General features: G+C 54.4%; 51 protein-coding genes (1 of these 51 running past the window's edge). 23 read left to right on the top strand and 28 right to left on the bottom strand.

Annotated elements, in window-relative coordinates; translation table 11 throughout:
* Window positions 1-1,765, bottom strand: partial view of an aerobic respiration two-component sensor histidine kinase ArcB gene (gene arcB / locus FD428_RS02490; RefSeq protein ID WP_012135343.1) — the 5' portion only. It extends 572 nt beyond the left edge of the window; 1,765 of the gene's 2,337 nt are visible here — the first part of the coding sequence; it begins with the start codon at window positions 1,763-1,765; its stop codon lies off the left edge, out of view.
* A gap of 141 nt (window positions 1,766-1,906) precedes the next feature.
* The gene (locus tag FD428_RS02485) at window positions 1,907-2,836 is read right to left on the bottom strand and encodes a TIGR01212 family radical SAM protein (protein WP_123907419.1); all 930 of its coding nucleotides are present in this window, start codon (window positions 2,834-2,836) and stop codon (window positions 1,907-1,909) included.
* A 673-nt stretch (window positions 2,837-3,509) separates the two neighbouring features.
* Here FD428_RS02485 and gltB point away from each other — a divergent pair.
* The 3 genes from gltB (at window position 3,510) to FD428_RS02470 (ending at window position 10,695) form a co-directional block, all read left to right on the top strand.
* On the top strand, window positions 3,510-7,970 hold the full coding sequence (gene gltB / locus FD428_RS02480; protein WP_047460959.1) for a glutamate synthase large subunit: 4,461 nt from the start codon (window positions 3,510-3,512) through the stop codon (window positions 7,968-7,970).
* Between the two features lie 11 nt (window positions 7,971-7,981).
* Window positions 7,982-9,400 (top strand): glutamate synthase subunit GltD, encoded by a 1,419-nt coding sequence (gltD, locus tag FD428_RS02475; RefSeq protein ID WP_012135351.1) that lies wholly within the window; start codon window positions 7,982-7,984, stop codon window positions 9,398-9,400.
* Between the two features lie 209 nt (window positions 9,401-9,609).
* Window positions 9,610-10,695 (top strand): YhcG family protein, encoded by a 1,086-nt coding sequence (locus FD428_RS02470; protein WP_114848372.1) that lies wholly within the window; start codon window positions 9,610-9,612, stop codon window positions 10,693-10,695.
* A 130-nt stretch (window positions 10,696-10,825) separates the two neighbouring features.
* Here FD428_RS02470 and nanQ read toward each other — a convergent pair whose 3' ends face one another.
* The 11 genes from nanQ to zapE all read right to left on the bottom strand — a co-directional run bounded on the left by nanQ (window position 10,826) and on the right by zapE (window position 20,170).
* Window positions 10,826-11,293, bottom strand: a complete 468-nt coding sequence (gene nanQ, locus FD428_RS02465; RefSeq protein WP_104869099.1) for an N-acetylneuraminate anomerase — start codon at window positions 11,291-11,293, stop codon at window positions 10,826-10,828.
* Window positions 11,293-12,165, bottom strand: coding sequence for an N-acetylmannosamine kinase (nanK, locus tag FD428_RS02460; RefSeq protein ID WP_114848373.1), 873 nt, complete (start codon window positions 12,163-12,165; stop codon window positions 11,293-11,295). The genes nanQ and nanK overlap by 1 nt, the downstream gene beginning before the upstream one ends.
* Window positions 12,162-12,851, bottom strand: coding sequence for an N-acetylmannosamine-6-phosphate 2-epimerase (locus FD428_RS02455; protein ID WP_114848374.1), 690 nt, complete (start codon window positions 12,849-12,851; stop codon window positions 12,162-12,164). The genes nanK and FD428_RS02455 overlap by 4 nt, the downstream gene beginning before the upstream one ends.
* Before the next feature lie 49 nt (window positions 12,852-12,900).
* Window positions 12,901-14,391, bottom strand: coding sequence for a sialic acid transporter NanT (gene nanT, locus FD428_RS02450; protein WP_114848375.1), 1,491 nt, complete (start codon window positions 14,389-14,391; stop codon window positions 12,901-12,903).
* A 120-nt stretch (window positions 14,392-14,511) separates the two neighbouring features.
* Window positions 14,512-15,405, bottom strand: coding sequence for an N-acetylneuraminate lyase (gene nanA / locus FD428_RS02445; RefSeq protein WP_047460947.1), 894 nt, complete (start codon window positions 15,403-15,405; stop codon window positions 14,512-14,514).
* Window positions 15,406-15,542: 137 nt separating this feature from the next.
* Entirely contained in the window at window positions 15,543-16,331 is a 789-nt protein-coding gene (gene nanR, locus FD428_RS02440; RefSeq protein WP_012135359.1) for a transcriptional regulator NanR, read from the bottom strand.
* Between the two features lie 115 nt (window positions 16,332-16,446).
* Window positions 16,447-16,947, bottom strand: a complete 501-nt coding sequence (sspB, locus tag FD428_RS02435; protein WP_012135360.1) for a ClpXP protease specificity-enhancing factor — start codon at window positions 16,945-16,947, stop codon at window positions 16,447-16,449.
* A 5-nt stretch (window positions 16,948-16,952) separates the two neighbouring features.
* The gene (gene sspA / locus FD428_RS02430) at window positions 16,953-17,591 is read right to left on the bottom strand and encodes a stringent starvation protein SspA (RefSeq protein ID WP_012135361.1); all 639 of its coding nucleotides are present in this window, start codon (window positions 17,589-17,591) and stop codon (window positions 16,953-16,955) included.
* Between the two features lie 315 nt (window positions 17,592-17,906).
* On the bottom strand, window positions 17,907-18,299 hold the full coding sequence (rpsI, locus tag FD428_RS02425) for a 30S ribosomal protein S9 (RefSeq protein ID WP_000829818.1): 393 nt from the start codon (window positions 18,297-18,299) through the stop codon (window positions 17,907-17,909).
* Between the two features lie 15 nt (window positions 18,300-18,314).
* Window positions 18,315-18,743, bottom strand: coding sequence for a 50S ribosomal protein L13 (gene rplM / locus FD428_RS02420; RefSeq protein WP_000847556.1), 429 nt, complete (start codon window positions 18,741-18,743; stop codon window positions 18,315-18,317).
* 302 nt (window positions 18,744-19,045) lie between these two features.
* Window positions 19,046-20,170, bottom strand: coding sequence for a cell division protein ZapE (gene zapE, locus FD428_RS02415; RefSeq protein ID WP_114848376.1), 1,125 nt, complete (start codon window positions 20,168-20,170; stop codon window positions 19,046-19,048).
* Window positions 20,171-20,362: 192 nt separating this feature from the next.
* On the opposite strand from zapE, the gene zapG reads away from it, so the two are divergent.
* The 3 genes from zapG (at window position 20,363) to degS (ending at window position 23,456) form a co-directional block, all read left to right on the top strand.
* Window positions 20,363-20,761: a Z-ring associated protein ZapG gene (gene zapG, locus FD428_RS02410; RefSeq protein ID WP_042292056.1), complete on the top strand. Its 399-nt coding sequence runs from the start codon at window positions 20,363-20,365 to the stop codon at window positions 20,759-20,761.
* Between the two features lie 168 nt (window positions 20,762-20,929).
* Window positions 20,930-22,297: a serine endoprotease DegQ gene (gene degQ, locus FD428_RS02405; RefSeq protein ID WP_049010581.1), complete on the top strand. Its 1,368-nt coding sequence runs from the start codon at window positions 20,930-20,932 to the stop codon at window positions 22,295-22,297.
* A 91-nt stretch (window positions 22,298-22,388) separates the two neighbouring features.
* Window positions 22,389-23,456 carry an outer membrane-stress sensor serine endopeptidase DegS gene (gene degS / locus FD428_RS02400; RefSeq protein WP_012135367.1) on the top strand — a complete coding sequence of 356 codons (1,068 nt, stop codon included), beginning with the start codon at window positions 22,389-22,391 and terminating at the stop codon, window positions 23,454-23,456.
* A gap of 147 nt (window positions 23,457-23,603) precedes the next feature.
* Here the strand turns inward: degS and mdh are convergent, their stop codons facing one another.
* Window positions 23,604-24,542: a malate dehydrogenase gene (gene mdh / locus FD428_RS02395; protein WP_012135368.1), complete on the bottom strand. Its 939-nt coding sequence runs from the start codon at window positions 24,540-24,542 to the stop codon at window positions 23,604-23,606.
* Between the two features lie 436 nt (window positions 24,543-24,978).
* Here mdh and argR point away from each other — a divergent pair, with 436 nt between their 5' ends.
* Window positions 24,979-25,449 (top strand): transcriptional regulator ArgR, encoded by a 471-nt coding sequence (argR, locus tag FD428_RS02390; RefSeq protein ID WP_012135369.1) that lies wholly within the window; start codon window positions 24,979-24,981, stop codon window positions 25,447-25,449.
* A gap of 377 nt (window positions 25,450-25,826) precedes the next feature.
* The gene (gene yhcN, locus FD428_RS02385) at window positions 25,827-26,090 is read left to right on the top strand and encodes a peroxide/acid stress response protein YhcN (protein WP_012135371.1); all 264 of its coding nucleotides are present in this window, start codon (window positions 25,827-25,829) and stop codon (window positions 26,088-26,090) included.
* Between the two features lie 61 nt (window positions 26,091-26,151).
* Here yhcN and FD428_RS02380 read toward each other — a convergent pair whose 3' ends face one another.
* The 5 genes from FD428_RS02380 to aaeX all read right to left on the bottom strand — a co-directional run bounded on the left by FD428_RS02380 (window position 26,152) and on the right by aaeX (window position 31,112).
* Window positions 26,152-26,427 carry a hypothetical protein gene (locus tag FD428_RS02380; RefSeq protein WP_012135372.1) on the bottom strand — a complete coding sequence of 92 codons (276 nt, stop codon included), beginning with the start codon at window positions 26,425-26,427 and terminating at the stop codon, window positions 26,152-26,154.
* A gap of 29 nt (window positions 26,428-26,456) precedes the next feature.
* Window positions 26,457-27,905: an NAD-dependent succinate-semialdehyde dehydrogenase gene (locus FD428_RS02375; RefSeq protein WP_114848377.1), complete on the bottom strand. Its 1,449-nt coding sequence runs from the start codon at window positions 27,903-27,905 to the stop codon at window positions 26,457-26,459.
* Window positions 27,906-27,995: 90 nt separating this feature from the next.
* The gene (gene aaeB / locus FD428_RS02370; RefSeq protein WP_012135374.1) at window positions 27,996-29,963 is read right to left on the bottom strand and encodes a p-hydroxybenzoic acid efflux pump subunit AaeB; all 1,968 of its coding nucleotides are present in this window, start codon (window positions 29,961-29,963) and stop codon (window positions 27,996-27,998) included.
* A 5-nt stretch (window positions 29,964-29,968) separates the two neighbouring features.
* The gene (gene aaeA / locus FD428_RS02365; RefSeq protein WP_012135375.1) at window positions 29,969-30,901 is read right to left on the bottom strand and encodes a p-hydroxybenzoic acid efflux pump subunit AaeA; all 933 of its coding nucleotides are present in this window, start codon (window positions 30,899-30,901) and stop codon (window positions 29,969-29,971) included.
* A 7-nt stretch (window positions 30,902-30,908) separates the two neighbouring features.
* Complete coding sequence (aaeX, locus tag FD428_RS02360) at window positions 30,909-31,112, bottom strand: p-hydroxybenzoic acid efflux pump operon protein AaeX (protein ID WP_000051840.1); 204 nt, start codon at window positions 31,110-31,112, stop codon at window positions 30,909-30,911.
* A gap of 183 nt (window positions 31,113-31,295) precedes the next feature.
* Here aaeX and aaeR point away from each other — a divergent pair, with 183 nt between their 5' ends.
* On the top strand, window positions 31,296-32,225 hold the full coding sequence (aaeR, locus tag FD428_RS02355) for an HTH-type transcriptional activator AaeR (protein ID WP_049010571.1): 930 nt from the start codon (window positions 31,296-31,298) through the stop codon (window positions 32,223-32,225).
* 102 nt (window positions 32,226-32,327) lie between these two features.
* Here the strand turns inward: aaeR and tldD are convergent, their stop codons facing one another.
* The 8 genes from tldD to csrD all read right to left on the bottom strand — a co-directional run bounded on the left by tldD (window position 32,328) and on the right by csrD (window position 44,751).
* Window positions 32,328-33,773 (bottom strand): metalloprotease TldD, encoded by a 1,446-nt coding sequence (gene tldD / locus FD428_RS02350; RefSeq protein WP_047460926.1) that lies wholly within the window; start codon window positions 33,771-33,773, stop codon window positions 32,328-32,330.
* A 185-nt stretch (window positions 33,774-33,958) separates the two neighbouring features.
* Window positions 33,959-37,759, bottom strand: coding sequence for an AsmA2 domain-containing protein YhdP (gene yhdP / locus FD428_RS02345; RefSeq protein ID WP_114848378.1), 3,801 nt, complete (start codon window positions 37,757-37,759; stop codon window positions 33,959-33,961).
* 67 nt (window positions 37,760-37,826) lie between these two features.
* Window positions 37,827-39,296, bottom strand: coding sequence for a ribonuclease G (rng, locus tag FD428_RS02340; protein ID WP_012135381.1), 1,470 nt, complete (start codon window positions 39,294-39,296; stop codon window positions 37,827-37,829).
* Entirely contained in the window at window positions 39,286-39,879 is a 594-nt protein-coding gene (locus tag FD428_RS02335) for a nucleoside triphosphate pyrophosphatase (protein ID WP_114848379.1), read from the bottom strand. Before FD428_RS02335 ends, rng begins: the two co-directional genes overlap by 11 nt.
* Window positions 39,880-39,887: 8 nt before the next feature.
* On the bottom strand, window positions 39,888-40,376 hold the full coding sequence (gene mreD / locus FD428_RS02330; protein WP_012135383.1) for a rod shape-determining protein MreD: 489 nt from the start codon (window positions 40,374-40,376) through the stop codon (window positions 39,888-39,890).
* Complete coding sequence (gene mreC, locus FD428_RS02325; protein ID WP_012135384.1) at window positions 40,376-41,395, bottom strand: rod shape-determining protein MreC; 1,020 nt, start codon at window positions 41,393-41,395, stop codon at window positions 40,376-40,378. The genes mreD and mreC overlap by 1 nt, the downstream gene beginning before the upstream one ends.
* 64 nt (window positions 41,396-41,459) lie before the next feature.
* The gene (gene mreB, locus FD428_RS02320) at window positions 41,460-42,503 is read right to left on the bottom strand and encodes a rod shape-determining protein MreB (RefSeq protein ID WP_000913396.1); all 1,044 of its coding nucleotides are present in this window, start codon (window positions 42,501-42,503) and stop codon (window positions 41,460-41,462) included.
* Window positions 42,504-42,810: 307 nt separating this feature from the next.
* Window positions 42,811-44,751: an RNase E specificity factor CsrD gene (gene csrD, locus FD428_RS02315; RefSeq protein ID WP_047460917.1), complete on the bottom strand. Its 1,941-nt coding sequence runs from the start codon at window positions 44,749-44,751 to the stop codon at window positions 42,811-42,813.
* A 203-nt stretch (window positions 44,752-44,954) separates the two neighbouring features.
* Between csrD and FD428_RS02310 the strand changes: the two genes are divergently transcribed.
* From FD428_RS02310 to FD428_RS02245, 14 genes are all read left to right on the top strand, one after another.
* The gene (locus FD428_RS02310; RefSeq protein WP_047460914.1) at window positions 44,955-45,929 is read left to right on the top strand and encodes an MDR family oxidoreductase; all 975 of its coding nucleotides are present in this window, start codon (window positions 44,955-44,957) and stop codon (window positions 45,927-45,929) included.
* A gap of 77 nt (window positions 45,930-46,006) precedes the next feature.
* Window positions 46,007-47,008 (top strand): protein-methionine-sulfoxide reductase catalytic subunit MsrP, encoded by a 1,002-nt coding sequence (gene msrP, locus FD428_RS02305; RefSeq protein WP_024130995.1) that lies wholly within the window; start codon window positions 46,007-46,009, stop codon window positions 47,006-47,008.
* On the top strand, window positions 47,009-47,629 hold the full coding sequence (msrQ, locus tag FD428_RS02300; RefSeq protein ID WP_071257696.1) for a protein-methionine-sulfoxide reductase heme-binding subunit MsrQ: 621 nt from the start codon (window positions 47,009-47,011) through the stop codon (window positions 47,627-47,629). It begins immediately after the preceding gene.
* A 235-nt stretch (window positions 47,630-47,864) separates the two neighbouring features.
* Window positions 47,865-48,317, top strand: coding sequence for a type II 3-dehydroquinate dehydratase (gene aroQ, locus FD428_RS02295; RefSeq protein ID WP_012135390.1), 453 nt, complete (start codon window positions 47,865-47,867; stop codon window positions 48,315-48,317).
* 22 nt (window positions 48,318-48,339) lie between these two features.
* Entirely contained in the window at window positions 48,340-48,810 is a 471-nt protein-coding gene (gene accB / locus FD428_RS02290; RefSeq protein WP_012135391.1) for an acetyl-CoA carboxylase biotin carboxyl carrier protein, read from the top strand.
* 10 nt (window positions 48,811-48,820) lie between these two features.
* Window positions 48,821-50,170 (top strand): acetyl-CoA carboxylase biotin carboxylase subunit, encoded by a 1,350-nt coding sequence (accC, locus tag FD428_RS02285; RefSeq protein ID WP_012135392.1) that lies wholly within the window; start codon window positions 48,821-48,823, stop codon window positions 50,168-50,170.
* 106 nt (window positions 50,171-50,276) lie between these two features.
* Entirely contained in the window at window positions 50,277-50,519 is a 243-nt protein-coding gene (locus FD428_RS02280) for a YhdT family protein (RefSeq protein WP_012135393.1), read from the top strand.
* Window positions 50,509-51,960: a sodium/pantothenate symporter gene (gene panF, locus FD428_RS02275; protein WP_114848380.1), complete on the top strand. Its 1,452-nt coding sequence runs from the start codon at window positions 50,509-50,511 to the stop codon at window positions 51,958-51,960. Before FD428_RS02280 ends, panF begins: the two co-directional genes overlap by 11 nt.
* Window positions 51,961-51,971: 11 nt before the next feature.
* On the top strand, window positions 51,972-52,853 hold the full coding sequence (prmA, locus tag FD428_RS02270) for a 50S ribosomal protein L11 methyltransferase (RefSeq protein WP_047460904.1): 882 nt from the start codon (window positions 51,972-51,974) through the stop codon (window positions 52,851-52,853).
* A gap of 141 nt (window positions 52,854-52,994) precedes the next feature.
* Complete coding sequence (locus FD428_RS02265) at window positions 52,995-53,771, top strand: carbonic anhydrase (RefSeq protein WP_114848381.1); 777 nt, start codon at window positions 52,995-52,997, stop codon at window positions 53,769-53,771.
* Window positions 53,772-54,063: 292 nt separating this feature from the next.
* Entirely contained in the window at window positions 54,064-55,029 is a 966-nt protein-coding gene (dusB, locus tag FD428_RS02260; RefSeq protein ID WP_047460900.1) for a tRNA dihydrouridine synthase DusB, read from the top strand.
* Window positions 55,030-55,052: 23 nt separating this feature from the next.
* Window positions 55,053-55,349 (top strand): DNA-binding transcriptional regulator Fis, encoded by a 297-nt coding sequence (gene fis, locus FD428_RS02255; protein WP_000462905.1) that lies wholly within the window; start codon window positions 55,053-55,055, stop codon window positions 55,347-55,349.
* An 86-nt stretch (window positions 55,350-55,435) separates the two neighbouring features.
* Window positions 55,436-56,320: an adenine-specific DNA-methyltransferase gene (yhdJ, locus tag FD428_RS02250; protein ID WP_104868121.1), complete on the top strand. Its 885-nt coding sequence runs from the start codon at window positions 55,436-55,438 to the stop codon at window positions 56,318-56,320.
* A gap of 82 nt (window positions 56,321-56,402) precedes the next feature.
* Window positions 56,403-56,567, top strand: coding sequence for a DUF2556 family protein (locus FD428_RS02245; protein WP_047460895.1), 165 nt, complete (start codon window positions 56,403-56,405; stop codon window positions 56,565-56,567).
* A 52-nt stretch (window positions 56,568-56,619) separates the two neighbouring features.
* Here the strand turns inward: FD428_RS02245 and envR are convergent, their stop codons facing one another.
* A complete protein-coding gene (gene envR / locus FD428_RS02240; RefSeq protein ID WP_058668170.1) occupies window positions 56,620-57,282 on the bottom strand; it encodes an acrEF/envCD operon transcriptional regulator in 663 nt (220 codons plus the stop codon).
* Window positions 57,283-57,671: the final 389 nt, after the last annotated feature.

The raw sequence follows: 57,671 nt of genomic DNA, 5'->3' as shown, positions 1-57,671 counted from the left end.
TGGAGATATCCAGGCCCGTCATATCCGGCAGTTGAATATCCAGCAGCAGCAGATCGTATTCACCCGGGGTGAACATTTCCAGCGCGGCTTTCCCGGTCATCGCCACGTCAACGCTGTTGCCCAGTTTTTCCAGCACTGAACGCGCCACAATGACGTTCAGCTCAATGTCCTCGACCAGCAGCACATGCAGCGCAGGCAGCGGCATGTCATTCTCTTCCAGCGTGTCCTCGACCTCTTCCGCCACGGCTGGCGCATGTACGGTTAACGTAAAGACGGAACCTTTACCCGGCTGGCTGGAAACGGTGATATCGCCGCCCATATTTTTTGCCAGACGGCGCGATACCGCCAGGCCAATCCCGGTCCCCGTCGCGGGTTTACCGCCATGACTATCTTTCACCTGATAATACATGGCGAATATTTTATCCTGCTCATCCTGCGGAATACCGATGCCGGAATCTTCCACGTCAAAATGCAGCACATCGCCTTCGTCATAGCGTACGCGCACCGTCACCTGCCCTTGCTGGGTAAACTTCACGGCGTTGCTGATCAGGTTCCACAGAATTTGGCGCAAACGCGTGCCGTCGGTGATCACCTTATGCGGCAGCGGCAACGTCGGATCGAGCACAAAGCGTAGCCCTTTTTGCTGCGCTTGCAGACCGGAGAGATTCTCCAGATCCGCCATGAAACTGGTGAAATCTACCGGCTGGTTATCCAGTTGGACTTTACGCCGCTCCATCTTATCCATATCAATGATATCGTTGAAAATATTCCCCAACGTGACCGCAGAGACATGGATGGTTTTCAGGTATTTTTCCTGCTCGCTGGTAAGGTCGGTATCCAGCAGAATGCGGCTTAAGCCGACAATGCCGTTCAGCGGCGTACGCAGCTCGTGGCTGATCGTAGAGATAAACGTGGTCTTGTCGCGGCTGGCGCGTTCAAGCGCGTCCTGATAACGCTTACGTTCCGTAATATCGCGCCCAAAGCCCATCAGGCCATGACGTTTACCAACGCGGTCGTAATAGGGCACCTTGCGAATTTCAAAGCACGCTTTGCGCCCGTCCGGGTAATCGAGCCACTGTTCATAGGTCAGCGAGACGTTATGGCGGAAGACTTTTTCGTCGGTCTCAATCACTTTTTCCGCCGCTTCGGGGGAATAGACGTCAGCCGGTTTTAAATGGACGAGCTGTTTTTCACTCTTGCCGGTCAGCAGTTCCATCGCGCGGTTACAGCCGGAAAACTCTTTATCTTCATTGCGATAAAAAACCAAATCCGGCGACGCATCGAGGAAAGAGCGTAAGAAAGAGGATTGCTGTTCAAGCTGAATCTGCGTCTCTTCACGCTCCTTGATTTCCACTTTTAGCTGTTCGAAGGTCGACTGGCGCTCAGCCTCCGCTTTTTCGCGATCGGCAATTTCCTGATTAAGCTGAGCAATATTGTCTTTCAGTTGTACCGTGAGTTTGAGATCGCGCTCGCGCATCTCTTCCAGCTTTTGTACCAGCCGTGACAGGCGCTGCCTGGACTCCTCCAGTTGCTCCACCACCACCGACAAGAAATAGACGGCCCAGGGCGTGATTAACAGGCCAAAAAAGATGGAGCGGATGACATCAATACTTTCGACCTGACCATGCAACACCATGGTAACTGCCATCTGCACCACTATCGCCAGCACCACCAGCGCTAATGCCAACAGCATCGAAAAGCGCACCAGACCCAGCTTCATCATCAGGTCGACATAGTATTGCGCCAGCATACGAATTTGCTTCATAGGGGATTCCTTCACGACAACTTCGCACAATAATACTCAATTCTGAGCAGTACGCTGAAAATTGTGCAATAAATGCGGAGGTTATCGGTGAAATGATCGGGTAGGCGGTAGGCCGGATAAGGCATACACGCTTACGGATGGTTAGCTCCCCGGCTGAATCCACGGAGTGCCAAGCGCGGAGCCTTGCGCGCCACGTTCGTTAAGATAGCGATCCAGCTCCACCATGCCCGTCCAGCGATTCTCACACCATAGCGGGGCGAGCAACGTCGGACGACGGGCGCTGGCGGAAATGCGATGATAAATAACCTCCGGCGGCGTATGGCGGATCATCTCCCCCGCCGTCAGCGTATACGCCTCCAGCGCAATGCCGTTCAGGCGTCCCGCCTCCCAGGCTTTCGCCATAATGCTGCCTTTTACAATATGCAGCGGGTGCAGCTTAATGCCATCTACGCCCGTTTCCACCACGCGCTCCAGCGTTTGCAGGCATTCCGTCTGCCCTTCGCCGGGTAAACCCACAATCAGATGCGAGCACACTTTCAGCCCGCGTTCGCGCGCCAGTTGGGTGGTTCGCTGATAACAGGCAAAATCATGGCCGCGATTAATACGGCGCAGCGTTTTGTCATGCGCGGTTTGCAATCCCAGTTCCAGCCACACTTCATAGCCCTGGTCTTTATATTCGCAGAGCAGATCGAGCACCGCATCCGGTACACAGTCGGGGCGCGTCCCGACACACAGCCCGACAATGCTGGTCTGGCTTACCGCCTGCTGATACATAGAACGCAGCACCTGCACTTCGGCAAAGGTACTGGTGTACGCCTGGAAATAGGCCAGATAACGTTTGGCGCGATTGACCAGATGCGCCTGATGCGCCAGTTGTTCGGCAATAGAGCGATACTGCTGCGCCTCATCGGCGAAAGAGGCGACATTACAGAAAGTACACCCGCCACGTCCGATGGTGCCATCGCGGTTTGGACAGCTAAATCCGCCGTGCAACGTCAGTTTATGAACTTTTTGCCCATAACGACGAGAAAGATCCCCACCAAACATATTGACTAATTTCTGTAACTGCATAATCTGATAGACCGCGCCTTGAAAAGAGGCCAAAGCCTGCCATTTTTAGCCTTTGTCGGCGATGACCTGGATCAATCGCTCCGGCAGGCTTTTATTTATTGCATAATCAAGCAAAATTACCGCAATTTCATTCACTCCATAGCTAATTACTTTTCCTTATAACTGCACACTTTTTTTATCTTCTGATGACACTGGCTAAAAAACAGTATCATGAAATGCCTGCGCCGCTTAAACCAGCATAAAATGCTAAGCATTACGGATAATCAAGGTGAGATAAGGGTTAACAGGCCGTTATGATAGTGAGACAGATCACACTCTCCCCCGCGCTTATGCCGCATCAAATCAATGTAAAAAAGTCATTATTTTCAATACATTCATAAAGTTAATCGACCCATAGCACATTTTTGCATAAATAAGATTGCCATTTGACCTGTGTGTGGATTCCCGATAAGTTGGAAATCCGCTGGAAGCTTTCTGGATGAGCAGCCTGCTCATCATATTTATGCAGTAATTGAGATTCCCTCTTAAACGTATTTACCGATGCGAAAAGGATAAAAGAGGGCGAATGCGAGGTAAGCGTATGATACGCAACCCCCGTCGCCACGCTCTTTCTGTGCCCGTGCGCAATCGGTATCGGATGGGAGTCCCGCAGAGCCTGGGGAGGTTCACTGATATGTTGTACGATAAATCCCTTGAGAGGGATAACTGTGGTTTCGGCCTGATCGCCCACATAGAAGGCGAACCTAGCCACAAGGTAGTGCGTACCGCCATACACGCACTGGCCCGTATGCAGCACCGTGGCGCGATCCTCGCTGACGGTAAAACCGGCGACGGTTGCGGTTTGCTGCTGCAAAAACCCGATCGCTTTTTTCGCATCGTTGCAGAAGAGCGCGGCTGGCGTTTAGCCAAAAACTACGCTGTCGGCATGCTCTTCCTGAATAAGGATCCTGAGCTGGCGGCGGCATCACGTCGTATCGTCGAAGAAGAATTACAGCGGGAAACCCTGTCGATTGTGGGCTGGCGCGATGTGCCGACCAACGAAGGTGTCCTCGGTGAAATCGCCCTCTCCTCCCTGCCACGTATTGAGCAAATTTTTGTTAACGCGCCTGCGGGCTGGCGTCCCCGGGATATGGAACGCCGCCTGTTTATCGCCCGTCGCCGCATTGAGAAACGCCTTCAGGACGATAAAGACTTCTACGTTTGTAGCCTGTCGAACCTGGTGAACATCTATAAAGGTCTGTGTATGCCGGCGGATCTGCCGCGCTTCTACCTGGACCTGGCGGATTTGCGTCTGGAATCGGCCATTTGCCTGTTCCACCAGCGCTTCTCCACCAATACCGTGCCGCGCTGGCCGCTGGCGCAGCCGTTCCGCTACCTGGCGCACAACGGCGAAATCAACACCATTACCGGCAACCGTCAGTGGGCGCGCGCCCGTACTTATAAATTCCAGACGCCGCTGATCCCGGATTTACAATCCGCCGCGCCGTTCGTCAACGAGACCGGTTCCGACTCCAGCTCGCTGGATAACATGCTGGAACTGCTGCTGGCAGGCGGGATGGACATCGTGCGTGCCATGCGCCTGCTGGTGCCGCCCGCATGGCAGAACAACCCGGATATGGACCCGGATCTGCGCGCCTTCTTTGACTTTAACTCCATGCACATGGAGCCGTGGGATGGCCCGGCGGGCATCGTGATGTCCGACGGTCGTTTCGCTGCCTGTAACCTCGACCGTAACGGTCTGCGTCCGGCGCGCTACGTCATCACCAAAGATAAACTGATCACCTGCGCCTCTGAGGTGGGGATCTGGGACTACCAGCCTGACGAAGTCGTGGAAAAGGGCCGCGTCGGCCCCGGTGAACTGATGGTGATCGACACCCGTGGCGGGCGCATCCTGCACTCTGCGGAAACCGATGACGATCTGAAAAGCCGCCATCCGTATAAAGAGTGGATGGAGAAGAACGTCCGCCGCCTGGTGCCGTTTGAAGATCTGGCCGACGATCAGGTCGGAAACCGCGAGCTGGACGACGACATGCTCGCCAGCTATCAGAAACAGTTTAACTACAGCGCCGAAGAGCTGGATTCCGTCATCCGCGTACTGGGCGAAAACGGCCAGGAAGCGGTCGGTTCAATGGGTGATGATACCCCCTTCGCCGTGCTTTCCAGCCAGCCGCGCATTATTTACGACTACTTCCGCCAGCAGTTTGCGCAGGTGACCAACCCGCCAATCGACCCGCTGCGTGAAGCGCACGTCATGTCGCTGGCCACCAGTATTGGCCGCGAGATGAACGTCTTTTGCGAAGCGGAAGGACAGGCGCACCGTCTGAGCTTTAAATCGCCAATTCTGCTGTACTCCGATTTCAAACAGCTCACTACCATGAAAGAGGAGCATTACCGCGCCGATACGCTGGATATCACCTTCGATGTGACGGAAACCTCGCTCGAAGAAACGGTGAAAGCGCTGTGCGATAAGGCTGAACAGATGGTGCGTAACGGCACCGTCTTGCTGGTGCTCTCTGACCGTAACATCGGGAAAAACCGTTTACCGGTTCCGGCGCCGATGGCTGTCGGGGCGGTACAGACTCGTCTGGTGGATAAGAGCCTGCGCTGCGATGCCAACATCATCGTAGAAACCGCAAGCGCGCGTGACCCGCACCACTTTGCCGTGCTGCTGGGCTTTGGCGCCACGGCGATCTATCCGTATCTCGCCTATGAAACGCTGGGCCGTCTGATCGACACCCAGGCCATCGCCAAAGACTACCGTACCGTGATGCTGAACTACCGTAACGGCATCAATAAAGGTCTGTACAAGATCATGTCCAAAATGGGCATTTCGACCATCGCCTCATACCGCTGCTCCAAACTGTTTGAAGCGGTCGGTCTGCATGACGACGTGGTGAGCCACTGCTTCCAGGGTGTAGTCAGCCGCATTGGCGGCGCCGGTTTTGCCGACTTCCAGCAGGATCTGCTGAACCTCTCGAAACGTGCCTGGCTGGCGCGTAAACCGCTGGATCAGGGCGGCCTGCTGAAATACGTGCACGGCGGCGAATACCACGCCTATAACCCGGATGTGGTGCGCACCCTGCAACAGGCGGTGCAGAGCGGCGAGTACCGCGATTACCAGGCATATGCCGCGCTTGTTAACGAACGCCCGGCGGCAACGCTGCGCGATCTGCTGGCGCTCAATCCTGGCGATAACGCCATCAGCATCAACGATGTTGAACCGGCAAACGAGCTGTTTAAACGCTTCGATACCGCCGCGATGTCCATCGGCGCGCTGAGCCCGGAAGCGCACGAAGCGCTGGCGGAAGCGATGAACAGCATCGGCGGTAACTCCAACTCCGGCGAAGGCGGCGAAGACCCGGCGCGCTACGGCACCAACAAAGTGTCGCGCATCAAACAGGTCGCTTCCGGCCGCTTCGGCGTAACGCCAGCGTATCTGGTTAATGCTGACGTCATTCAGATTAAAGTCGCTCAGGGCGCGAAGCCGGGCGAAGGCGGCCAGTTGCCGGGCGATAAAGTGACCCCGTACATCGCCAAACTGCGCTATTCCGTACCGGGCGTGACGCTGATTTCTCCGCCGCCGCACCACGATATCTACTCTATCGAGGATCTGGCGCAGCTGATTTTCGACCTGAAACAGGTCAACCCGAAAGCGATGATCTCCGTGAAGCTGGTTTCTGAACCGGGCGTCGGCACCATCGCTACCGGCGTGGCGAAAGCCTATGCAGACCTGATCACTATCGCCGGATATGACGGCGGCACCGGCGCCAGCCCGCTCTCCTCCGTGAAATATGCGGGCTGTCCGTGGGAGCTGGGCCTGGTGGAAACCCAGCAGGCGCTGGTGGCTAACGGTCTGCGTCACAAGATCCGTTTGCAGGTGGACGGCGGCCTGAAAACCGGCCTCGACATCATCAAAGCGGCGATTCTCGGCGCGGAAAGCTTTGGCTTCGGCACCGGCCCGATGGTGGCGCTGGGCTGTAAATACCTGCGTATTTGCCACCTGAACAACTGCGCGACGGGCGTGGCGACTCAGGATGACAAACTGCGTAAGAACCACTACCACGGCCTGCCGTTCAAAGTGACCAACTACTTTGAGTTTATCGCCCGCGAAACCCGCGAGCTGATGGCGCAGCTTGGCGTGAAGCGTCTGGTGGATCTGATTGGCCGTACCGACCTACTGAAAGAGCTGGAAGGGTTTACCGCTAAGCAGCAGAAGCTGGAACTGTCCCGACTGCTGGAAACCGCTGAGCCTCATCCGGGTAAAGCGCTGTACTGCACCGAGCATAACCCGCCGTTTGATAACGGCGTGCTGAACGCGCAACTGCTGCAACAGGCGAAGCCGTTCGTCGATGAGCGCCAGAGCAAAACCTTCTGGTTCGACATTCGCAACACCGACCGCTCCGTGGGCGCGTCGCTCTCTGGCTATATCGCTCAGACGCATGGCGATCAGGGGCTGGCCTCTGACCCGATCAAGGCACACTTCAGCGGCACCGCAGGTCAGAGCTTCGGCGTCTGGAACGCGGGCGGCGTGGAGCTGTATTTGACGGGCGATGCCAACGACTACGTCGGTAAAGGCATGGCGGGCGGTCTGCTGGCGGTGCGTCCTCCGGTGGGTTCAGCGTTTCGCAGTCATGAGGCCAGCATCATCGGCAATACCTGTCTGTACGGCGCGACCGGCGGTCGTCTGTATGCGGCGGGCCGCGCGGGCGAACGTTTCGCAGTACGTAACTCCGGGGCCATCACCGTGGTAGAAGGCATTGGCGACAACGGCTGTGAATACATGACGGGCGGTATTGTCTGTGTACTGGGCAAAACGGGCGTTAACTTCGGTGCTGGCATGACGGGCGGCTTCGCCTACGTGCTGGATGAAGACGGCGAGTTCCGCAAACGCGTGAACCCGGAGCTGGTGGAAGTGCTGAACGTCGATGACCTGGCCATCCACGAAGAACATCTGCGCGGTCTGATTACCGAGCATGTGCAGCATACCGGTTCTCAGCGCGGTGAAGAGATCCTGGCTAACTGGTCAGTATTCTCAACCAAATTCGCGCTGGTTAAGCCGAAGTCCAGTGATGTGAAAGCACTGTTGGGTCACCGTAGTCGTAGCGCAGCTGAGCTGCGTGTGCAGGCGCAGTAAGGGGTAGAGCAATGAGTCAGAACGTATACCAATTTATCGACCTGCAACGTGTTGATCCGCCGAAGAAGGCGCTGAAGATCCGCAAAATCGAGTTTGTTGAAATTTACGAACCGTTTTCCGAAGGCCAGGCCAAAGCGCAGGCGGATCGCTGCCTCTCCTGCGGCAACCCGTACTGCGAGTGGAAGTGCCCGGTACATAACTACATCCCGAACTGGCTGAAGCTGGCGAACGAAGGACGTATTTTCGAAGCGGCGGAGTTGTCTCACCAGACCAACACGCTGCCGGAAGTGTGCGGCCGCGTCTGCCCGCAGGATCGTTTGTGCGAGGGCTCCTGTACGCTCAACGACGAGTTCGGCGCAGTGACTATCGGCAACATCGAGCGTTATATCAACGATAAAGCGTTCGAAATGGGCTGGCGCCCGGACATGACTGGCGTGCGTCAGACCGACAAACGCGTGGCGATTATCGGCGCGGGCCCGGCAGGGCTGGCCTGTGCCGACGTACTCACCCGTAACGGCGTGAAGGCGGTGGTCTTTGACCGTCACCCGGAAATCGGCGGTTTGCTGACGTTCGGTATCCCGGCTTTCAAGCTGGAAAAAGAGGTGATGACCCGCCGTCGTGAGATCTTCACCGGCATGGGCATTGAGTTCAAACTGAATACCGAAGTGGGTCGCGACGTGCAGCTGGACGACTTGCTGGCAGAGTACGATGCGGTGTTCCTCGGCGTTGGTACCTATCAATCAATGCGCGGCGGGCTGGAAAACGAAGATGCCGACGGCGTGTTCGATGCCCTGCCGTTCCTGATTGCCAACACCAAACAGATCATGGGCTTTGGCGAAACCACTGACGAACCGTTCGTCAGTATGGAAGGCAAACGCGTCGTGGTACTGGGCGGCGGCGACACCGCGATGGACTGCGTGCGTACCTCGGTTCGCCAGGGCGCGACGCACGTCACCTGCGCCTATCGTCGTGACGAAGAGAACATGCCAGGCTCCAGACGCGAAGTGAAAAACGCGCGCGAAGAAGGGGTCGAATTCCAGTTCAACGTGCAGCCGCTGGGCGTAGAAGTGAATGCCAACGGTAAAGTAAGCGGCGTGAAGATGGTGCGTACCGAAATGGGCGCGCCGGACGCGAAAGGTCGTCGTCGTGCGGAAATCGTCGCCGGTTCCGAGCATGTGATCCCGGCAGATGCGGTGGTAATGGCGTTTGGTTTCCGCCCGCACAGCATGGCGTGGCTGGCGAAACACAGCGTGGAGCTGGACTCCCAGGGGCGGATTATCGCGCCGGAAGGTAATGAAAACGCCTTCCAGACCAGCAACCCGAAAATCTTCGCCGGTGGCGACATCGTGCGAGGCTCGGATCTGGTGGTCACGGCAATTGCCGAAGGCCGTAAAGCGGCAGACGGTATCCTGAATTACCTGGAAGTGTAATACTTCTGGCTCCCCTGCCACAGCCTGACGCTGATGGATGGGGAGCCAATATTTCTCTGCTAAATATATGCGAATTCATTCTTCGAAAGCCGCTCGCAAATACGGCTGTAACTCAATGTAATACACCTCTCCTGGATTGACCGGGATATGCCTGAAGCGTATTGGTAGCGATATATTTTTCATTTCGCAACTATCGCGCCAGGGATGACATGACTGTACCAACACCACTTCAACACGCTGACGATTATCAGCAAATCCATGACGGTATTATTCGATTAGTGGACAATGCCCATACCGAGGCCGTCCGCAGTATTAATGCTTTGATGACGGCAACCTACTGGGAAATCGGCAGGAGAATTGTCGAGTTTGAACAAGGCGGCGAAGCACGAGCGGCTTATGGTATTCAACTCATTGAGCGGTTATCCGCAGATTTAAGCCAGCGCTATAAGCGTGGATTTTCCACCAGGAATCTGTGGCAAATGAGAACATTTTATCTATGTTTTCAGTATATTGAAATTCCGCAGACAGTGTCTGCGGAATCTTCACATTTGATACAACTCGCTAAAGTTTTTCCGCTTCCCTGGTCAGCTTACGTGCGTTTACTATCGGTAAAAAATCCCGATGCCCGCACTTTTTACGAGAAAGAGACGCTACGTAACGGCTGGTCTGTGCGGCAACTCGATCGGCAAATCTCCACCCAGTTCTACGAACGGACGCTACTGTCCCATGACAAATCCGCCATGTTGCAGCAGCCTGCGCCCGCCGAGCCAACAGTCTTGCCGGAGCGAGCCATACGCGACCCGTTCATTCTGGAATTTCTTAACCTGAAGGACGAGTATTCCGAGTCGGATCTCGAAGAGGCGCTGCTCAGTCACCTGATGGACTTTATGCTGGAGCTTGGTGACGATTTTGCTTTTGTCGGCCGCCAGCGCCGATTACGCATAGACGATAGCTGGTTCCGCGTCGATCTGTTGTTCTTCCATCGCCGCTTGCGTTGCCTGTTGCTCGTTGACCTGAAGGTCGGCAAATTCAGTTATGCGGATGCCGGGCAGATGAATATGTACCTGAACTATGCCAAAGAGCACTGGACAATGCCGGGAGAAAACCCGCCCGTCGGGTTGGTTTTGTGCGCAGGAAAAGGCGTGGGGGAAGCGCATTACGCGCTAAACGGCCTGCCGAATACCATCATGGCGAGCGAGTACAAAGTGCAGTTGCCTGACGAAAAACTACTGGCAGATGAGCTCATTCGTTCACAAATAGCACTGACTGCACAGCAAGTTGAATCAACTGAATAACCAATTTACTTTGCACATCAGGAAAAGCACTGCGTCACGAGCTGAATTTTCAACAACTCGACTGACGGGATTATGCACTATCGGGAGATATAAAGCGTTACACCGGATGGCTATAAACCATCCGGTATTTTCATGCCTCTAATAAGCTGGCGCGCACCTTCACCACAGCTTTCTTAATCTCCCCTGACTCGCCAGCCATACACCCGGGCTTATGGGGTTCCCCCGGCATAAACACGGAGAACATCCCCGGTGTCAGCGTAATGGACTGCTGTTCATGGATACGGCGGCAAAGCTGGTAATCCTCTTCACCATGCAGCTCCTCGCATTCGCGCGCTGACCCGACTACGCCGAACAGAATGCGCTCCTCACCCGTCAATAACAGCTGAATGTCGATGTACTGCACATGCAGCTCCGCTTTTTTCTCCTGCGGCGACTGCGTGGCAAACTGCATCACATTCATAAACACATCGTCGCCCTGCAATTCGTAGCGCCCGGGCGTTTTCTCCTGCGGCCTTGCCGCCAGCGCCAGGGTTAACGCATCCAGCAATACCGGATGCAGCCCGGCAGACGGTAACGACTGAATTTCTCCCATCAACATCATTTATCTCCCTGAGCTAACAACGCGGCACCCAGTAGCCCCGCGTCATGTCGGTAATGCGCTGCGCTCAACGCCACCTGATAAACCGCTGGTTCCTGCGCCAGAAAGTGGCGTACCTGCGCCAGATATCCCTCAGCTAACCCTACGCTGCCGCCAATAACCACCTGCTGGCAATCCGTTGTCGCTTTAACATCGGCAATTAACCGCGCGACAACCTGCGCGGAGTGCTGAACCAGACGCACAGCCTGTTCGTTCCCGGCCGCCGCATGTGCAAAGACAGTTCTGGCGTCGCACCCGGCCAGGGAACCCTGCGCCGCTGCCGCGATGCCGCGTCCTGAGGCGATAGCCTCCACACAGCCGCGTCGGCCGCAACCGCAAACCGGCCCCTGCGGATCGGCCAGAGTATGCCCCAGATGCCCGGCCAGACCGCTCATCCCGGTGAGCAATCTGCCGTCGCTCACCACGCCGCCGCCAACGCCGGTCGACACGGTAATAAACACCATATCGCGGACATCAGACGTAAGGGCATGGTATTCCGCCCATGCCGCCGCCTGCGCGTCATTCACCGCCAGCGTCGGCAGACCGGTAAGATCTTCTAACGTCTGCACCAACGGAAAATGCAGCAGACCACCCAGGTTATGCGGATTTATCGCCAGTAGCGCGCCTTCTCTGATAATGCCGGTAGAGGCTATCGCCACCCGCTGCGCGGTCGTTTGCAGCGGTTCAACCAGCACTTTTAGCGCCTCTCGCAGCGCATCCGGCGTTTTGCTGGCGGGGGTCGGCAATTCACGTCGTTCGCGGATGCGTAAATCATCATCCACCCGCGCGGCAGCCAGCTTGGTGCCGCCAATATCGATCGCCAGCGTGCTCATGACGTCGCCTTTTTCAATGCCGTGTTGTACCACTGACAAATATGTTCCAGCCGCGTAATGGCAGATCCCACCGTCACCGCCCACGCGCCGTGACGCATGGCTTCAGCGGCCTGTGCCGGCGTGTTGTAACGCCCCTCGGCAATCACCCGGCATCCGGCATCATGCAGGACTTTGACCAGCGCGAGGTCAGGTTCGTCCGGCGTGTCCGGCGTGGTGTATCCCGACAGCGTGGTGCCGATAATTTCCGCGCCACGCCGCTGACAGGCTAAGCCATCCTCCAGTGACGAGCAGTCGGTCATCGCCAGCAACTGGTGCTGATGAATACGCGCCAGCAGCGCATCGACGGTCGCCGGACGTACACGGTCAGTACCGTCAACCGCAATAATATCCGCCCCGGCCTGTGCCAGCGCATCCACATCCTCAAGGAATGGCGTGATGCGTACCGGGGAGTCGTCAAGGTCACGCTTGAGAATACCGATAATCGGTACGGAGACCAGCGCACGGGTCGCCCGCAAATTGTCCACGCCTTCAATGCGTAGCGCGACGGCGCCAGCCTGCTCCGCCGCCAGCGCCATCGCAGCCACGATGTCCGGTTTATCGAGCGGGCTGCCAGGAACCGGCTGGCAGGAGACAATCAACCCGCCATTGGCGGCAATGTTTTTATCCAGTTGTTCAAGTAACGACATATCCACTTCCTTACGCAGGTCGCCCGGCAAACTGGCCGGGCAAGCCTCATCAGCTTTTGGTTTTTACAAAGGCGCTTTTGTCGCCGCCAAACGGCACGGCCCCGCTGAACGGTTTTCCGTCGATAGCATCATGCATACGTAATGCTTCAGGACGCAGCCAGCGCTGTACGCGAGACGGCATATCCAGCCCAATCAACAGGATCACCACAAAGGTCAGGCTGAAGGAGAGCGATCCCAGCGCGGTGCCCAGATCCAGGCGCTGTGCGATCAGCGCCCCTATAATAGGGGCCAGCGCGCCGCCCAGTGCGCCAACGTTATAGGTAAAGCCCAGACCTGCCGCTCGCTGGTCGGTATCAAAATAACCGCCAATGAGTTTCGGTAAGACCCCGGAGATCCCCTGCCCCAGCATCTGCTGGAAAAACAGTAGCAGACCCAGTACCCAGACGTTTGCGCCGCCAATCGCAAATACCGGAATGATCAGCACCTGGGAAGCCAGCAAACTGCAAACGTAGGCTTTACGCGTACCCAGCCAGTCGCCGAGGAAACCGCCCACGCAGCAGCCGACTGCCGCCCCAAAGCCGCTAAAGAAAAGCACCTGCGCAACGGTGTGCGGATCGTAAGCCAGTTCAGTTTTCAGATACGTTGGCAGCAGCGCCTGAATCGGCCATGAATAGAGGAAAGCAAAGAGCACCACGATCATCAGCATCACGCCCGTTGGCCAGCGCTTGCCGCTGCTTTGCACCATAAAACTGATGAAGATAACGGCGCACAGTAACCCTAACACCGCCACAATCGCCGCGTTTTGCAGGTCGCCCGCAAAGCAGAACCACAGTGCGGTTGCGGCGACGATCGTCATCAGCACATTGACGACGCGATGTTCACCCCGGTAGAGGATGTCCACCATCGTGCGCACCGGCGCTTTGCCTTCGTGCTTCTCTTTCCAGTCTTCCGCTTCAGGGATGTTTTTACGCAGCCAGAGCGCGAAAATGATCGGCAGAATGCCAATGAAGAACAGCGCGCGCCAGCCCCAGACCGGAACCACCAGGCTGTAAACCTGCGCCGCCACAACCGCCCCGACGGAGAAACCGGAAATCAGGAATCCACTGGCTTTATTACGTAAGTGCTTCGGCCAGCTTTCAATGACATAGGTGGCGCTGGAGCCATATTCGCCCGCCATTCCCATACCGATCACCAGACGGGCGATAAACATGGTGGTATAGCCGGGCGCAAAACCGCAGGCCAGCGTCCCCATAGAAAAAAGAATGATACTGGTGACCATCGCCAGACGTCGGCCATAGCGGTCACCCATTGCGCCTAACATCAGCCCGCCAAACCAGCGGGAAATAAACGCCGCCGAGATCAGACTGGCCGCCTGAACCGTCGTTAACCCAAACTCGCCCTGCACTTCCGTCAGAACAAGAGCAATCAACACAAAATCAAAACCATCAAGCAAATATCCCAGCCAGGCGGCGGAAAATGCCCGCCACTGCGCCCGGTTGAGATGGCGATACCACGGGATATTCTGGGTAGAAGTACTCATTTTTCATTCTCCCGACGATTTTTATTGTCGCTTTGCCGGATGGCGGCTTCGCCGCGCCTTACCCGGCCTACGTTTCATATTTTGTAGGCCGGATAAGCGTTAGCGCTATCCGGCAACCGGTCAACCGCGTTCTTGCATTAACTGCTGCGCCAGCGCTTTCAGTTCAGGCAGATACTTCTCATCAACCGGCGCAAACGGCTTACGGCACAGCGGTACGGAGACCACATCCATGTAGTGCAGCACCGTTTTCAGCCCACGGAACACGCCGGTTTTAATGAGCAGATCGATGACCTTATTGCACTCGGTTTGCAGATGCTGCGCTTTCGCTACATCGCCTTCCTGCAAGGCCTTAACAATCCCCTGATAACGCCAGCCCATAATGTTGTAAGTGCTGCCGATTCCCCCGTCTGCGCCTGCCAGCAGACCAGAAGCGAAGATTTCGTCATAACCGTTGTAGAGCACCAGATCAGGATGCGCACGGCGGATCTGCTCCATCTGATAGAGATCGCCGGAGGTTTGTTTCAGCGCGCCAACGCCGGGCAGCGTAACCAGCGTGTTGATTTGCTCCAGCGTCAGCTTCACGCCGCTCAGCGCAGGAATGTTGTACACCACCATCGGTAATCCTTCAGCGGAATCGATAATGGCGCGGTAGTGATCGCAATGCTCTTCAAAGCTAAACGGATAATAAAACGGCGTCACGGCAGAAACGGCATCAAAACCGTAACGATGCGCCGCGCTGGCCAGTTGCTGGCTCTCTTCGGTACTGACCGTACCGACATGGGCAATCAGCGTCACTTTGCCCTTCGCCTCTTCCGCCACAATTTCCAGGACCTGCTCCCTTTCTGCGCGGCTCTGAACGAACGCTTCCCCGGTCGAGCCGCCGACGTACAGCCCATCAATGCCCTGCGCAATGTTGAAACGCACCAGACGGCGCAGGCTCTCAATATCCAGTTTCTGCTGGTTATCAAAAGGAGTTAACAACGCTGGCATTACGCCTCGTAAATCTTTTGCCATAACGACCTCTGTCGATGATTAGTGTTATCTGACTACATACCTTTATACCTGTTATACCAGATCAAATAAGCAGCACCCCAGTACAGAACGCACAGAGTGCGATCTACTTCACTAAACGATCGTCAGGATCGCGATCGCTAACGCAATTTTTTCTTTTGATCGAAGGCGTGCCAGGTGGCGGATACGCTATTGAGGTGGGTTTGCAGCGCGCGGTCAGCTTCATCGGGATCGCGCCGACGAATAGCATCGACAATAGCGATATGCTCTTGATAGCTCACGCTATTATGCTCATGTAATTCCTGCCCGGAGACCGCAGGACGCGCAGCGATCAGCCAGTCCAGCAGCGCGACATGAATCGCCATGAAGATCGGATTGCCGGGGATTTCCGCCAGCACGCGGTGAAACTCGACGTCGGAACGAATGAAGAGCGCATTATCGTCCAGCGACTGGCTATTGATCTCCAGGGCTTTCGCCAGCAGATCAATTTGCTCATCCGTCGCGTGTTCCGCCGCATAGCGCACAAGGCTTGATTCAAAGAACAGGCGCAGTTGCTCAAAGTGGGCGATACCGCCGGGATGCGAGAGGAAATCTTTCGCCATGCCGGAAAGTTCGCTGATGATGGTATCAGCAGAAGGCCGCGACACGCGGGCGCGTTCGCCGTTATTGATTTGCACCAGACCTTTACGCTTGAGCGCGGCAAGCGCTTCACGCACCGATGGGCGGCCCACGTTGAAGAAGGTCATCAACTCCCGCTCAGACGGCAGCTGCTCCCCTTCGCCGAATTCACCGCGACGAATCATCTGCTCCAGTTCTTCTTCTACCATTTCCGACAGTTTTTTACGCGCCAGCGGACGGCTGCGCAAACTACGGCCGATGGTTGGCGGAGAATTTTCTGCTTGCGAATCAAATGCGTTCATAGCGTCCATTATGTAAATCGTCGAGGAAAACAGCAACTAAAGCCATCCTATCACAGGATCGAAAGTGGGGTGAAATCGTGGCAGGCGTGAAAAAAAACAGGCCCTCAGGGCCTGTCTGTCTTGGTTACTTCACTACGCGTAATGCGGGTCGACCACCACGCGGCGGCGGCGGATCGTCATCAGGATTGTTGTCATCGTCATGATCGGGCTTATCACCATCAATCACGGACATGACCGTTTCGCTCTCCGCGCCCGGCGTTACATCGTCATCATTTAAGCTGGCGACGTCTTCATCGTAAGCGGCTTCAGGTTCAAACATTGTGCCTGCGCCGTTTTCACGCGCATAGATCGCCAGTACCGCAGCCAGCGGTACGGAGACCTGGCGCGGGACGCCGCCAAAGCGCGCGTTGAAACGCACTTCGTCGTTGGCCAACTCCAGATTGCCAACCGCACGGGGAGCAATGTTCAGAACAATTTGCCCGTCGCGCGCATATTCCATAGGGACATGCACACCAGGCAGCGTCACATCCACCACCAGGTGCGGCGTGAGCTGGTTATCCAGCAACCATTCATAGAATGCACGCAGCAAATATGGACGGCGTGGGGATAGCTGTGACAAATCCATACTGATTAACCCCGACCGAGGCGCATTTCACGTTCAGCTTCAGTTAAAGAAGCGAGGAACGAGTCACGTTCAAAGACGCGGGTCATATAGCCTTTCAGCTCTTTAGCGCCCGCACCACTGAACTCAATACCCAGTTGCGGCAAACGCCACAGCAGCGGCGCCAGATAGCAATCAACCAGGCTGAACTCATCGCTCAGGAAATACGGTTTTTGACCAAACACAGGCGCGATCGCCTGCAACTCTTCACGCAGTTGTTTACGCGCAACGTCAGCTTCAGAAGCGGACCCGTTCACGATGACGTTCATCAGCGTGTACCAGTCTTTTTCGATACGGTGCATGTACAGGCGGCTTTCGCCACGCGCAACCGGGTAAACCGGCATCAGCGGCGGATGAGGGAAACGCTCATCCAGGTATTCCATAATGATGCGAGATTCCCACAGGGTCAGCTCACGATCCACCAGGGTCGGTACGCTCTGACTCGGGTTGAGGTCAATCAGATCCTGAGGTGGGTTATCCTTCTCCACATGCTCGATCTCGAAACTAACACCTTTCTCCGCCAGCACAATGCGGACCTGATGGCTATAGATGTCAGTAGGACCAGAAAACAGCGTCATTACCGAACGTTTGTTGGCAGCGACAGCCATGAAAACCTCCAGGTATATTCAGAATTTTTACTGCTACCAGCCACCGCGTGGCCAGCCAGAAGTTATGTCACCCGCCTGCGGAAAAGTCATCATTGTTCAAAAAGCAAACAAAAAATGAACAATACCCGTTATTTGGGCAGAAAATTGGATGATAGTTTACCAGATTTTGTGACCTTTGTGGTGAGTCGATTCTGGAAATGGGGAAAAAGAGGTGGCAATCAGAGGATTACTTTGGACACACGCGCATTTTTTCCATAAAAAAACCCGCCGAAGCGGGTTTTTTCGCCAATGGTAATCTGCCGGAGCAGAAACCCATTAACGTTTGGAGAACTGCGGACGACGACGTGCTTTACGCAGACCGACTTTCTTACGTTCAACCTGACGAGCGTCACGAGTAACGAAGCCAGCTTTACGCAGTTCAGAACGCAGAGACTCGTCGTACTCCATCAGAGCGCGGGTGATACCGTGACGGATCGCACCAGCCTGACCAGAGATACCACCACCTTTAACAGTGATGTACAGATCCAGTTTCTCAACCATGTCGACCAGTTCCAGCGGCTGACGAACTACCATGCGGGCAGTTTCACGACCGAAGTACTGTTCCAGAGAACGTTGGTTGATAACGATTTTGCCGTTGCCCGGTTTGATGAACACGCGAGCTGCGGAACTTTTGCGGCGACCAGTGCCGTAGTATTGATTTTCAGCCATTGCCTATAATCCCGATTAGATGTCAAGAACTTGCGGTTGCTGTGCCGCGTGGTTGTGCTCGTTGCCAGCGTAAACTTTCAGTTTACGGAACATAGCACGACCCAGCGGGCCTTTTGGCAGCATGCCTTTAACCGCGATTTCAATCACACGCTCAGGACGGCGAGCAATCATCTCTTCAAAGGTCGCTTGTTTGATACCACCGATGTGACCGGTGTGGTGATAGTACACTTTGTCAGTACGCTTGTTGCCGGTTACAGCAACTTTGTCAGCGTTCAGAACGATGATGTAATCACCGGTATCGACGTGCGGAGTGTATTCCGCTTTGTGCTTACCGCGCAGGCGAAGAGCCAGTTCAGTAGCCAGACGGCCCAGAGTTTTACCGGTCGCGTCAACAACGTACCAGTCGCGTTTTACGGTTTCTGGTTTAGCTGTAAAAGTTTTCATTAAAAGCTTACCCAATAGATAGTTACACGTTGGTGAACACCCAAACGTTTTCAATTGTTGAGGTTCACACGACAAAGTCCGGCAAACCTACCCCTTCGAATAGCCAATGCCAGCACACAAAAAGTTTTGGGAAAAAAACTTTCTTGTAACGTGGGGTCGCAGGATTATAGAGAAGTCAGGGGCAAAGATCGACCCCTTTTTGTGATTTGCAATGGGTTTTGTGCGGGGCATTTCTGCCGGTCTGATAAGCGAAGCGCCACCAGGCAACCTGCGCCGGATGGCGGAGAAACGCCTTATCCGGCCTACGGCATATGCGAGCGTTTCAGATACTCCTCGCTCTGCATCTCCTGCAAACGCGACAAACAGCGCTGGAACTCAAACTTCAGGCGTTCGCCCTGATAGATCTCATATAAAGGCGCGTCGGCGCTCACCACCAGCTTCACATGGCGCTCGTAGAATTCATCCACCAGCGCGATAAAACGGCGCGCTTCGCTTTCCATCAGCGGCGTCATGACCGGTACATCAAACAGCAGAACCGTGTGGAACAGGCGCGACAGCGCAATATAGTCATGCTGGCTGCGAGCGTCCACGCATAAGGTGATGAAGGAGACCGCCAGCGTCTGGTTTTCCACCCCCATCGTCGGTAACGGACGATGATTCACCTCCAGCGTTGGCGCATTCTCACGTTTCGCACCGGCCAGCGCCAGCCAGAGTTTATCCATCTGTTGCTGCGTTTCGTTATTACGCGGCGAAAGCCACAGATGCGCCTGCGTCAGCGTGCGCAGACGATAATCCACCCCGGCATCCACATTCATAATGTCGCAATGCGCTTTGATAGCGTCGATAGCCGGAAGGAAGCGGGTACGTTGCAGACCATTGCGGTACAGCTCATCCGGCGGGATGTTCGAAGTCGCCACCAGGGTAATGCCGCGGGCAAACAGCGCTTTCATTAAGCCGCCAAGCAGCATCGCGTCGGTGATGTCGGAAACAAAAAACTCATCAAAGCAGAGCACATCCGTTTCGGCTTTGAAACGATCGGCAATAATCTCCAGCGGGTCGGTCTGCCCCTGTAGCGCCGTCAGCTCCTCATGCACGCGCAGCATAAAGCGGTGGAAATGCAGACGCTGTTTCCGCTCGCCCGGCAGACTATGATAGAAGAGATCCATCAGCCAGGTTTTCCCTCGCCCGACCCCGCCCCACATATACAGACCACGCACCGGCGCATTCGCTGACGGTTCACGTTTGCCAAGCAGTTTACCGAAACGGGCCATCAGTCCGCCGGTTTGCGGCGCCGGGGGCGTTTTGGCGCTCAGCGCCTGGTAAATCGACTCCAGCCGGTTGACCGCATCTTTTTGCACGTCGTCGGGTTGATGGCTGCCATCATTGAGGGCCTGAAGGTAACGCGATGTGGGGGAAATGCTTTGCATGATGTTATTGTTATTCCTTGAAAATCGATGTGCCGACGTTCACGGCTGACGAAAAAAAGGCCGTTCTACATTACGTGATATAAACACGGGATTCCACTTCTACGGGATTAGCGGTTATAGTGGCATAATCAGGCGCAGGCATGGAGCCTAAAGCCAACACCCTACGGAAACAAAAGACAACGGGAGATGTTCATGACCTGGGAATATGCGCTAATTGGGTTAGTCGTCGGTATCATCATTGGTGCCGTAGCCATGCGTTTTGGTAATCGTAAATTACGCCAACAGCAGGCATTGCAGTACGAACTGGAAAAGAATAAAGCTGAGCTGGAAGAGTATCGTGAAGAGCTGGTCAGCCACTTTGCCCGCAGCGCCGAGCTGCTGGATACCATGGCGCATGATTATCGTCAGCTGTATCAGCACATGGCGAAAAGCTCCAGCAGCCTGCTGCCGGAACTGTCTGCGGAATCGAACCCGTTCCGTAACCGTCTGGCGGAGTCTGAAGCCAGTAACGATCAGGCGCCGGTCCAGATGCCGCGTGACTATTCCGAAGGCGCTTCCGGCCTGCTGCGTAGTGGCGCAAAACGCGACTAATCGCACATCGTTAAGAAATTTTTCGGGCGCAGCGATTGCGCCCGTCTCTTCTCTCCTGTCCCAGCTATTATTTAGTCATTAACCTCATTGTTACCAGGCCGAAAATTCAATAACATCAAACTGTTTTGAATCGTCTTTCCGTTCACTCAAGGTACGAGAGCAGGCTCCATGAAAAAACAAATCCCGTTGTTAAGTGCATTAGCGTTAAGTGTCGGGTTAACGCTCTCGGCACCGTTTCAGGCCGTCGCATCGATACCCGCGCAGATTCCCGGTCAGGCGGCGCTCCCCAGTCTCGCGCCAATGCTGGAAAAAGTGCTGCCGGCCGTGATTAGCGTGAAGGTTGAGGGAACCGCGACCCAAAGTCAGAAGGTTCCAGAAGAGTTTAAAAAGTTTTTTGGCGACGAGTTGCCTGATCAACCCTCTCAGCCGTTCGAAGGGCTGGGGTCGGGCGTCATCATTGACGCCGCCAAAGGCTACGTTCTGACCAATAACCATGTCATTAATCAGGCACAGAAGATCAGCGTTCAGTTAAATGACGGACGCGAGTTTGACGCTAAACTGATCGGCAGCGACGACCAGAGCGACATCGCGCTGCTGCAAATCCAGAACGCCAGCAACCTGACGCAAATCGCCATCGCCGACTCCGACAAACTGCGCGTCGGCGACTTTGCCGTCGCGGTAGGCAACCCGTTTGGTCTGGGGCAAACCGCCACCTCCGGCATTGTCTCCGCGCTTGGCCGGAGCGGGCTGAATCTGGAAGGGCTGGAAAACTTTATTCAGACCGACGCCTCGATTAACCGCGGCAACTCCGGCGGCGCGCTGCTGAATCTCAACGGCGAGCTGATCGGCATCAACACCGCTATTCTGGCGCCTGGCGGCGGTAGCATCGGCATTGGGTTTGCGATTCCGAGTAATATGGCGCGCACGCTGGCGCAACAGCTGATTCAGTTTGGTGAAATTAAACGCGGCCTGCTGGGAATTAAAGGCATGGAATTGACCGCCGATATCGCCAAAGCCTTCAAGCTGGATGTACAGCGCGGGGCGTTCATCAGCGAAGTGCTCCCGGGTTCAGGTTCCGCGAAAGCGGGTGTGAAATCCGGCGACGTGATCACCAGTCTCAACGGCAAGCCGCTGAGCAGCTTTGCCGAACTGCGCTCACGCATCGCAACGACGGAACCCGGCACGAAAGTGAAGCTCGGTCTGTTACGCGACGGCAAACCGCTGGAAGTCGAAGTCACCCTCGACACCAGCACGTCATCCTCCGCCAGCGCGGAGATGATCGCCCCGGCATTGCAGGGCGCAACGCTGAGCGATGGTCAGTTAAAAGACGGCAATAAAGGAATCAAAATTGATAACGTTGAAAAAAGCAGTCCCGCCGCCCAGGCCGGTTTGCACAAAGATGACGTGATCATTAGCGTTAACCGCGATCGCGTGCACTCGATTGCGGAAATGCGCAAAGTGCTGGAAGCGAAACCGTCGATTATTGCGCTACAGGTCGTACGCGGTAACGAGAACATTTACCTGCTCCTGCGTTAAGTCATCGTTAACCGGACATCAGCCCCACGTGCGATGTCCGGTTAACTCGTGGTATGCTGCTGCCGTTCCCTTTTTTAATGACGCCTCCATCATGTTTGTGAAGATCTTACGTTCGGTCGCAATTGGTCTTATTGTGGGTGCCATTCTGTTGGCGGCCATGCCCTCGCTGCGCAAAATAAATACCCTGACCACACCGCAATTCGACAGCGCGGATGAGACGCCAGCCAGCTATAATTCGGCGGTTCGCCGCGCCGCGCCTGCCGTCGTCAACGTTTATAACCGCAGTATGAACAGCACCACGCATAATCAGCTTGAGATCCGTACGCTGGGATCGGGCGTGATCATGGATCAGCGCGGTTACATCATCACCAATAAGCATGTGATCAACGATGCGGATCAGATCATCGTCGCCCTACAGGATGGACGCGTGTTTGAAGCGCTGCTGGTTGGTTCGGATACGCTGACGGATCTGGCGGTGTTAAAGATTAATGCCACGGGCGGTCTGCCGACAATCCCGATCAACACGAAACGCTCACCGCATATTGGTGATGTGGTTCTGGCCATCGGCAACCCGTATAACCTGGGGCAGACCATTACTCAGGGGATCATCAGCGCCACCGGGCGTATCGGTCTGAACCCAACCGGACGACAAAACTTCCTGCAAACGGACGCCTCCATCAACCACGGTAACTCCGGCGGAGCGCTGGTTAACTCGCTGGGCGAACTGATGGGCATTAACACCCTGTCATTTGATAAGAGTAACGACGGCGAGACGCCGGAAGGGATCGGTTTTGCAATCCCGTTCCAGTTAGCGACCAAGATTATGGATAAGCTGATCCGCGATGGTCGCGTGATTCGCGGTTATATCGGCATCGGTGGGCGAGAAATCGCGCCGCTGCATGCGCAGGGCGCCGGGATGGATCAAATCCAGGGGATTGTGGTCAATGAAGTGTCGCCGGATGGCCCGGCTGCACAGGCGGGTATTCAGGTCAATGATGTGATCATTTCAGTCAACAACAAACCTGCCGTTTCCGCTCTGGAGACCATGGATCAGGTTGCTGAAATACGTCCAGGTTCGGTGATCCCGGTGATTGTGATGCGTGACGATAAAAAGCTGACGCTCCAGGTCACCATTCAGGAATACCCGGCGACAAATTAACGTAATAAAAAAACCGGAGTCATCTCCGGTTTTTTACTGTGTCTCGGTTAACTTGTAGGCCAGATAAGGTGTTTACACCGCCATCCGGCATTATCGCCAGGCCTGACGGCGACGCAAACGCGTCTTATCCGGCCTGCACAAAAGCGCTTACTTGTTAACGAACTCTTCGCCCAGGGCGATATCTTTTTTCAGCGTATCCAGCATACCTTCCAGCGCATTCTGTTCAAACGCGCTCAGTTTGCCGATAGACTTGCGCTCTTCCACGCCGTTTTTACCCAGCAGCAGCGGCTGAGAGAAGAAGCGCGCATACTGGCCGTCACCTTCAACGTAGGCACATTCCACCACGTCCTTCTCGCCTTGCAGCGCGCGCACCAGAGAAAGACCAAAGCGCGCAGCAGCCTGACCCATAGACAGGGTTGCCGATCCGCCGCCAGCCTTCGCTTCAACCACTTCCGTACCCGCATTCTGGATACGTTTGGTCAGGTCAGCCACTTCCTGCTCGGTGAAGCTGACGCCCGGGATCTGCGACAGCAGCGGCAGAATGGTCACGCCAGAGTGACCGCCGATAACCGGAACTTCAACGTCGGTCGGCAGTTTGCCTTTCAGTTCCGCGACAAAGGTGTTGGAGCGGATGATGTCCAGCGTGGTCACGCCAAACAGTTTGTTCTTGTCGTAAACGCCTGCTTTTTTCAGCACTTCAGCAGCGATAGCGACGGTAGTGTTCACCGGGTTGGTGATGATGCCCACACAGGCTTTCGGACAGGTCGTTGCGATCTGTTGTACCAGGTTCTTCACGATACCTGCGTTGACGTTAAACAGGTCGGAACGATCCATACCCGGTTTACGCGCCACGCCAGCCGAGATCAGTACGACGTCTGCGCCTTCAAGCGCCGGGGTCGCGTCTTCGCCGGAGAAACCTTTGATTTTTACTGCTGTAGGGATATGGCTCAAGTCAACGGCCACACCTGGGGTCACTGGAGCGATGTCGTACAGGGAGAGTTCTGAACCTGAAGGCAGTTGGGTTTTTAACAGTAGTGCAAGCGCCTGGCCGATACCGCCGGCAGCGCCGAGGACTGCGACTTTCATCCTAAACTCCTTATTATATTGATAAGCTAAGTGTTTGTTGCTCCGCGGCGGCGACCATAATTCACAAATCCAATGAATACAACCACCACGCGTCAAGAATGCGTAGTCACGCAAATTTGGCTTTTATGCATTTAACTTACGTAATAGAAAAGCTAATTTACGTAATTCAAAAGCGCCTGAACCACAGAACAACTTTCCAACAGGTGCTGACAATATACTCTACTGCCCCTCCAAAACAACATCAATTTGATAACATTTAATTTACTTTTAAGCTTATTTGCGCGCCGTGACGCAGGCATGTTTCTTGATAACGGAATTTGATAGAATTCCGCTCTTTCATAACATTATTTCAGCCTCCGGTGAGGCAGACTGTTTGCATAAAAATTCATCTGTATGCATAATAATGTTGTTTCCATCCTCATATTACGGGTGACTTATGCGAAGCTCGGCTAAACAAGAAGAATTAGTCAAGGCGTTCAAAGCGCTACTCAAAGAAGAAAAATTCAGTTCACAGGGCGAAATCGTCCTCGCGTTACAGGATCAGGGCTTTGATAACATCAACCAGTCCAAGGTCTCGCGCATGCTGACCAAGTTCGGCGCGGTGCGTACCCGCAACGCAAAAATGGAGATGGTCTACTGTCTCCCGGCTGAGCTAGGCGTGCCAACCACCTCCAGCCCTTTAAAGAATCTGGTGTTAGATATCGACTACAACGATGCTGTTGTGGTGATCCATACCAGTCCTGGCGCCGCACAGCTGATCGCGCGTCTGCTGGACTCGCTGGGGAAAGCGGAAGGCATCCTCGGGACCATTGCCGGTGACGACACCATTTTCACTACCCCCGCGAATGGCTTTACGGTGAAAGATCTGTATGAAGCCATTCTGGAACTGTTCGAACAAGAGCTGTAATCCCTTCTCCCCGTCGTTAAGCGCGACGGGGAAAAAACCTGCCGTCACCTCTTCTGCCGTCATTTTTCACTGCCTGTCATTTAACAAATAGTGCGTTTAACCGTCAAAAATCATTTACATGGTGAATGTGCATTGGAAAAAACGCACAAATTGCAAAATTTCATATCCTTATGATTTTATTGAATTTAATCTTAACAGCATGCTTTTTAACACGTTTTTAATTCCATACGGTTATAAAAAAACAAATCATTAACACACAATAACCCATGAAACCATTAGCGTGGTATTAATTAATCGCGTGATTAGTGTATACTTGATTTTGTGATGAGGGTCACGAAACACAGACCCTAATAAAAGAATTCGACGAGGTAAAAATCATGAAAATCAAAACTACTGTTGCAGCATTAAGCGTTCTGTCCGTTCTCTCTTTTGGCGCATTCGCAGCCGAATCCATCAACGCAGAACAAGCGCAAGGCCGTCAGGCTATCGGCTCTGTTTCCGTAAGCGCTATCGGTTCTTCCCCGATGGATATGCATGAAATGCTGAACAAAAAAGCAGAAGCGAACGGCGCATCCGCCTATCAGATTACTGAAGCACGTAGCGGCGACAACTGGCACGCTACGGCAGAACTTTACAAATAAACCCTCGTCGTCTAGTCCGACGACTTGCCCCCGACTGCCGGGGGCTTTTTTATGTTTGTCGTCACGAATGGCGAACATTAAACCGCAGCTGTCCTTCCAGTTCCTCTTCTGCTTCATCAAACAGCAAAATCAGCGCGCCGTAACGCCTGCGCAGTTTTTCCGGCAGATGAACAAACTCAATCTCCAGCGGCAATGGCAGCACCTCGCTCATGAGAGCATCCCATAGAGAATCAAGATCGCCGACTTTCTCTCTGGCAAGGCCAAACATCCGCGTAAACTCGCGGTAAAAATCGTTCTGGTCTTCTATTTCATCAAAATCAAAGGTATAGATGTTCATAGCCAGCCACCATCCCCGACGCAGTCACATTACAGGCCGCCGATGTGCAGGGTCTTCACTTCCAGAAACTCTTCAAGCCCCAGCACCGATCCTTCACGTCCCAGACCCGACTCTTTCACCCCGCCAAATGGCCCCAGCTCGGTTGATACGGCGCATTCATTAATCCCAATCATGCCGCTTTCAATCGCCTGGGAAACACGGAATACGCGTTGTAAATTTTGCGTGTAGAAGTAAGCCGCCAGGCCAAACGGCGTATTGTTGGCGCGCTGAATGACCTCTTCTTCACTGGTAAAACGAAAGCAGGCCGCGACCGGCCCGAAGGTCTCTTCACTGGCCAGTTTCATCCCATCGCTACAGTCGCCCAGTACGGTGGGCTGCCAGAAATTCCCGCCTAACGAATGCGCTTTAGCGCCTGCCAGCACCTTCGCTCCTTTTGCGATAGCGTCCTCAACGTGCTCACGCACTTTATCGACAGCCGCCGGTTCAATCAGCGGGCCGACGATCACGCCCTCCTCCAGACCGTTTCCGACCTTCAGTTTTTGTACGGCATCCGCCAGCTTGCGGGTAAATTCGTCATAGACCGACTCATGGATATAGAAACGGTTAACGCTGACGCACACCTGCCCCGCGTTGCGGAATTTATTGGCGATCGCCCCCTGTACCGCAGCGTCAATATCCGCATCGTCAAACACGATATACGGCGCATTGCCCCCCAGTTCCATCGAGACTTTCTTCATCGTGTCAGCCGCGTTACGCACCAGCGTTTTCCCAACGGCGGTCGATCCGGTAAAGGAGATTTTGCGTACCTCGTGGCTGGCCATAATGGCGTCGCTGATCTCTGGGGTATTGCCCGCGACGGCGTTCAGCACGCCGTCAGGTACGCCAGCTTTCTTCGCCAGCGTCAGCAAGGCGAATGCGCTAAGCGGCGTGTTATTCGCCGGTTTAATGACCCCCGTACAGCCTGCCGCCAGCGCCGGGCCTAATTTACGGGTCAACATTGCCATCGGGAAGTTCCACGGCGTAATCGCCGCCACGACGCCAATCGGTTCACGGGTGGCAAAGATCCGCGATCCGGGTTTGATCGGCGGGATTATTTCGCCATTTGCCCGCTTCGCCTGTTCAGCAAACCACTGGATGAAACTGGCGGCGTACTCTACTTCGCCTTCTGCCTCTTTCAACGGCTTCCCCTGCTCAGTGGTCATCAGACAGCCCAGCCAGGATTTATGCTCAATGATCAGTTCATACCAGCGATACAGAATGGCCGAGCGCTCTTTTGCCGTTTTGGCCCGCCAGGCAGGGAAGGCTTTTGCCGCCGCCGCAATCGCCTCTTCGGTCTCTTTTTTACCGGCTTTGGCAACCGCGGCTATCGTTTCACCGGTTGCCGGATTAAGAACATCAAAGGTGTTATCCAGCGTTTTCCAAAGTCCATCAACCAGATATCCCGTCTGAAAAAGTTCGTTGTCCTGGAGCGTTTGCATGGTTCTTTCTCCTCCTGATGTCATGTTTTTCGCACGTCAGATAAGTATAGCCACAAAAAAACCGACGCTTTTGGCGTCGGCTCCTGAGTGTTAGTTATCCGTCAAGGCGTGCTGATATTTGTGCAACATGCCGGATAGTCGTTTTACCGGCTCCGTAACCCGTGGCGGCGCTTCCCAGACTCGCAATTTTTCCTGATAGACATCAAGCTCATCCAGCAGTTGTCCAAAGTAGCGCCGACGCTTATCGTCATTTCCGGCTGAAATCACATGATCGGCCGTACGCCGGAGCTGGCGGTGAAAAGCAGATAAATCATGATTGACCGGGATGGGCGCATCACGCAGACGTTGGTGCGCAATGATCATCGTCAGCGCCAGACGAAACTTCGGCAGGTCGCCCGGGAATTTGTTCATTAACAAGAACAACTGCTGATACAGCGCCGGAAGGTGGTTCTCTTTACGGCGCACAACGTTGGTGGTCATCGCAGACACCGCTGCGGAAACGAACTGGTTAAGCAGCACACGTCCGGTTCTGTCACGTGAATTATCACGAACCAACAGAATGACGATAAACGCCATCATGCACCCCACAATCTGCCCGAGCGCGCTGTCAAGAAACTGGCTGAAGTGGAAGGTCATTGGGTTGTCCAGCACGATGATGTTAATGGTACTGGCCAGCGCCCCCATCGAACCCAGCCGCCGTTTCTGGACTTCGATCCCGAGAAAGAATCCCAGCACCGCCAGGCTCAGACACAGCAGCAACATGCTTTGCTGCGTATTCGGGATGATCACTAAAAAATAGAGCAGACCCAACGGCAGCGCCGCCAGCGTCCCGTAAATAAAGTCGATTGCGACCATGCGCGGGTTGGGCAAGCGCATCGCCAGCGACGTGACGACCGCAATCATCACCATCGCGCCACTTCCCGACGTCCAGCCCGTCCACAGCCAGAATAAGGTGCCCAGCACACAGGACAGCGTGGTACGCCAGAAGTTAACCATCGCGTGATGGCGCTCGGCAGATTCCACCTTCACGACGGGCTCGCCCTGCAACACTTCCTCTTCCGTCACGCTGATTTTGGCGTTGCCAATCACGCCGCGCTTTAGCAGCAGATAGCGCGTCGCCGCACCGGCCCAGGTGTAAAGGGTTACGGGCGTTTCACGTTCGCCGGTCCAGGCAATGATGCGGCGCATCCGCTTAAGCTGTTTATGTACGTCCTGCGCGGTTTCGACGGGCGTTTCGAACAGCTCGCGGAAGGTGTCGGTGATCAACTCCGGGTGAGTGTTCTGAATCAGGTATGTTTCACAGGACTGGGTGATCAGCGTCAACGAGAGCGTATTCAGCGCTTTCAGGCGGCGGTTGGCGCGCCCCCAGCGCGATGACTCCATATTGAGATTGCTGCGCATGCCTTCCAGCGCCGCCGTCCGCCGCACCAGATCGCCCCAGGCTTTGTCCACTTCCTCACTGTCGCCGTGCTTAATACACAGCTGCATCAGCTGGTATTGCGCCACCAGCAGACCGTCGACTTCACGATCCACTTCCTGTTTCACTGAACGCGGCGAAAAGAGCAGATCCGCCATAATAGCGCAGACGATACCAATCACGATCTCGCTGCAACGTTCAACCGCGAACTGCGGCGTCAGTAGTGGCTCCGCCTGAATGGTAATGACGATGATCAGCGCCGTATACCCGGACAGCCCCCATGCATAGGAGTTTTCAACCCGCACCAGCGAGGAGATCCAGGTACAAAATCCCGCCCAGATACAGCACACCAGAATCATTAATAACGGCGCGCGAATCATGGTGATGATAATGGTCAGCGCGGCGATACAGCCAATAAATGTCCCGATGATACGCAGCATCCCGCGATAGCGAATCGCGCCGGAATAGGGTTCCCCGCCGGCGGCGAATGCCGGGCCTGCGGCGACAATCGCGGCGGTCAGCACCGCCCAGCGCGGCGTCTCAAGCTGAAAGTGAAAGCCAACAAACAGCGCCAGGACGATGGCGCATGCCAGTTTTACCGCAAAGCGGATATGCTGGTTGGCAATGGAGAAGATACCCATGGTGATTAACCAAACTCGCGCAGACGGTGCGCCATTTTACGGAAGAAGGAGTCCTGCGTTTCATCTCGATCCTGCTTGCCGGTAATCACAACGGTTGCGGTTGTCCCGGCAGGCCACAGGTTGTCCTGCTGATCGTCCAGACGGATACGTACCGGAACACGCTGCGCCAGACGTACCCACTCCAGATTGGAGTCGATGGTCGCCATCCCTTTGGCGTCACGCGTGCTGCTGGCGTTAGTGACCCCAGCCGCCACGCTGTCAACGGTGCCTTTCAACACTTTGTTACTGCCAAGCGGCGTTATCTCTGCGCGATAGCCTGGACGGACGCCTTCCAGTTTGGTCTCTTCCATATAGGCCAGCACGTAGAAAGAGTGCTGTTTCACCAACGCAACCGCCGTTGAGCCACGGGTAATAAACTCGCCGGTGTAGACGTTCAGGTTGGTGACCCAACCGTCAGCAGGGGCGCGAATCACGGTACGTTCGAGGTCTAATTTTGCCAGATCGCGCGTCGCCTGCGCTTTGGCAAGCTGATGTAATACGGTTTGCAGAACGTTATTGGCCTGATCGATCTCTTCACGCGACATCGCCTGGACGCCAAGGCGGTTACGGCGGCCAGCCTCCTGGCGTTTTTCCTGTGCCAGCACCTGGTAATAGGCAACGTCAGCTTCCGCTTCTTCGAGGGCTTTTTTATAGCGCGGCTGATCGATGGTGAACAGTATCTGGTCTTTCTTCACCAGCTGGTTATCATGCACACTCACGTTGGTGATAAGACCCGCGACGTCTGGCGCAATGGCAACCACGTCGGCGCTGAAGCGCGCGTCACGCGTCCACGGCGACTCGGTGTAATAGACCCAGGCACGGAAAATTGCGATGAAGGCCAGAATGACCAGTACGAGCGTGATGGCCGTACGAGAGAGTTTTCTTGTTAGTGTTTTCACTTCTACCTCAAACGAACAAGCGCGATATTAAATAGAACAGGCAGCAATACAGCGCGGTATTAAACAGAGCCGGATGCCAGACGAAGTCATAAATGCCGGTTGGAACCAGCATCCGGCGCACCAGCCAGAAAATCGCCAGTGACAAAAGCAATTCGAAAAATATCGGTGGGAAGGAGAGACCAAACACCACGATAACGGGAAACAGACTCATGTTGACCTTGATTTATAAAGAGAGTGCAGGCGATACAGTTTTCAGCCAATGCCACCGCAGGGAAGGGCGTGGAAAGCCAGGCGAGAGCGGCATAGCGGTTATTTGAATAATAATATATTAACGTAACTGTTATGCTGTTATCTATAATATGTGATCTAAATCACTTTTAAGCCAGAGTGAATAATGGAAAGATTAAAACGCATGTCGGTGTTCGCCAAAGTCGTTGAATTTGGCTCCTTTACCGCCGCTGCCAGACAGCTACAAATGAGCGTTTCCTCTATCAGCCAGACCGTGGCAAAACTGGAAGATGAGCTACAGGTTAAGCTGCTAAACCGCAGTACGCGCAGCATTGGGCTGACCGAGGCCGGTAAAATTTATTATCAGGGTTGCCGTCGGATGCTGCACGAAGTGCAGGATGTCCATGAGCAGCTTTATGCCTTCAACAACACGCCTATCGGCACCTTGCGAATTGGTTGTTCTTCAACCATGGCACAAAATGTCCTCGCCGGGTTAACGGCCAAAATGCTGAAAGAGTACCCTGGCCTGACGGTTAATCTGGTGACCGGCATCCCGGCGCCGGACCTGATCGCCGATGGTCTGGACGTGGTGATTCGCGTCGGTGCGTTGCAGGACTCCAGCCTGTTTTCACGCCGTCTGGGGGCAATGCCGATGGTGGTGTGCGCCGCCAAAAGTTATCTCGCGCAATTTGGCGTGCCGGAAAAACCTGCCGATCTCAGCAATCACTCATGGCTGGAATACAGCGTGCGCCCGGATAACGAGTTTGAGTTGATTGCGCCGGAAGGGATCTCCACCCGGCTGATCCCACAAGGACGCTTCGTCACCAACGATCCGATGACGCTCAGCCGCTGGCTGACCGCAGGCGCCGGGATCGCCTACGTTCCGTTGATGTGGGTGATCAATGAGATCAACAGCGGAGAGCTGGAGATCCTGCTGCCCCGCTACCAGTCCGATCCACGCCCGGTTTACGCGCTGTATACCGAAAAAGATAAGTTGCCGCTGAAGGTGCAGGTGGTGATTAACTATCTGACAGACTATTTTGTCGATGTCGCGCAGTTATTTCAGGGAATGTACGGTCGAGGGAAAGAGAAGTGATCAACGGCCCGACTACAGAACAGGCAGGCCGGATAAGGCGTTCACGCCGCACCCGGCAAAATGCCCGATAACGTAACGGCGTATCGGGCCTACAAAACGACTTTACGCGGTGCCGCCCACGGTCAGGTTATCCACTTTTAACGTCGGCTGGCCCACGCCTACCGGCAGACTCTGCCCTTCTTTACCGCAGACGCCAACGCCGTTATCCAGTTTCAGATCGTTCCCGACCATAGAGATCTGCTGCATCGCTTCGATACCAGAACCAATCAGCGTCGCCCCTTTCACGGGTTTCGTCACCTTACCGTTTTCGATCAGGTACGCTTCTGAAGTCGAGAACACAAACTTCCCGGAGGTGATATCCACCTGCCCGCCGCCAAAGTTAGGCGCATAGATACCGTATTCCACAGACTCGATAATCTCCTGCGGCGTGGATTTCCCGGCCAGCATATAGGTGTTGGTCATACGCGGCATTGGCAGATGCGCATATGATTCACGACGTCCGTTACCGGTCGGCGCAACGCCCATCAGACGCGCGTTGAGTTTATCCTGCATGTACCCTTTCAGGATGCCGTTTTCAATCAACACGTTGTACTGGCCCGGCGTACCTTCATCATCAATGGCGACCGAACCACGGCGATCGGCGATCGTGCCGTCATCAACCACGGTACACAGTTCAGACGCGACCAGTTCACCGATATGGCCGCTGAACACCGACGTACCGCGACGGTTGAAATCCCCTTCCAGTCCGTGGCCTACCGCTTCGTGCAGCAGCACGCCAGGCCAGCCCGCGCCCAGCACAACGGGTAATGTTCCCGCCGGAGCGGCAACCGCCGACAGATTCACCAGCGCCATGCGCACTGCCTCTTTCGCCCAGGCATCGGCGCGTACTTCACCGTCCAAATCGCCTAAGAAAAAGTCATAGCCAAAACGACCGCCGCCGCCGCTGGAGCCACGCTCGCGTTTACCGTCTTCCTCTACCTGCACGCTGACAGACAGACGCACCAGCGGGCGCACATCCGCCGCCAGCGTACCGTCGGTCGCCGCCACCAGAATCAGCTCATACACGCCGGTCAGGCTGGCCGTCACTTCCTGTACGCGCTTGTCGGCTTCACGCGCCGCCTTGTCCACGCGACGCAGAATGTCGAGTTTCTCTTCGCGGCTCATGCTCTGTAGCGGGTCAATGGCGGTATAGAGCATCGGGTGCTCTACCGCGCCCAGTGTTTTTACTTTGCCGTCGCCGCTGTCGCGCACGATGGTACGCGCGGCCTGCGCGCTCTGCTCCAGCGCTTGCAGGCTGATCTGATCGGCATAGGCAAACCCTGTTTTTTCACCGTTGATAGCGCGCACGCCAACGCCCTGATCGATGTTGTAAGAACCATCTTTGATGATGCGATCTTCTAAAACCCAGGATTCGTGATAGCTCGACTGAAAATAGAGATCGCCGTAATCGAGACGGCGTTCGGCCAGTTGGCCCAGAATGGCAAACAAATCCTGATGGTTCAGGCCGTTCGCCGCTAGCAATTGTTCACTTACCAGGTTCAGACTCATCGTTTTGCTACTCGTTAGTTACTGTTGTAGGCCTGATAAGACGCGCCTGCGTCGCCATCAGGCGCTTCAATACCGGACTGCGGTAGAAGTTATGTAGGCCGGATAAGCGCAGCGCCATCCGGCTTTTGCAGTTCGTCATTCATTTCTATTTACTGAGATTGGGGCAATTACTCGCCCCCGTCAAATCATTGCTGGCTTTCTTTACGCGGCTGGCGCAGGACTTCGTTAATCTGCGGTTTGTCTACCGGGCCCGTGATGCGATAGCGCAGAATGGAGACTTTGCTCCACAACGGCCCCAACACTTTACTCGCGGCAAATACCGCCGCCCCGACAATCGGGTTCACCGCAAACGCGGCGGCAACCCCTACCGTGGCGGAGATTTCCGGTGCGACGACGGCTTCAATATCGAGTTCCCGACGCACCAGATTGACAGAACCTTTCATGGCGATGTCGGCCTCCAGCCCATCCACCAGCGTATCGTCAGTGTGCATCACGCCGTCTTTGATCCACGCCGTACTGCGAATAGAGTCAAAGTAGAAACCGTCGCTGAACGTATCGCTAAAATCAAAACGCAGCTTACGCAGCAGTGCGTCAAAGCTCAGCAGACGCAGAAGCTGCCCCGCATGACCGGTGCTCAGCTCGGTAATTTCACCTTTCCCCAGGCGGGTACGTAAAATACCATTAAGGGAAGCCTCATCCGGCTGCCAGGGCAGGTTACGCCAGTGTAAGTCATAGTCCACGTTAAACGAGGCGTTGCGGATGGGGGTCGAAACGCCAAAGAATCCCGCTGCGGCATCAATTTTATGGCCGCGCAGTTTCCCCTTCAGCGACGTGCGCTCGCTACCCGGCGTGTTCACCCAGACACCCTCAGCCGTCAGCCGGGAGAAGCCCGTATCCAGCAGCCCGTTACTCAGGGTCAGCGTATTTCCCTGAATCGCGACGTCGCCGTCAATACGCCCATATTTTTGCCCCCACAGCCAGCATTCGACGCAGCGCAACTGCACATCAGGCCAGCCACGGAAACTGACTCGCTCAAGGGAGGAGAATGGCGAGGTCGCCTGCGCGCCGTCTGTACGCTTCGCCGCGCTCGGGTTGTAATACAGGTATTTGATGTTCGCCTGCCACGGAGCATTATTGCGTATCGCCAGCGTGGCATTAACCTCGCGCCCCTGCGCTTCGACCTTCTGACCATTCAGCGACGGCTCAGAGACAATGCTCAGGTTATTCCACTGTTGCCCGCCCAGCGACAGCGAAGGCGTTCGTAGCGTCACGCGCTGCGGCAAACTGGTCTTTGCGCCAACGTTATCCGCCGCGCCTTTCTGGAACAGCGCCAGCCACTCTGCGCCATCCATTGCCGGAAGATTAAGCTCAACGCCTTGTCGGTCAGGCAATGTCGGCGTGGTGCGGCTATCCGTTGTCCAGATTGCCCGATCCAGCGTCAGTTTCTGATTCAGCAGCCAGCGGCTGTTAAAGTGATTATTCTTCCCGGCGCTGCCGGTCAGCGCGAAGCCACGCAAGTTACCGTCAGCCTTAATGCTCACCGGCAAGGATTCCCCGGCCTGCTTGTCGAGCGGTGACGGTAAGTGACTGCTCACATTCTTCAGGTCGCCTTTCAGTTCTACGTTGTATGTCGCACCAGAGTGATAAGGAAGCGCAATGCCCACTTTACCGTTCCACGCCATACCGCCGCTTATAGCATCGTTCACCTGCGCAGGTAGCACGCCCATACGGCCCGGCTGCCAGTTGCCGTTAAGGTTGACGTCGACCTGATAGGCCTTTTCCCCTTCATTGGTGGAGAAATCCACGTTCAACGGCTGATTAAACCAGTTTGCCGTTAACGGTTCGCTCTTGAGATTGCCGTTGTTGAAGCTGAACTTACCGCTCAGGTTCTTCAGCGTGCTGTCGAGCGGCTTAATGAACAAACTATTATTACGCAGCAAGACGTCCCCTTTGGCGGTGACCAGCTCGCCATCCAGCGGAATATCAAGATGTAAGCGAGCATTCACATCGCCGTCAATCTGGAGTTGCTCCAGCGTGGCGCCGAGAGAATCTTTCAGCGGCGTGTCGTCAAAATACGGGCCGACCGCTTTACCCGGCCCATTGATATCGGCATCAATCAGCAGCTTTTCTTTGGCATAGTCCGGGATGATCGCGGTCAGATTGCTGGCCTTAACACCGCCCAGATTGACGCTATCCGCCTTCATCCACAGGCCGTCGTTCAGGAAGTCCAGCTCAATGTTGAGGTCGGTCAGCGCGGGCCAGTCAGGCTGGAAAGCAAACTTCGCGTTACGCAGCGGCACCAGCACTTCAAACTGACCTTCATTATGTTTGTAGGGGAAAAGATGTGGATTGCCGCCATACACCAGCGTGGCGTTATCCGCTTCGCCGCCCTGAATCGCGCCGCTAAGGTAATCAACCAGCTCTTTGCCCATCAGGTTTTCCGGGAAATAACGCCAGGCCTGTGAACCGTCATCGGTGCTGATCCCCGCCAGAATCCCCAGCCAGGGTTCCTCTCCGGCGGGTTGCAGATAACGAAAACCGCCGCGCGCATGTACGGCTTTCGCTTTCACGTCGATGTTGCGCCCGTCCAACTGAAACCCTTTGTCATTCTTCAGCCAGGTGAGCGTCGCCACGCCGTTTTCAATTTCCAGAGGTGCGCGAAAGACGGTTTCATACGGCATTTCGGCCTGCTGCATCGAGGCGGTCAGCGCGCCGTTTTCCACGCTGCCGGACAAGGTGCCGGAGAAGTGTTCCGCGCCCGGTAAGAGCTTCCACTGCTTCCAGGCAAGGTTATCCCACGACGCCTGGAAGCGCGTTTTCTCCGTCGCCTGTAGCGGGATATCCAGCGCGAGAGTGTCTATTTTTCCACGTGGCTGTGTGGCCTGCCAGATGTCGCCCAGCGCAGGCGAGAGTTTCGCAGCCACCGGACGCAGTCCGTCCATATCGGCCAGTTCAAGGTTGCTGGCGCGAATACGCAATTCATCGCTGCGTATGTTGTTCTGACCGCCAACTTCTTGTTCCGGCACCCAGGCCAGCGTTAACGCGCCGCGCGGCCAGGGTTTGCTATCCAGCGTGATACGCGTGTCAGGAATATAAAACTGCCAGCCCGGCTGTTCACGCGTAATGTGCGCGGTCAGGTTATCAACGGAAAGCGTGTGCGAATGATTATCGCCCTGCCAGCTCGCGCCGCCCTGCTTAAGCCAGATATCGCCGCTGGAGACTTCGCCTTTCGTGAGCGTCATCCAGCCTTCCAGGCTAAAGCGTGCGGTTTGCAGCGCCACGTTATCCTGCATCCATTTGCCCAGCCACGGCTTCACGTCAATATCGTCGGCCTGTAGCCAGACCCGACCGTTGTTCAGTAGCCCGTCGTCATCACGCAGATCCATACGAACCTGCATCACGCCATGCTGCCCGGTCAGGCTGGAGAGGCTGACCTGACCTTCCGCGCGGTGCCTGTCTTTGCCGTTCAACCAGGTAAGCTGCGGGATCGCCAGTTCGGCTCGCTGGCCTGATAAGGTCAGAAAGCTAATTTGGCTGTCCCGGAGATCGAAGTGATCAAACTGACGCAGGAAAAGATCGCTAATACGGTTGGTTTCAATGCCTTCGTCGCTGTCGCTGCGTTGGATCGGCGTATTGGTGCGGATGTGCAGTTGCCAGAAGGTGAGATCGCGAAACTGCCAGCGCATATGCAACAGGCTTTGCCAGACATCCAGCGCCAGCGTGACGCGCTTTACTGAAAGCTCGCCGCCATCTTTCAAACTGGCATGGATGTCCCGGGCTTCAAGCGTGGGGCCAAAGGTTTGCCAGTTCGCATGCAACTGGCTAGCGGCAACAGGAATACCCGTGGCAGATTCAATTTTGCTGAGGATCGCCGGACGCCAGCTATCCAGATGGGGGAGCGCAAGGCGCAATCCACTGATCAGCAGCGCAACGACGACGACGAGCGCGGCTCCAGTGAGCAGTAATATCCCCGGCAATCGCCTCACGCGTCTCTCCTTGTCTGCCAAAAATGTGACTCACAAACCCGTTATCCGGCCTGGAAACGGCGGTCTTTTACATCATTACGACGTCAAATTGCTCCTGGTTATAGAGCGGTTCAATCTGGACTTTAACTTGCTTGCCGACAAAAATTTCCACCTCTGCCAGCGCGTGCGACTCTTCGCCTTTTAACGTTTCCGCCACCGCCGGAGAGGCATAAACGAGGAAACGATCGGAGTCGTAGGCATGATGCACACGCACGATTTCACGCATAATTTCATAGCAGACGGTTTCCACCGTTTTCACCGTACCGCGTCCATGACACGTTGGACATTCATTGCATAGCACATGTTCCACGCTTTCGCGGGTACGCTTGCGGGTCATCTCTACCAGACCCAGTTGCGAAAAGCCGTTGATGCTGGTTTTCACGCGATCTTTGCTCAGCGCCTGCTCCAGAGAATGCAGTACCCGACGGCGATGATCTTCATTATTCATGTCGATAAAATCGATGATGATGATACCGCCCAGATTGCGCAGACGCAGCTGCCGCGCAATCGCCTGCGTCGCCTCAATATTGGTATTGAAGATCGTGTCATCGAGATTACGGTGCCCGACAAACGCCCCGGTATTGATATCAACGGTGGTCATGGCTTCGGTTTGATCGATAATCAGATAACCGCCGGATTTCAGTTCCACCTTGCGTTCCAGCGCGCGCTGAATCTCATTTTCAACATCAAAGAGATCGAAAATCGGCTGATGACCGCTGTAGTGTTCGAGCTTGCTGGTCATCTCAGGGATATATTCCGCAGTAAATTCCAGCAATGCCTCGTACGTCAGACGCGAATCCACGCGGATTCTGTCCAGCTCGGCATCGGCAAAATCACGCAGTACGCGCTGCGCCAGCGCCAGTTCGCCGTACATCTGATAGCGCGTTTGCGGCCGCTTTTTACGCTCCATGACTTTCGTCCAGACGCGTTTGAGGTAAGCGGCGTCCGACGCCAGATCCTCTTCGCACACCCCTTCCGCCGCCGTACGGATGATAAATCCGCCCTGCTCGTCGCAATACTCCGCCACCACCTTCTTCAGGCGTTCACGTTCGGTTTCGCTTTCAATACGCTGAGAAACGCCAACGTGCGACGCGCCGGGCATAAAGACGAGGTAGCGGGAAGGCAGCGTGATGTCCGTCGTCAGGCGCGCGCCTTTGGTGCCAAGCGGATCTTTTACCACCTGCACCATCAGATCCTGCCCCTGACGCACCAGCTCAGAGATGTCGCGTACGGTGAAGTTCTTTTGCTCTTCACCCGCCACGCATTCGGTATGCGGCATAATGTCTGAAGCATGAAGAAACGCAGCTTTCTCCAGTCCAATATCTACAAAAGCCGCCTGCATACCCGGAAGTACACGGCTTACACGGCCTTTGTAGATATTGCCTACGATGCCTCGTCGCGCTTCACGCTCAATATGAATTTCCTGAAGAATACCGCCATCAATGTACGCCACGCGTGTTTCCGATGGCGTTACGTTTACCAACAATTCAGCCGTCATGTTTATCCCTTTTCTCACGCAGTGCGTTAAAATTGCTCAGCAACTCATACGTTTCAACCAGCGGTAAGCCGACCACGGCGTGATAGCTGCCGTTTATCTTCCTGACAAAACAGCCACCCTGCCCCTGAATACCGTATGCTCCAGCTTTATCCATAGGCTCACCGCTGGCGACATAGCCCGCGATGTCCTCATCACTCAGTGCCCTGAACGTCACCTCCGTCACCACCAGACAATCCAGCACGTACTGGCTGTCCGCCAGCGCGACGGCCGTCATCACCTGATGCGTCTGCCCCGACAGTTTGCGCAGCATATGCGCCGCGTGTTCTGCATCGCGCGGTTTCTCCAGCACTTCACCGTTAAGAATCACGATAGTATCGGCGCCCAGCACCGGCAAGTCGCGCGCCGTTTGCGCCACGCCTGCCTGCGCCTTTTCCCGCGCCAAACGGGAGACATACTGTTGCGCGCTTTCGCCTTCGCCACGCGTTTCTTCAATTCCCGTAACGATACGTACAAAAGAGACGCCCAGCTGCGCAAGCAGCTCCTGGCGGCGAGGTGAACCGGAAGCAAGATAAACGTCAGTCATAGAAACCTTTACTGCACAGCAAACTGCTGGCGCACTTTGCGCATCAGCAGGAAAAGCCAGGGCCAGAGCACACCGTTTACTACACTACTCCAGAATACTTCCGGTCTGAAAGAGACGTTGATCACTAAAAACTCGGCCCAGAAAACAATAATGTCCACGACCAGTGAGAGCAATATCACCACCAGCGCCTGTTGCCAGAGCGCCAGGTTACGGAATAGCTGGAATTTCAGTGCAACCAGATAAGCAATGATACTCATCGACAAGGCCCGCACGCCAAGCGTGGAGCCGCTGATCAGATCCAGTATGGCACCCATCACAAAACCTGTACCCACATTTACGCGGTGCGGCAGTGCAAGTATCCAGTACAGCAAGATAAGGAGCACCCAGTTTGGCCGGAAAACGATGATGTCATCCGGCCAGGGCATGATTTGCAGCAATAGCGCAATAAGAAACGAGAGCCAGATAACCCAGCGACCCTGGCTACGATAACTTGCCACTATTGCCCCCCCGTTGCGCGCGTAGCCGACGGTTGTTGAGGCGCGGCAGGCGCCGGGCTAATCCCCGTGGCAGGGTCCGGCATTGGCGCTGGCGGCCCCATCGCATCTGGCGAAGGCAGAACCTGCGGCATCATCTGCATCAGTCGTTCGTTAGCGACGCGATGCACATCTTCCGGCGTCATCGGATTAGCGCCGTTGCGATCGGCTCCCCACAGCAGCAGCAGATAACGCAAACGCTGTAAACCCGCAGTCGGACGCGCCTGAATCACGGTGTAAGCACGTTGGGTGTCCAGCTTGACGGACGAAACCACGCCCACCGGATACCCTTCCGGGAAACGGCCGCCCAGACCCGACGTTACCAGCACATCGCCAACGCGAATGTCGGTGTTTGCCGGTAAATGCTCAAGCTGTAAATCGTCCGTGCAGCCGTTACCGGCGGCAATGACGCGGATATCGTTACGCAGCACCTGAATCGGCAACGCATGTGTCGCATCGCAAATAAGCAGAACGCGGCTGGTCAGTTTCGCCACCGCAACGACCTGGCCCACTACGCCTTTGTCGCTGATGACCGGTTGCCCCTCATAGACCCCGTTCACGCTTCCTTTGTCGATCACCACCTGATCGCTGTAAGGATCGTTAACCGTGGAGATGACCTGAGTCACCATTTTTTGTTCGTCCTGACGCAGCGGCGAACCCAGCAGCTCGCGCAAACGCGCGTTCTCCTGTTTGTATTGCCCCAGCATCAGCAATTCGCTGTTTTTCAGCAACAGTTCCTGGCGCAGCGCCCGGTTTTCAAGTTCGAGTTGGTCACGCGAAGCCAGCGTTTGCGACACGCCGTCGAGTAATTCACGGGGACCATTGGAAATAAAGTAGAAAGGGCTGACGGCGGTATCCATGTACGTGCGGATTTGGCTGAACGTCCCCAGGCGGCTGTCGGCTATAATCACGCCGAGCGCCACCAGCACCGCCAGAATAAGGCGAATCTGTAGCGACGGGCCACGGCTAAAAATTGGCTTCATAAGTTTGCGTATTCTCGTATCAGAGTCGGCAGGGTAATCAAACCATCACCCTGCCGGTATCCGATTACTCTTCGCTGAACAGGTCGCCGCCGTGCATATCGATCATTTCCAGCGCCTTGCCGCCGCCGCGCGCCACGCAGGTCAGTGGATCTTCAGCAACAACGACAGGAATGCCGGTTTCTTCCATTAACAGACGATCAAGGTTACGCAGCAGCGCGCCGCCGCCCGTGAGCACCATACCGCGCTCGGAGATATCAGACGCCAGTTCCGGCGGGCACTGTTCCAGCGCAACCATCACCGCGCTCACGATACCGGTCAGCGGCTCCTGCAACGCTTCCAGAATCTCGTTGGAGTTCAGGGTAAAGCCGCGTGGAACGCCTTCCGCCAGGTTACGTCCGCGAACTTCGATTTCACGCACTTCGTCACCCGGATACGCAGAACCGATTTCGTGTTTGATACGCTCTGCGGTCGCTTCGCCGATCAGAGAACCGTAGTTACGGCGCACATAATTGATGATCGCTTCGTCGAAGCGGTCGCCGCCAATACGCACGGAAGAAGAGTAAACCACGCCGTTCAGAGAGATAACGGCCACTTCCGTCGTACCGCCACCGATATCGACAACCATTGAACCGGTTGCTTCAGACACCGGCAGACCGGCGCCGATTGCCGCAGCCATCGGTTCTTCGATCAGGAACACTTCACGAGCGCCAGCGCCCTGTGCGGATTCACGAATCGCACGACGCTCTACCTGGGTCGCTCCTACCGGTACACACACCAGCACACGAGGGCTTGGACGCATAAAGCTGTTGCTGTGCACTTGTTTGATGAAGTGCTGGAGCATTTTTTCAGTCACGAAGAAGTCAGCGATAACGCCGTCTTTCATCGGGCGAATAGCAGCGATATTGCCCGGCGTACGACCCAGCATCTGCTTCGCATCATGACCTACTGCGGCCACGCTTTTCGGTGAACCGGCACGATCCTGACGAATGGCCACAACGGAAGGCTCATTCAATACGATGCCTTGTCCTTTTACGTAAATGAGGGTATTCGCAGTACCCAGGTCAATGGACAGGTCATTGGAAAACATGCCACGAAATTTTTTCAACATACTAAGGGATAATCCTGAAAGCTGGGGCGGAAAACAAAATCCGCTTACTTTACCAACCACACGCAGCAGCGACAAGGCGCAAAAATCATCTGCTACGGTGAAAATTAGCGCAGTACGTTTCCTTTGTTACAAATCTCTGTCTGGGTCCATCAGAACTGAATACATCAGCAGCAATCCTGGCCTTCATTTGCAACCTGTAAAAGGTCGTTTACCTGCATATTTGCTGCAACAATCTGGCGAGCAGACAAGCACACCCCCATGAGGCACAGCGCGCGTTATTCTACGTGAAAACAAATTAAACGGCAGGTTAAACCGAGTATCTTTGCGAATATTTTTTCACGTTGGTGTCAAGTGGTTGGGAGGAGGCAAAAAAATCCCCCTGTCCGCCCGCCACTCCGCGCCCCGTCAGCGTATGCCACTCGCTACGCGAACGGACGCCTGTCGCGTAAACCTGCGTATGCGTTCCCGTGCAGGCTTCCACCAGGCTCTGTACCAGCAACTGGTTTTCCGTTCGTTTCTCAATGTTTCTTACCAGACTCGGATGAAGTTTCAGTAATTCCACATTAAGTTCTTTAATCCAGCTGGTACTCACCAGCGTCAAACCCGCCTGTGTCACCGCGATCCGAACGCCAAGCGCATTCATTAAACGAATAACAGGCTGTAACCGACTGATGTGTTGACAAACATCTGCCTCGGCAAGTTCAAAAATAATACGTTTTCGCTGCGATTTTTCGCACTGCATCAACGTATCACGCAGCCAGCGCTGAAACCGTGGGCGGATCAACGATTCTACCGTTACCTGCATCGCCAGATTTTCCTCCGGCCAGTATTTCAGCAGCGGGATCAAACGGCTAATTTGTAAGCGGTCATACTCTTCCGATAAACCGAACTGCAATACCATCGGCATGTATTCCGCCGAAATCACCTCTTCGGCGCCGTCAAAGATACGGCACATCAGCTCCCGGTGGTGTACGCGTCCTTCACGCATTACCGCCGGTTTCTGATAAATCCGCGGCCCGCCCCGGCTGAGCATCTGCTCAATAAGGGTGCGCCAGCGTACGTTGCCTCGGCCTTTTTCCGGCAGCGAATCGTCATACACCGCCCAGCTGTTCCCTCCCTGCAACACGGCATTTCGGGTCGCGGCTTCGGCATGTTCCATCACCTGCTCCGTTGACTGACCGCTACGCCATGCGCAAATGCCGATATGTACCATATCGTCACGATCGAGCTTTTTATTAACCGGTAATGCATCTACCGCTTTTAATAACTGCCCGGCGATGCTCTCCGCTTCTTTCAATGTGCGGTGCGGCAACAGGACGGCAAAGTCGCTGCGGTGGTAGCGCGCCAGCAGCGAACCCGGGTAGCGCATAATAAATGTCGACAGCAGATTAATCAGCGCAAACAGCTGTTCTTCCGCGAGATCGCGCCCCCAGCTGTCGTGAAGCAGGTTAAAGTCTGGCAGACGGATCATCATCACCACGCCATGCGATCCCACTTTTTCCTGATCTTCCAGCAGCGTCGCCAGTTGGTTATCAAAAAACAGGCGATTGCCCAGCCCGGTTTTGACATCCTGCGCCGCATAAGAACGGATAAGCGTATCCAGACGGCTGCGCTGTTCGCTGGCAAACTGAATTTCAGACAGCAGCATATCCAACGCGCTGCTGGTACGCGCGGGCCATTCATAGACCGACCCTCGCGCATTCGGCCCGCGCTCGCCGTTCAGAATACGCGTTGCACGAATTTCCAGCAGCTCCTGCCCGGACAGCTGGCGCTGTAGCCAGCGTACCGATAAGAACAAGATGAGAACGATAAAGCCGATCGCCAGCGTGAGCGGCGCGGTGGTCACGAGCGAGTGAAAATAGTTGCCCATCGGGTCCTGAAACACCACATGCAGCGAGGTGCCGGGATGTTTTACCAGCGGGATCGTCAGCTCACGATACAGGTTGTTGCTTCCCGCCGGCCGATAGCTGCTGTTGCGCGAATGGCTATACACCTGGCGGCCATCCTGCAACAAATCGACGCGCACGATATCGACCGATACCATCAGTTCATTAATCTGCGGCGTTAGCGTGACAAAATCAGAGGAGACAAGATGCGTGTCAATAGCGGTGGCGACCGCCTGAATGCGGCTGGTGAATTTATTCTCGATGGCATTGTAAAAACTCAGCGAGCAGCCGATGAGCGTAACGAAAATCGTTAACCCGGTAAGCAGCGTGACAAAGGCTGAGAATTTCGTCGTTAATCGCATCCGTGTGTTAACTCCGACAGTTATAAACGACATGAAAGAGCAACTCTGAACGCGAAGTCCGTTAAATTGCACAGCTAAGCGGGCATACTACCAAATCAGGTCTATCTGGCAATTTATTGCGTTGAATCGGCATCACGTTTTGATTAGCGAGTATAGTCTTCATAAATATTTTTCCAATCCACTATGCAAATTGAGGACAGGTTATGCAGGCTTTGATCTTAGAACAGCAGGACGGTAAAACCCTTGCTTCCGTTCAGACCCTTGAAGAAAGTCGGCTACCGGAAGGGGATGTAACGGTAGATGTCCACTGGTCCAGCCTGAACTATAAAGATGCTCTGGCCATCACCGGGAAAGGGAAAATCATCCGTAACTTTCCGATGATTCCTGGCATCGATTTCGCCGGAACCGTACGCGCCAGTGAAGATCCCCGCTTCCATGCCGGTCAGGAGGTTTTACTGACCGGCTGGGGCGTGGGCGAAAACCACTGGGGCGGTCTGGCTGAGCGCGCCCGCGTAAAAGGCGACTGGCTGGTTGCTCTCCCGAAAGGTCTTGATAGCCGAAATGCGATGATTATCGGCACCGCCGGTTTTACCGCCATGCTGTGCGTGATGGCGCTGGAAGACGCGGGCATTCGTCCTGAAGATGGCGAGATTGTCGTGACCGGCGCCAGCGGCGGCGTGGGCAGCACTGCCGTTGCGTTGCTGCATAAGCTGGGCTACCAGGTTGTGGCCGTGTCAGGACGCGAAAGCACCCACGACTACCTGCGTAGCCTGGGCGCCAACCGCATTCTGGGGCGCGATGAGTTTGCCGAATCCCGCCCGCTGGAAAAACAACTCTGGGCCGGTGCCATCGACACCGTTGGCGATAAAGTGCTGGCGAAAGTGCTGGCGCAGATGAACTACGGCGGCTGCGTTGCGGCCTGTGGTCTGGCGGGCGGTTTCGCACTCCCCACCACGGTCATGCCGTTTATTCTGCGTAATGTCCGCTTGCAGGGCGTGGATTCCGTGATGACCCCGCCCGCCCGCCGCGCAGAAGCCTGGAAACGCCTGGTCAACGACCTGCCAGCCTCTTTCTATGCGCAGGCTGCAACAGAAATCACGCTGGCAGACGCGCCGAAATTCGCCGATGCCATCATCAATAACCAGGCGCAGGGCCGTACGCTGGTGAAGATTGCCTAATCTTCAAATTTTCGTGACATATTCGCGTTAACGTTTCGCCTCCGTCATGCTTAAAAAAACGCATGACGGAGGATGCTATGAAAATGAAAAAACTGACGGAAGCCGACGTAACCGCGGAGTCCGTTTTTATGTTGCAGCGCCGCCAGGTACTGAAAGCTTTAGGTATCAGCGCGGCCGCCCTTTCTCTGCCCGCCACCGCCCAGGCCGACCTGCTGAGCTGGTTTAAAGGCAACGATCGTCCCCCTGCGCCTGCCGGTAAGCCGCTTGATTTCAGCAAACCCGCCGCCTGGCAAAACGACCTCCCGTTAACGCCGGAAAACAAAGTCACCGGTTATAATAATTTCTATGAATTCGGCCTCGATAAAGCAGACCCGGCCGCCAACGCGGGTAGTCTGAAAACCGATCCCTGGACGTTGAAAATTAGCGGCGAAGTGGCGAAACCCCTAACGCTCGATCACGATGCGCTCACGACGCGTTTCCCGCTGGAAGAGCGAATCTATCGTATGCGCTGCGTTGAGGCATGGTCGATGGTGGTTCCCTGGATTGGCTTCCCCTTACATAAACTGCTCGCACTGGTCGAACCCACCAGCAATGCCAACTATGTGGCGTTCGAAACGATCTACGCGCCCGATGATATGCCGGGACAAAAAGACCGCTTTATCGGCGGCGGGCTAAAATACCCTTACGTCGAAGGATTGCGTCTGGACGAGGCAATGCACCCGCTCACGCTGCTGACTGTCGGCGTCTATGGTAAAGCGCTGCCGCCGCAAAATGGCGCGCCCATCCGTCTGACGGTGCCGTGGAAATACGGGTTCAAGGGGATTAAGTCGATCGTCAGTATTAAACTGACCCGCGAACGCCCGCCGACCACCTGGAATCTGGCCGCGCCAAACGAATACGGATTTTACGCCAACGTGAATCCGCACGTTGATCATCCGCGCTGGTCACAGGCGACCGAGCGTTTTATTGGCGCGGGCGGCATTCTGGATGTACAAAGACAGCCGACGCTGCTGTTTAACGGCTATGCCAGTGAAGTGGCGTCTTTATATCGCGGTCTGGATCTGCGGGAGAATTTCTAAGTGCGTCTGACACAAAAACAGATCGTCTGGCTAAAAGTACTGCTGCATCTTGCCGGATTATTACCGTTTCTCTGGCTCGTCTGGGCGGTGAACCAGGGAGGGCTCAGCGCCGATCCGGTCAAAGATATTCAACACTTTACCGGTAGGACAGCGCTGAAGTTCTTGCTCGCCACCTTGCTGGTTTCACCGCTGGCGCGCTACGCTAAACAGCCATTATTGATCCGCACCCGCCGCTTGTTAGGGTTATGGTGCTTCGCCTGGGCCACGCTGCATTTAACCAGCTATGCGCTACTTGAACTGGGCATAAATAATCTGGCGCTGCTGGGCCAGGAGTTAATCACTCGTCCTTATTTAACGTTGGGCATTATCAGTTGGTTCATTTTATTCGCCCTTACGTTGACCTCCACGCAGGCGGCGCAACGAAAACTGGGGAAACGCTGGCAACGTTTGCATAACTTCGTTTATCTTGTCGCGATTCTGGCTCCCATTCATTATCTGTGGTCGGTAAAAATTTTATCGCCGCAGCCAGTCATTTATGTCCTGCTGGCGCTGGCGCTTTTAGCCTGGCGCTACAAGACATTTCGCCAGTGGTGGCGGTCGTTTGCGGGCAAAATGCTGTAACGTCTCCGTTATGTGCGGTTTGTTGCAAAACCAGGACTCGCCTTGGGTCTTTGCGTGTTAGCAGTTGATAATCTTCCCTGATAAGACCAGTATTTAGCTGCCAAATGCTACGAAATCGTTATAATGTGCGACCTTGGTTTCCCGGACAGGGTTTTTAAGCCGCTGAAAGGGTGACAATCGCGCATCAAAGGTATATTTTGTTTTTTACCGGAGAATCGCAGGAGATAGCTGCACGATGGCCGACAAATTACACATTTTGCTTTTAAACGGTCCGAACCTTAATATGCTCGGCACCCGTGAACCCGATAAGTACGGCACCCTGACATTAACGGAAATTGTTAACCGTTTGAATGCAGAGGCCGACGCGCTGAATGTGACGCTGGATCATTTGCAGTCTAACGCGGAGTACGCACTCATCGACCGTATTCATCAGGCTAAAGACACTGTGGACTATATCCTGATTAATCCGGCCGCGTTTACGCACACCAGTGTTGCGATTCGCGATGCGCTGCTCGCGGTGAGCATCCCGTTTATCGAGATTCACCTGAGCAACGTACATGCGCGGGAACCGTTTCGCCAGCATTCGTATCTTTCCGATATTGCGGCTGGCGTCATTTGCGGATTCGGCGCTGACGGTTACTCATACGCTTTACAGACGGCGGTAAAACGCCTGTCACAATCACACTAAACAAAGAGTACGGAACCCACTCATGGATATTCGTAAGATTAAAAAACTGATCGAGCTGGTTGAAGAATCAGGCATCTCCGAACTGGAAATTTCTGAAGGCGAAGAGTCTGTGCGCATCAGCCGCACCGCGCCAAACGCAGGTTTTCCAGTGATGCAACAAGCTTATGCTGCGCCAATGCAGCAGCCAGCTCTGTCTAACGCTGTCGCTCCGGCGGCTGTTCCAGCAATGGAAGCGCCTGCTGCATCAGCGGAAATCAGTGGTCACATCGTACGTTCCCCAATGGTTGGTACTTTCTACCGCACCCCGAGCCCGGATGCGAAAGCATTCGTCGAAGTCGGTCAGAAAGTTAACGCGGGCGATACCCTGTGCATCGTTGAAGCCATGAAAATGATGAACCAGATCGAAGCCGATAAATCCGGCGTGGTGAAAGCAATTCTGGTCGAAAGTGGTCAGCCGGTAGAATTTGACGAGCCGCTGGTCGTCATCGAATAACGAGGCGAACATGCTGGATAAAATTGTCATCGCCAACCGTGGCGAGATTGCACTGCGTATTCTTCGTGCCTGTAAAGAACTGGGTATCAAGACCGTGGCTGTGCACTCAAGCGCGGATCGCGATTTAAAACACGTATTGCTGGCGGATGAGACGGTCTGTATTGGCCCGGCTCCGTCCGTAAAAAGCTATCTGAACATCCCGGCTATCATCAGCGCCGCTGAAATCACCGGCGCGGTGGCAATCCATCCGGGTTACGGCTTCTTGTCTGAGAACGCCAACTTCGCTGAGCAGGTTGAACGCTCCGGCTTTATCTTCATTGGCCCGAAAGCCGACACCATCCGCCTGATGGGCGATAAAGTGTCCGCAATCAGCGCAATGAAGCAGGCTGGCGTTCCATGCGTACCGGGTTCTGACGGCCCGTTGGGCGACGATATGGATAAAAACCGCGCCATTGCAAAACGCATCGGCTACCCGGTTATTATCAAAGCGTCCGGCGGCGGCGGCGGTCGCGGCATGCGCGTTGTGCGCGGCGATGCCGAACTGGCGCAATCCATTTCCATGACCAAAGCGGAAGCGAAAGCAGCCTTCAGCAATGACATGGTGTACATGGAAAAATACCTGGAAAACCCACGCCACATCGAAATTCAGGTGTTGGCTGACGGCCAGGGTAACGCTATCTATCTGGCAGAACGTGACTGCTCCATGCAGCGTCGTCACCAGAAAGTGGTCGAAGAAGCGCCAGCGCCGGGCATTACCCCGGAACTGCGTCGTTACATCGGCGAGCGTTGCTCCAAAGCGTGTGTCGATATCGGCTATCGCGGAGCAGGTACGTTTGAGTTCCTGTTCGAAAACGGCGAGTTCTATTTCATCGAAATGAACACCCGTATTCAGGTAGAACACCCGGTTACTGAAATGATCACCGGCGTTGACCTGATCAAAGAACAGCTGCGTATCGCTGCGGGCCAGCCGCTGTCCATCAAGCAGGAAGAAGTTGTGGTGAAAGGCCATGCGGTAGAATGCCGTATCAACGCCGAAGACCCGAACACCTTCCTGCCAAGCCCGGGTAAAATCACGCGTTTCCACGCGCCGGGCGGCTTTGGCGTACGCTGGGAGTCCCATATCTACGCGGGTTACACCGTACCGCCGTACTATGACTCCATGATCGGCAAGCTGATCTGCTACGGTGAAAACCGTGACGTGGCGATTGCCCGTATGAAAAACGCATTGCAGGAACTGATCATTGATGGCATCAAAACCAACATTGACCTGCAAACCCGCATCATGAACGACGAGCACTTCCAGCACGGTGGCACCAACATCCACTATCTGGAGAAGAAACTCGGTCTTCAGGAAAAATAAGCGTGCGTTAATTGAAAAAGGCCGGTTTTCCGGCCTTTTGTTTTTTTCCCTCCGGTACATCCCATAAGGTACAATCCCCGCTTTCTTCATCCACAAGGGACAAAAAATGGACACGCGTTTTGTTCAGGCCAACAAAGAGGCGCGTTGGGCGCTGTGGCTGACCCTTCTGTATCTGGCTGCGTGGTTAGTGACTGCTTACTTACCAGGCGCGGCACCCGGCATAACGGGCCTTCCACACTGGTTTGAAATGGCCTGCCTGCTGACGCCGCTTGTTTTCATTTTACTGTGCTGGGCTATGGTGAAATTTATCTATCGCGACATTCCTCTGGAGGACGATGATGCAGCCTGAAGTCATTCTGCCGCTTATCGCCTATCTGCTGGTGGTGTTTGGTCTGTCGGTCTATGCCATGCGAAAAAGGACGACGGGCACCTTCCTGAATGAGTATTTCCTCGGTAGCCGTTCGATGGGCGGAATTGTATTGGCGATGACGCTGACCGCCACCTACATCAGCGCCAGCTCATTTATCGGCGGCCCGGGCGCGGCCTATAAATACGGCCTGGGCTGGGTATTGCTGGCGATGATCCAGTTACCCGCCGTCTGGCTCTCGCTGGGTATTCTGGGTAAGAAGTTCGCTATTCTGGCGCGGCGCTACAACGCCGTCACCCTTAACGATATGCTGTTTGCCCGCTATCAAAACCGTCTGCTGGTCTGGCTGGCAAGCCTCAGCCTGCTGGTGGCTTTCGTCGGGGCGATGACCGTACAGTTTATTGGCGGCGCGCGCCTGCTTGAGACCGCAGCGGGCATCCCCTACGAAACAGGGCTGTTAATCTTTGGCGTCAGCATCGCGTTGTATACCGCATTTGGCGGTTTTCGCGCCAGCGTGCTCAACGATACGATGCAGGGCATGGTCATGCTAATTGGCACCATCGTCCTGTTGGTCGGCGTGGTTCATGCGGCAGGCGGCCTCGGACACGCGGTCGAAACCCTGCAAACGATCGACCCGAAACTGGTGACGCCGCAGGGCGCGGATGACATTCTGTCACCGACCTTTATGACCTCATTCTGGGTGCTGGTGTGCTTTGGCGTGATCGGCCTGCCGCATACTGCCGTGCGTTGCATCTCCTATAAAGACAGTAAGGCGGTGCATCGCGGCATTATCATCGGCACGATTGTGGTGGCGATCCTGATGTTCGGTATGCACCTGGCGGGCGCGCTGGGACGGGCGGTGATCCCTGACCTGACCGTACCGGACCTGGTCATTCCAACGCTGATGGTTAAGGTTCTGCCGCCGATTGCCGCCGGCATCTTTCTCGCCGCGCCGATGGCGGCCATTATGTCGACAATCAATGCCCAGTTGCTGCAAAGTTCCGCTACGATCATTAAAGATCTCTATCTGAATATTCGCCCGGAGCAAATGCATAACGAAACTCGCCTGAAGCGGATGTCAGCCATCATCACGCTGCTGTTAGGCGCGTTGCTGCTGCTCGCAGCCTGGAAACCGCCGGAAATGATTATCTGGCTTAACCTGCTGGCTTTCGGCGGCCTGGAAGCGGTGTTCTTATGGCCGCTGGTGCTGGGTCTGTACTGGGAACGTGCAAACGCGACAGGCGCGCTAAGCGCCATGATCATTGGCGGCGTGTTGTATGCCGTGCTCGCCACCTTTAACGTTCAGTACCTGGGCTTTCACCCCATCGTGCCCTCGCTACTGCTCAGTTTATTGGCTTTTCTGGCCGGAAACCGTTTTGGTTCATCTGCCCAGCAAGCCACCTTATTGACTACTGATAAATAAAGAGTTTTGCCATGCCGTGGATCCAACTGAAACTGAATACGACCGGTACGAACGCCGAAGAACTTAGCGATGCGCTGGTGGAAACCGGTGCGGTCTCTGTGACCTTCCAGGACACGCACGACACGCCGGTATTTGAGCCGCTGCCCGGTGAAACGCGTCTGTGGGGTGATACCGACGTTATCGGCCTGTTCGATGCCGAAACCGACATGAAAGAGGTGGTGGCAATCCTTGAGCATCATCCGCTGCTGGGCGCGGGTTTCGCGCATAAGATTGAGCAACTGGAAGATAAAGACTGGGAACGCGAATGGATGGACAACTTTCACCCGATGCGCTTTGGCGAGCGTCTGTGGATTTGCCCGAGCTGGCGCGATGTACCGGATGAGAACGCCGTCAACGTCATGCTGGACCCGGGTCTGGCCTTCGGTACCGGCACGCATCCCACCACATCCCTCTGCCTGCAATGGCTCGACGGGCTTGATCTGAACGGTAAGACGGTGATCGACTTTGGCTGCGGTTCCGGCATCCTGGCGATTGCCGCATTAAAACTGGGCGCTGCGAAAGCTATCGGGATCGATATCGATCCGCAGGCGATCCAAGCCAGCCGTGATAACGCAGAGCGCAACGGCGTATCTGAGCGTCTGGAGCTCTATCTCCCCAAAGACCAGCCAGAAGCCATGAAAGCCGATGTGGTGGTCGCTAACATCCTGGCTGGCCCATTACGTGAACTGGCCCCGTTAATCAGCGTACTGCCCGTTGAGGGCGGTTTACTGGGGCTTTCCGGCATCCTGGCCAGCCAGGCGGAAAGCGTATGCGAAGCCTATACCGAACTCTTTACGCTCGACCCGGTGGTAGAGAAAGAAGAGTGGTGCCGCATTACCGGTCGTAAAAAATAATCAGTCCTTTCCGGCGTGGTCATCTGGCCACGCCTTTTTTACACGATTCGCTTTCCTCTCCTGCTCGTCACCGATACAATATTCTTTATAATTGATTGATTTACATAATGTTATTTTGTTTTCAATTCATCGGGTAAATGCATGAAGTTAATTTCTTTGACCACTGCCTTTCTGGCAATCTGTATGATGCCCATTTCCGTTTCGGCAACTGACTGGAGCTATGAAGGCGACACCTCTCCCGCGCACTGGGGTGAAATCAATAAAGCATACAAACTGTGCCAGACCGGGATGAGCCAGTCCCCTGTTGATATTCTCACCACGAATGAAATCCAGCTCCCGCCGCTTAACGTACAGTACATCGATCGCGCCGACATGCTCCTGAACGTTAACCACACTCTTCAGGCAACAATGAACCCCTATTCTTCTGCTTCCGCTCAGATTGACGATCGGCCTTATGCTTTAGCAGAATTTCATTTTCATGCCCCAAGTGAAAATACCATCAATGGTAAACACTATGCGATGGAGCTGCACCTGACGCACAAAAACCAGGAAGGTGAGATTGCCGTCGTTGCCGTCATGTTTGATATCGGTGAGCCAAATGAGGCAATTGAACGTTTATGGCAATCCATCCCGGCAACCCCGGGCGACAGCATACCGCTGCTTTCCCCCGTCGATATCAATCTGCTGTTGCCGGAAGACAGAACCTACTGGCGCTTTAGCGGCTCGTTAACGACGCCTCCCTGTAGCGAAGGCGTAACCTGGATTGTCCTGAAACAGCCTATGACGCTTTCTGCCGGTCAACTGGAAAAATTTCGCCATACGATACACCCTGCCAACAATCGCCCTGTCCAGCCTTTGAATGGCCGCGTCATTAACGAATGGTCGATACCGACGCTTCGCGATCCTGTCCTGAAATGAGGCGGCGATCACACTATGAAACGATAATCTGCTGGTTAAATCAGCAGATTATGTTGTCCAGCCGTCAGCCATAGAAGAAAAAATGAGAAGTTACGCAAAATTGTAAGCGTATAAAAATTCGGCCTCATTTTATAACGCAATGATTTATAAAGTTAATTAATTCTCATCGTTCATCTTAACTGCGATTCTTTGATCCACCTCAGAGGATTGGTCAAAGTTTGGCCTTTCATCTCGTGCAAAAAATGCGTAATATACGCCGCCTTGCAGTCACAGTATGGTCATTTCTTAACTCATGCGCATCGGACAATACCAGCTTAGAAATCGCCTGATCGCAGCGCCCATGGCTGGCATTACTGACAGACCTTTTCGGACGCTGTGCTATGAGATGGGAGCAGGATTGACGGTATCCGAGATGATGTCTTCTAACCCGCAGGTTTGGGAAAGCGACAAATCTCGTTTACGGATGGTGCACGTTGATGAGCCAGGCGTTCGCACGGTGCAAATCGCCGGTAGCGACCCTGTTGAGATGGCCGATGCCGCACGTATTAACGTGGAAAGCGGCGCCCAGATTATTGATATCAATATGGGGTGTCCGGCTAAAAAAGTGAATCGCAAGCTCGCAGGTTCAGCCCTCTTGCAGTACCCGGATTTAGTGAAGTCGATACTAACCGAGGTCGTGAGTGCAGTGGACGTTCCTGTCACCCTGAAGATTCGCACCGGCTGGGCCCCGGAACACCGTAACTGCGTAGAGATTGCCCAACTGGCTGAAGACTGTGGCATTCAGGCTCTGACCATTCATGGACGCACCCGCGCCTGTTTGTTCAATGGAGATGCTGAATACGACAGTATTCGGGCAGTTAAGCAGAAAGTTTCCATTCCGATTATCGCGAATGGCGACATTACTGACCCGCATAAAGCCAGAGCTGTGCTCAACTATACGGGGGCGGATGCCCTGATGATAGGCCGCGCAGCTCAGGGAAGACCCTGGATCTTTCGGGAAATCCAGCATTATCTGGACACTGGGGAGTTGCTACCCCCCCTGCCTTTGGCAGAGGTTAAGCGCTTGCTTTGCGCGCATGTTCGGGAACTGCATGACTTTTATGGCCAGGCAAAAGGGTACCGAATTGCACGTAAACACGTCTCCTGGTATCTCCAGGAGCACGCTCCAAATGACCAGTTTCGGCGCACATTCAACGCCATTGAGGATGCCAGCGAACAGCTGGAGGCGTTGGAGGCATACTTCGAAAATTTTGCGTAATGAAATAAAGAGCTGACAGAACTATGTTCGAACAACGCGTAAATTCTGACGTACTGACCGTTTCTACCGTTAACTCTCAGGATCAGGTGACTCAAAAGCCCCTGCGTGACTCGGTTAAACAGGCACTGAAGAACTATTTTGCTCAACTGAACGGTCAGGATGTTAATGACCTCTATGAGCTGGTACTGGCTGAAGTAGAACAGCCCCTGTTGGACATGGTGATGCAATACACCCGTGGTAACCAGACCCGTGCTGCCCTGATGATGGGCATCAACCGTGGTACGCTGCGTAAAAAATTGAAAAAATACGGCATGAACTAATTTCGATTAGCTAATTGCTTGTTTAAAAAGGCGCTACTCGGCATGGGGAAGCGCCTTTTTTATTCGCGTCAGACAGGAGTTTGTTCATGAATGTCGGATTTGAGCCGCAATATTTTGGCGATGAATCGAAGAAGATCATTCACGGTGATGCGCTTTCAGAATTGAAAAAACTGCCCCCGGAAAGTGCCGATTTAATTTTTGCCGACCCGCCCTACAACATCGGAAAAAATTTTGACGGTCTGGTGGAGTCCTGGGACGAAGAGACCTTTTTGGCCTGGCTGTTTGAATGCATTGATGAGTGCCATCGGGTGCTGAAAAAACACGGCACGATGTACATCATGAACAGCACAGAGAACATGCCCTATCTCGACCTCAAATGCAGGAAACTGTTCGATATCAAAAGCCGCATCATATGGTCGTACGACAGCTCAGGCGTGCAGGCCAAAAAGTATTTTGGCTCAATGTATGAACCCATCCTGATGATGGTAAAAGATGCGAAGAACTATACGTTTAATCGTGATGACATCCTGGTTGAAACCAAAACCGGCGCAAAAAGAGCGTTGATCGATTACCGCAAAAATCCGCCCCAGCCCTACAACACACAAAAAGTCCCCGGAAACGTCTGGGATTTTCCCCGCGTCCGTTACTTAATGGATGAGTATGAGAACCATCCCACGCAAAAACCCAGAGCGCTGTTGAGCCGGATCATCCTGGCCTCCTCAAACCCGGGCGACACGGTGTTAGATCCCTTCGCCGGAAGCTTCACGACGGGCGCCGTAGCCGTGGAAACCGGGCGAAAATTTGTCGGCATCGAAATCAACGATGAATACGTAAAAATGGGCATCAGAAGGCTGAACGTCACCTCTCACTATGCGGAAAACGAACTGGCAAAGGTGAAGAAGCGCAAGACAACAAACCTGTCCAAAAAGAGCCGTATGGCCGAAATGACGGATGCATCTCAGGTGAAGTAAAAGCATTGTAAGTCTGCTTTTCTGCCGCGTTGTTTCGTGTATATTCCTTGCACGCTTGGGCATGAATACACAGGATTTGGCAATGATTCGTAAGTATTGGTGGCTGGTTGTTTTCGCAGTCTCCGTTTTCCTTTTTGACGCATTACTCATGCAGTGGATCGAACTGATGACAACGGAATACGATAAATGCCGCAACATGAATTCGGTTAACCCGCTCAAACTCGTCAACTGCGCCGACCTTGAGTAGTACGCCAGCCAGTTCTATGCAAATTATGCCGACGCACAGTTGGGGATAACCGTTACGCTTCCACGACCGGGTTGTTATTCTGCGTTAATACCATCACATTGCCATTCGGAACTAACATTTTTAATACATTATCCACTAATTGTGGCGCCTGCTTATAGAGATCATAACTGGAAGGATTCATTAACCAGTTCTTTACGATCCCGCTAAAACTGCCATGAAGCACAATTAAATTGACTTCGACATCAAGACCGGTCGCAATCAGTCCTTTATTCATACATTGCTGTAATGCTTCACGCATTATCTGATAACTGAAGCCTATTTTTTCCCGAATATCCTGCTCTGATATCATATCATTATGAAATTCACATTTATGATATAAAATCTGCATTAATGCCTGTTGTCGGGGCACCTCAGCAATATATTGCAAAGCGGCAATCAGTTTTTCACGCAAATTCTGTAGCGGATTATCGCCCCCACACGTTGTTAACCTGTCCTGAATGAGATCGCGTAGCGGCGGTTGCTGACCCCATACCTCATTAAACAACTGCGTCTTGTTCTCAAAATGCCAATAGATAGCGCCCCGCGTAACATTCGCGGCGTCTGCAATGTCGTTTAGCGTGGTGCTGCCGACCCCGTGCAAGGCGAACTGTACGATCGCTGTTTCAATCAAGTGTTGTCGGGTTCTGAGGGCGTCCGCTTTTGTTTTCCTGGCCATAATGAAGTGTGTCTGAAACCGAAGGATGACAGTAAATACTGTTCAGGGATAACGCGCAAATGTATCACTTCATTTTTATTTAAACGAGATCCCTCGTGTATTATTACGCACAATACATCCAAATAAATAATAAATACAAATGAATCAAATAAAACTATTCACCAAAAGAATGTATATTTCTATTTGTGTTAATGAAAGACAGGGTTTTACTTTTCCACCGCATTATGAAACGACAGGATATTAATCTTTTTTTGCTTTTACGTGCCGTGCATGACGACCGGAAATAAGTATTGCTTACATCACGAGCTGATAATTTGTAGGATAGCCAACTGCTATTTTATTTGTGCGCGTTAACGCCTTACCGTTATCCGGTAAATAACGAGCTTCGG

The organism is Citrobacter sp. TBCP-5362 (assembly GCF_005406305.1).
Lineage (GTDB): Bacteria > Pseudomonadota > Gammaproteobacteria > Enterobacterales > Enterobacteriaceae > Citrobacter_B > Citrobacter_B koseri.
Note: the sequence above shows the minus strand (reverse complement) of the source record. Positions and strands in the feature narration are given on the sequence as shown.

What these genes read in the sequence shown, in the direction of transcription:
- FD428_RS02485 (WP_123907419.1), bottom strand. Translation starts at nt 2,836, where the DNA reads ATGCAGTTACAGAAATTAGTCAATATGTTTGGTGGGGATCTTTCTCGT.
- gltB (WP_047460959.1), top strand. Translation starts at nt 3,510, where the DNA reads ATGTTGTACGATAAATCCCTTGAGAGGGATAACTGTGGTTTCGGCCTG.
- gltD (WP_012135351.1), top strand. Translation starts at nt 7,982, where the DNA reads ATGAGTCAGAACGTATACCAATTTATCGACCTGCAACGTGTTGATCCG.
- FD428_RS02470 (WP_114848372.1), top strand. Translation starts at nt 9,610, where the DNA reads ATGACTGTACCAACACCACTTCAACACGCTGACGATTATCAGCAAATC.
- nanQ (WP_104869099.1), bottom strand. Translation starts at nt 11,293, where the DNA reads ATGTTGATGGGAGAAATTCAGTCGTTACCGTCTGCCGGGCTGCATCCG.
- nanK (WP_114848373.1), bottom strand. Translation starts at nt 12,165, where the DNA reads ATGAGCACGCTGGCGATCGATATTGGCGGCACCAAGCTGGCTGCCGCG.
- FD428_RS02455 (WP_114848374.1), bottom strand. Translation starts at nt 12,851, where the DNA reads ATGTCGTTACTTGAACAACTGGATAAAAACATTGCCGCCAATGGCGGG.
- nanT (WP_114848375.1), bottom strand. Translation starts at nt 14,391, where the DNA reads ATGAGTACTTCTACCCAGAATATCCCGTGGTATCGCCATCTCAACCGG.
- nanA (WP_047460947.1), bottom strand. Translation starts at nt 15,405, where the DNA reads ATGGCAAAAGATTTACGAGGCGTAATGCCAGCGTTGTTAACTCCTTTT.
- nanR (WP_012135359.1), bottom strand. Translation starts at nt 16,331, where the DNA reads ATGGACGCTATGAACGCATTTGATTCGCAAGCAGAAAATTCTCCGCCA.
- sspB (WP_012135360.1), bottom strand. Translation starts at nt 16,947, where the DNA reads ATGGATTTGTCACAGCTATCCCCACGCCGTCCATATTTGCTGCGTGCA.
- sspA (WP_012135361.1), bottom strand. Translation starts at nt 17,591, where the DNA reads ATGGCTGTCGCTGCCAACAAACGTTCGGTAATGACGCTGTTTTCTGGT.
- rpsI (WP_000829818.1), bottom strand. Translation starts at nt 18,299, where the DNA reads ATGGCTGAAAATCAATACTACGGCACTGGTCGCCGCAAAAGTTCCGCA.
- rplM (WP_000847556.1), bottom strand. Translation starts at nt 18,743, where the DNA reads ATGAAAACTTTTACAGCTAAACCAGAAACCGTAAAACGCGACTGGTAC.
- zapE (WP_114848376.1), bottom strand. Translation starts at nt 20,170, where the DNA reads ATGCAAAGCATTTCCCCCACATCGCGTTACCTTCAGGCCCTCAATGAT.
- zapG (WP_042292056.1), top strand. Translation starts at nt 20,363, where the DNA reads ATGACCTGGGAATATGCGCTAATTGGGTTAGTCGTCGGTATCATCATT.
- degQ (WP_049010581.1), top strand. Translation starts at nt 20,930, where the DNA reads ATGAAAAAACAAATCCCGTTGTTAAGTGCATTAGCGTTAAGTGTCGGG.
- degS (WP_012135367.1), top strand. Translation starts at nt 22,389, where the DNA reads ATGTTTGTGAAGATCTTACGTTCGGTCGCAATTGGTCTTATTGTGGGT.
- mdh (WP_012135368.1), bottom strand. Translation starts at nt 24,542, where the DNA reads ATGAAAGTCGCAGTCCTCGGCGCTGCCGGCGGTATCGGCCAGGCGCTT.
- argR (WP_012135369.1), top strand. Translation starts at nt 24,979, where the DNA reads ATGCGAAGCTCGGCTAAACAAGAAGAATTAGTCAAGGCGTTCAAAGCG.
- yhcN (WP_012135371.1), top strand. Translation starts at nt 25,827, where the DNA reads ATGAAAATCAAAACTACTGTTGCAGCATTAAGCGTTCTGTCCGTTCTC.
- FD428_RS02380 (WP_012135372.1), bottom strand. Translation starts at nt 26,427, where the DNA reads ATGAACATCTATACCTTTGATTTTGATGAAATAGAAGACCAGAACGAT.
- FD428_RS02375 (WP_114848377.1), bottom strand. Translation starts at nt 27,905, where the DNA reads ATGCAAACGCTCCAGGACAACGAACTTTTTCAGACGGGATATCTGGTT.
- aaeB (WP_012135374.1), bottom strand. Translation starts at nt 29,963, where the DNA reads ATGGGTATCTTCTCCATTGCCAACCAGCATATCCGCTTTGCGGTAAAA.
- aaeX (WP_000051840.1), bottom strand. Translation starts at nt 31,112, where the DNA reads ATGAGTCTGTTTCCCGTTATCGTGGTGTTTGGTCTCTCCTTCCCACCG.
- aaeR (WP_049010571.1), top strand. Translation starts at nt 31,296, where the DNA reads ATGGAAAGATTAAAACGCATGTCGGTGTTCGCCAAAGTCGTTGAATTT.
- tldD (WP_047460926.1), bottom strand. Translation starts at nt 33,773, where the DNA reads ATGAGTCTGAACCTGGTAAGTGAACAATTGCTAGCGGCGAACGGCCTG.
- rng (WP_012135381.1), bottom strand. Translation starts at nt 39,296, where the DNA reads ATGACGGCTGAATTGTTGGTAAACGTAACGCCATCGGAAACACGCGTG.
- FD428_RS02335 (WP_114848379.1), bottom strand. Translation starts at nt 39,879, where the DNA reads ATGACTGACGTTTATCTTGCTTCCGGTTCACCTCGCCGCCAGGAGCTG.
- mreC (WP_012135384.1), bottom strand. Translation starts at nt 41,395, where the DNA reads ATGAAGCCAATTTTTAGCCGTGGCCCGTCGCTACAGATTCGCCTTATT.
- mreB (WP_000913396.1), bottom strand. Translation starts at nt 42,503, where the DNA reads ATGTTGAAAAAATTTCGTGGCATGTTTTCCAATGACCTGTCCATTGAC.
- csrD (WP_047460917.1), bottom strand. Translation starts at nt 44,751, where the DNA reads ATGCGATTAACGACGAAATTCTCAGCCTTTGTCACGCTGCTTACCGGG.
- FD428_RS02310 (WP_047460914.1), top strand. Translation starts at nt 44,955, where the DNA reads ATGCAGGCTTTGATCTTAGAACAGCAGGACGGTAAAACCCTTGCTTCC.
- msrP (WP_024130995.1), top strand. Translation starts at nt 46,007, where the DNA reads ATGAAAATGAAAAAACTGACGGAAGCCGACGTAACCGCGGAGTCCGTT.
- aroQ (WP_012135390.1), top strand. Translation starts at nt 47,865, where the DNA reads ATGGCCGACAAATTACACATTTTGCTTTTAAACGGTCCGAACCTTAAT.
- accB (WP_012135391.1), top strand. Translation starts at nt 48,340, where the DNA reads ATGGATATTCGTAAGATTAAAAAACTGATCGAGCTGGTTGAAGAATCA.
- accC (WP_012135392.1), top strand. Translation starts at nt 48,821, where the DNA reads ATGCTGGATAAAATTGTCATCGCCAACCGTGGCGAGATTGCACTGCGT.
- FD428_RS02280 (WP_012135393.1), top strand. Translation starts at nt 50,277, where the DNA reads ATGGACACGCGTTTTGTTCAGGCCAACAAAGAGGCGCGTTGGGCGCTG.
- panF (WP_114848380.1), top strand. Translation starts at nt 50,509, where the DNA reads ATGCAGCCTGAAGTCATTCTGCCGCTTATCGCCTATCTGCTGGTGGTG.
- prmA (WP_047460904.1), top strand. Translation starts at nt 51,972, where the DNA reads ATGCCGTGGATCCAACTGAAACTGAATACGACCGGTACGAACGCCGAA.
- FD428_RS02265 (WP_114848381.1), top strand. Translation starts at nt 52,995, where the DNA reads ATGAAGTTAATTTCTTTGACCACTGCCTTTCTGGCAATCTGTATGATG.
- dusB (WP_047460900.1), top strand. Translation starts at nt 54,064, where the DNA reads ATGCGCATCGGACAATACCAGCTTAGAAATCGCCTGATCGCAGCGCCC.
- fis (WP_000462905.1), top strand. Translation starts at nt 55,053, where the DNA reads ATGTTCGAACAACGCGTAAATTCTGACGTACTGACCGTTTCTACCGTT.
- yhdJ (WP_104868121.1), top strand. Translation starts at nt 55,436, where the DNA reads ATGAATGTCGGATTTGAGCCGCAATATTTTGGCGATGAATCGAAGAAG.
- FD428_RS02245 (WP_047460895.1), top strand. Translation starts at nt 56,403, where the DNA reads ATGATTCGTAAGTATTGGTGGCTGGTTGTTTTCGCAGTCTCCGTTTTC.
- envR (WP_058668170.1), bottom strand. Translation starts at nt 57,282, where the DNA reads ATGGCCAGGAAAACAAAAGCGGACGCCCTCAGAACCCGACAACACTTG.